Annotated in this window: 37 protein-coding genes (1 of these 37 only partly in view); 15 read left to right on the top strand and 22 right to left on the bottom strand. The window is 62.8% G+C overall.

All coding sequences use genetic code 11. The features are described from left to right. On the top strand, window positions 1–1060 hold a 1060-nt coding region (locus ACUY3D_RS09785), incomplete at its 5' end, for a VaFE repeat-containing surface-anchored protein (RefSeq protein ID WP_448241009.1). A 203-nt stretch (window positions 1061–1263) separates the two neighbouring features. Next, window positions 1264–2154 carry a class F sortase gene (locus ACUY3D_RS09780; protein ID WP_448241008.1) on the top strand — a complete coding sequence of 297 codons (891 nt, stop codon included), beginning with the start codon at window positions 1264–1266 and terminating at the stop codon, window positions 2152–2154. Window positions 2155–2188: 34 nt separating this feature from the next. On the opposite strand, the gene ACUY3D_RS09775 is transcribed toward ACUY3D_RS09780, so the two are convergent. After that, a complete protein-coding gene (locus tag ACUY3D_RS09775) occupies window positions 2189–3016 on the bottom strand; it encodes a PRD domain-containing protein (RefSeq protein WP_269948717.1) in 828 nt (275 codons plus the stop codon). A 143-nt stretch (window positions 3017–3159) separates the two neighbouring features. Continuing rightward, window positions 3160–5262, bottom strand: a complete 2103-nt coding sequence (locus ACUY3D_RS09770) for a glucose PTS transporter subunit IIA (protein WP_448241006.1) — start codon at window positions 5260–5262, stop codon at window positions 3160–3162. A gap of 348 nt (window positions 5263–5610) precedes the next feature. Between ACUY3D_RS09770 and pta the strand changes: the two genes are divergently transcribed. Both pta and ACUY3D_RS09760 read left to right on the top strand, forming a co-directional pair. Continuing rightward, the gene (gene pta, locus ACUY3D_RS09765) at window positions 5611–6975 is read left to right on the top strand and encodes a phosphate acetyltransferase (protein WP_284847695.1); all 1365 of its coding nucleotides are present in this window, start codon (window positions 5611–5613) and stop codon (window positions 6973–6975) included. Then, a complete protein-coding gene (locus ACUY3D_RS09760) occupies window positions 6976–8196 on the top strand; it encodes an acetate kinase (protein WP_448241005.1) in 1221 nt (406 codons plus the stop codon). It abuts the gene before it with no gap. A 26-nt stretch (window positions 8197–8222) separates the two neighbouring features. On the opposite strand, the gene ACUY3D_RS09755 is transcribed toward ACUY3D_RS09760, so the two are convergent. The 3 genes from ACUY3D_RS09755 to ACUY3D_RS09745 are packed head-to-tail and all read right to left on the bottom strand — an operon-like array spanning window position 8223 to window position 13362. Continuing rightward, window positions 8223–10835, bottom strand: coding sequence for a tetratricopeptide repeat protein (locus ACUY3D_RS09755; RefSeq protein WP_448241004.1), 2613 nt, complete (start codon window positions 10833–10835; stop codon window positions 8223–8225). Beyond that, a complete protein-coding gene (locus ACUY3D_RS09750; protein ID WP_448241003.1) occupies window positions 10835–11926 on the bottom strand; it encodes a glutamate ABC transporter substrate-binding protein in 1092 nt (363 codons plus the stop codon). The genes ACUY3D_RS09755 and ACUY3D_RS09750 overlap by 1 nt, the downstream gene beginning before the upstream one ends. Continuing rightward, entirely contained in the window at window positions 11926–13362 is a 1437-nt protein-coding gene (locus tag ACUY3D_RS09745; RefSeq protein ID WP_448241001.1) for a GlnX family signal transduction membrane protein, read from the bottom strand. The genes ACUY3D_RS09750 and ACUY3D_RS09745 overlap by 1 nt, the downstream gene beginning before the upstream one ends. A gap of 84 nt (window positions 13363–13446) precedes the next feature. On the opposite strand from ACUY3D_RS09745, the gene ACUY3D_RS09740 reads away from it, so the two are divergent. Genes ACUY3D_RS09740 through ACUY3D_RS09725 form a run of 4 tightly spaced genes read left to right on the top strand, consistent with a single transcriptional unit; the run spans window position 13447 to window position 16849 of the window. Next, window positions 13447–13935 (top strand): NUDIX domain-containing protein, encoded by a 489-nt coding sequence (locus tag ACUY3D_RS09740; protein WP_070564189.1) that lies wholly within the window; start codon window positions 13447–13449, stop codon window positions 13933–13935. A 39-nt stretch (window positions 13936–13974) separates the two neighbouring features. Further along, entirely contained in the window at window positions 13975–14913 is a 939-nt protein-coding gene (locus ACUY3D_RS09735) for an ATP-binding cassette domain-containing protein (RefSeq protein ID WP_448240999.1), read from the top strand. Then, a complete protein-coding gene (locus ACUY3D_RS09730) occupies window positions 14913–15677 on the top strand; it encodes an ABC-2 transporter permease family protein (protein WP_070522625.1) in 765 nt (254 codons plus the stop codon). Before ACUY3D_RS09735 ends, ACUY3D_RS09730 begins: the two co-directional genes overlap by 1 nt. Beyond that, on the top strand, window positions 15674–16849 hold the full coding sequence (locus tag ACUY3D_RS09725) for a multidrug effflux MFS transporter (protein ID WP_070532168.1): 1176 nt from the start codon (window positions 15674–15676) through the stop codon (window positions 16847–16849). Before ACUY3D_RS09730 ends, ACUY3D_RS09725 begins: the two co-directional genes overlap by 4 nt. Before the next feature lie 232 nt (window positions 16850–17081). Here ACUY3D_RS09725 and ACUY3D_RS09720 read toward each other — a convergent pair whose 3' ends face one another. From ACUY3D_RS09720 to ACUY3D_RS09705, 4 genes are read right to left on the bottom strand one after another with little or no spacing between them, the layout of a single operon-like run. Then, window positions 17082–18545, bottom strand: a complete 1464-nt coding sequence (locus ACUY3D_RS09720; RefSeq protein ID WP_154762600.1) for a phospholipase D-like domain-containing protein — start codon at window positions 18543–18545, stop codon at window positions 17082–17084. A gap of 6 nt (window positions 18546–18551) precedes the next feature. Next, complete coding sequence (locus ACUY3D_RS09715) at window positions 18552–19361, bottom strand: exodeoxyribonuclease III (protein WP_154762601.1); 810 nt, start codon at window positions 19359–19361, stop codon at window positions 18552–18554. A gap of 5 nt (window positions 19362–19366) precedes the next feature. Then, window positions 19367–20365: an N-acetylglutamate synthase, CG3035 family gene (locus tag ACUY3D_RS09710; RefSeq protein WP_154762602.1), complete on the bottom strand. Its 999-nt coding sequence runs from the start codon at window positions 20363–20365 to the stop codon at window positions 19367–19369. Then, the gene (locus tag ACUY3D_RS09705; protein WP_070522995.1) at window positions 20365–20979 is read right to left on the bottom strand and encodes a peptide deformylase; all 615 of its coding nucleotides are present in this window, start codon (window positions 20977–20979) and stop codon (window positions 20365–20367) included. The genes ACUY3D_RS09710 and ACUY3D_RS09705 overlap by 1 nt, the downstream gene beginning before the upstream one ends. Window positions 20980–20995: 16 nt before the next feature. Here ACUY3D_RS09705 and ACUY3D_RS09700 point away from each other — a divergent pair, with 16 nt between their 5' ends. From ACUY3D_RS09700 to ACUY3D_RS09690, 3 genes are read left to right on the top strand one after another with little or no spacing between them, the layout of a single operon-like run. Continuing rightward, window positions 20996–21250 (top strand): DUF3263 domain-containing protein, encoded by a 255-nt coding sequence (locus tag ACUY3D_RS09700; RefSeq protein ID WP_154762609.1) that lies wholly within the window; start codon window positions 20996–20998, stop codon window positions 21248–21250. A gap of 26 nt (window positions 21251–21276) precedes the next feature. After that, window positions 21277–22026, top strand: coding sequence for a LytR C-terminal domain-containing protein (locus tag ACUY3D_RS09695; RefSeq protein WP_348521092.1), 750 nt, complete (start codon window positions 21277–21279; stop codon window positions 22024–22026). Window positions 22027–22074: 48 nt separating this feature from the next. Further along, window positions 22075–23211, top strand: a complete 1137-nt coding sequence (locus ACUY3D_RS09690) for a glutamate--cysteine ligase (RefSeq protein ID WP_070564163.1) — start codon at window positions 22075–22077, stop codon at window positions 23209–23211. Window positions 23212–23376: 165 nt separating this feature from the next. On the opposite strand, the gene ACUY3D_RS09685 is transcribed toward ACUY3D_RS09690, so the two are convergent. The 8 genes from ACUY3D_RS09685 to ACUY3D_RS09650 all read right to left on the bottom strand — a co-directional run bounded on the left by ACUY3D_RS09685 (window position 23377) and on the right by ACUY3D_RS09650 (window position 32652). After that, window positions 23377–24600 carry a glycosyltransferase 87 family protein gene (locus tag ACUY3D_RS09685; RefSeq protein ID WP_448240994.1) on the bottom strand — a complete coding sequence of 408 codons (1224 nt, stop codon included), beginning with the start codon at window positions 24598–24600 and terminating at the stop codon, window positions 23377–23379. Window positions 24601–24688: 88 nt separating this feature from the next. Next, window positions 24689–25069: a monovalent cation/H(+) antiporter subunit G gene (locus ACUY3D_RS09680; RefSeq protein WP_070685789.1), complete on the bottom strand. Its 381-nt coding sequence runs from the start codon at window positions 25067–25069 to the stop codon at window positions 24689–24691. After that, complete coding sequence (locus ACUY3D_RS09675; RefSeq protein WP_010188770.1) at window positions 25066–25338, bottom strand: monovalent cation/H+ antiporter complex subunit F; 273 nt, start codon at window positions 25336–25338, stop codon at window positions 25066–25068. The genes ACUY3D_RS09680 and ACUY3D_RS09675 overlap by 4 nt, the downstream gene beginning before the upstream one ends. Beyond that, window positions 25338–25856, bottom strand: coding sequence for a Na+/H+ antiporter subunit E (locus ACUY3D_RS09670; RefSeq protein WP_070685787.1), 519 nt, complete (start codon window positions 25854–25856; stop codon window positions 25338–25340). Before ACUY3D_RS09670 ends, ACUY3D_RS09675 begins: the two co-directional genes overlap by 1 nt. After that, on the bottom strand, window positions 25853–27649 hold the full coding sequence (locus tag ACUY3D_RS09665; RefSeq protein WP_448240991.1) for a Na+/H+ antiporter subunit D: 1797 nt from the start codon (window positions 27647–27649) through the stop codon (window positions 25853–25855). The genes ACUY3D_RS09670 and ACUY3D_RS09665 overlap by 4 nt, the downstream gene beginning before the upstream one ends. After that, window positions 27642–28142, bottom strand: a complete 501-nt coding sequence (locus ACUY3D_RS09660) for a Na(+)/H(+) antiporter subunit C (RefSeq protein WP_070562420.1) — start codon at window positions 28140–28142, stop codon at window positions 27642–27644. The genes ACUY3D_RS09665 and ACUY3D_RS09660 overlap by 8 nt, the downstream gene beginning before the upstream one ends. Next, window positions 28142–31057 (bottom strand): Na+/H+ antiporter subunit A, encoded by a 2916-nt coding sequence (locus ACUY3D_RS09655; protein WP_448240990.1) that lies wholly within the window; start codon window positions 31055–31057, stop codon window positions 28142–28144. Before ACUY3D_RS09655 ends, ACUY3D_RS09660 begins: the two co-directional genes overlap by 1 nt. A 227-nt stretch (window positions 31058–31284) precedes the next feature. Then, the gene (locus ACUY3D_RS09650; protein ID WP_448240988.1) at window positions 31285–32652 is read right to left on the bottom strand and encodes a dipeptidase; all 1368 of its coding nucleotides are present in this window, start codon (window positions 32650–32652) and stop codon (window positions 31285–31287) included. Window positions 32653–32749: 97 nt separating this feature from the next. Between ACUY3D_RS09650 and ACUY3D_RS09645 the strand changes: the two genes are divergently transcribed. From ACUY3D_RS09645 to ppk2, 4 genes are all read left to right on the top strand, one after another. Continuing rightward, on the top strand, window positions 32750–34723 hold the full coding sequence (locus ACUY3D_RS09645) for an OPT family oligopeptide transporter (RefSeq protein WP_448240987.1): 1974 nt from the start codon (window positions 32750–32752) through the stop codon (window positions 34721–34723). 273 nt (window positions 34724–34996) lie between these two features. Then, a complete protein-coding gene (gene groL, locus ACUY3D_RS09640; RefSeq protein WP_448240986.1) occupies window positions 34997–36643 on the top strand; it encodes a chaperonin GroEL in 1647 nt (548 codons plus the stop codon). A 493-nt stretch (window positions 36644–37136) separates the two neighbouring features. Continuing rightward, window positions 37137–37316: a PorH family porin gene (locus ACUY3D_RS09635; protein ID WP_070532208.1), complete on the top strand. Its 180-nt coding sequence runs from the start codon at window positions 37137–37139 to the stop codon at window positions 37314–37316. Window positions 37317–37762: 446 nt separating this feature from the next. Beyond that, a complete protein-coding gene (gene ppk2, locus ACUY3D_RS09630; protein ID WP_070522677.1) occupies window positions 37763–38662 on the top strand; it encodes a polyphosphate kinase 2 in 900 nt (299 codons plus the stop codon). A gap of 81 nt (window positions 38663–38743) precedes the next feature. Here ppk2 and ACUY3D_RS09625 read toward each other — a convergent pair whose 3' ends face one another. The 5 genes from ACUY3D_RS09625 to ACUY3D_RS09605 form a co-directional block, all read right to left on the bottom strand. Beyond that, window positions 38744–42706, bottom strand: a complete 3963-nt coding sequence (locus ACUY3D_RS09625; RefSeq protein ID WP_448240984.1) for a Pls/PosA family non-ribosomal peptide synthetase — start codon at window positions 42704–42706, stop codon at window positions 38744–38746. Then, the gene (locus ACUY3D_RS09620; protein ID WP_070522684.1) at window positions 42707–43183 is read right to left on the bottom strand and encodes a MarR family winged helix-turn-helix transcriptional regulator; all 477 of its coding nucleotides are present in this window, start codon (window positions 43181–43183) and stop codon (window positions 42707–42709) included. A 61-nt stretch (window positions 43184–43244) separates the two neighbouring features. Continuing rightward, the gene (locus tag ACUY3D_RS09615; protein WP_070522687.1) at window positions 43245–43574 is read right to left on the bottom strand and encodes a type II toxin-antitoxin system HicB family antitoxin; all 330 of its coding nucleotides are present in this window, start codon (window positions 43572–43574) and stop codon (window positions 43245–43247) included. A gap of 135 nt (window positions 43575–43709) precedes the next feature. Further along, window positions 43710–44012, bottom strand: a complete 303-nt coding sequence (locus ACUY3D_RS09610) for a rhodanese-like domain-containing protein (RefSeq protein ID WP_070522692.1) — start codon at window positions 44010–44012, stop codon at window positions 43710–43712. A 36-nt stretch (window positions 44013–44048) separates the two neighbouring features. After that, a protein-coding gene (locus ACUY3D_RS09605; RefSeq protein ID WP_101736064.1) for a hypothetical protein crosses the window boundary here: on the bottom strand, window positions 44049–46047 show its 3' portion. Its footprint extends 8 nt past the window's final position; the window shows 1999 of its 2007 coding nt (coding positions 9–2007); the start codon falls outside the window, past its right edge — the gene reads right to left on this strand; it ends in the stop codon at window positions 44049–44051.

Here is a 46047-nt window from a genome sequence, read left to right as displayed (position 1 = left end):
CAAGACCGTTCTGGGTAAGGGTGAGAAGACCTTTACTCCGGAGTCTGCTAACGGTGAGGTTGTTGTTGAGATCATCGTTGATGAGTCTGTGAAGGAGCCGGTTGAGGCTGCGGTTGCTTTTGAGGAGCTGACCTCCGTTGAGGTCAACGACAAGGGCGAGGAGACTCCGGGTACTGATCCGGAGAACCCGAACCATATTGCTGAGCACAAGGACATCAACGATAAGAACCAGACGGTTCCGAAGTCGGGCGATGATGAGTCTGGCAAGCCGAAGATTTCGACGAATGCTGACTTCGCTAACGGTGCAACCGAGGTTGTTGCTGGTGCGCAGGTCAACGACCGTGTTACCTATGAGAACCTGGTTCCGGGTAAGGAATACACCCTGTTCGCTGAGCTGATTTCCAAGGAGGACGGCAAGACCGTTCTGGGTAAGGGTGAGAAGACCTTTACTCCGGAGTCTGCTAACGGTGAGGTTGTTGTTGAGATCATCGTTGATGAGTCTGTGAAGGAGCCGGTTGAGGCTGCGGTTGCTTTTGAGGAGTTGACTTCGGTTGAGGTCAACGACAAGGGCGAGGAGACTCCGGGTACTGATCCGGAGAACCCGAACCATATTGCTGAGCACAAGGACATCAACGATAAGAACCAGACGGTTACCTCTGACTCCGACAAGCCTTCCGATACCCCGGATAAGGGCGACGGCAAGGGCAATGATGGAGACAAGGGCAGCTCGAAGAAGGACCTGCCGTGGTGGCTGCTGCTCATCCCGGGTCTGGGCCTGATCAAGATCATCGCCGACGGTGGCCACAACGGTGGCAACGGCGGTCATGATGGTGGCAATGGTGGCCATGATGGTGGCAACAACCACGGTGAGTCCCACGACAACACCGGCCGCGATGACCGCGAGGTTACCGTCCTGGACGCAACCCCGCCGGAGGATGCTGCTAACCAGCCGCAGGACTTCGGTCAGCCGGTGCCGTCCAACACGCACCGCGTGGAGATCAAGCACGTACCTTCTGGTGCAACCCAGCTTGACCCAGGCATGCAGGACTTCATCAAGTAGTCCGCACTGCAACACCATCCCGGCCCTCACCGGCTGGGTGTGGTAGGGGCAGACAATGATTAAGACAATCCCCTCCAGGGTGAAAACGCTGGAGGGGATTCGTCATATGATCCTTAGACTATTGTTTACATCGAAACCCCATAGCGAAGACTTTTAGAAGCTAGAAGCCCATAACTAGAAGACAGTCACAAGGAGCAGAGATTATGGCTGGCGAAAGCCAACAGAACGATATTCCGGAATACCCCGCCGATTCCACGGGTGAGACTGCCGGGGAGGCTGCCGCGGCGAAGCACCATGCCGGTGAGGAGCAGTCAGCGGGCGAGTCGAAGAAGGGCAATAGGAAGCTCCTCATTGGTCTGGTGGCGCTCATCGCGGTCATCTTGGTCATCGTGCAGCTGGTGATCTATGCGGGCCGCAATGGCGATGATTCCGCGGAAGGCAATGCGGGAGAGTCGGCGGAGACGTCGCAAAGCGCTGAGGCACCGACGACGAACAATGATCCCTTCGTGGATGACTCCGGTGAGCAGGATAAGGAGATTGATGCGGCACCGGGTGAGTTCCGTGGCTTCGGTGCCATGTCCCTGGGTATCAACGATGAGTTCGCCGCCGTGGACCCGATTCAGGTCACGGATACCGGCATGCTGATTCCGCCGCGCGATGTGCAGCGCCTGGGTTGGTACTCCGCCTCCGCAGTACCGGGCGAGGCTGGCCCGGTTGGCTCCAGCGTTATCACCGGCCATATCAACTACCAGGGGCAGGGCACGGGCTTTGCAGAGAAGTTCACCACCCTGGAGCAGGGCCAGGAATTCACCGTCTTCATCGACGGCGAGGAGCGCCAGTTCCGCGTGACGGAGGCGCCGTACCGTCTGCCGAAGGGCTCAGGCTTCCCGGACGTGGTGAACGACACTCAGGGAGATAACCGCCTGGTCCTCATCACCTGCGGCGGCAAGTTCGTCGGCGGTGAGCTGGGCTACGAGGACAACATCATCACCGTGGCAGAGCCGGTAGCACCCGTGGAAGGCGGCGCTGAGGCACCGGTCGATGGTGCTGTTGACGCGCCCGCTGAGGGCGCTGTTGAGGCGCCGGCGGCTTAGGTTGGTTGGTGAATCGCCTAAGCGGGGTGATGGCTTAGGCGGAGGCCTCCTCCAGGCGCGCGATGTGCAGCGTCAGGTAGGAGACCTCATCGGGGGTTAGAGCGCTGTCGAGGCGCAGCTCAATGAGGTTAGCTACCATTTGGGCGGTCTCGACGGCATCGGGGTAGCGCGCGGAGATGGCGGTGGCTACTTGGCGGTCGTCCGAGTCCAGCTGCTGGTGCTCCGCCATGCGCACGAAGAGGTAGCGCAGGTGCGTGATGAAGCGGGCGACGGAGATGTCCTCGCTAATGAGCTCCGTATCGATGTGCGAGCCGATAACGGCCAGGATCTGCTGGATCAGACCCGTCATGCGGTAGGTGCCGGAGAGATCCCCCACTGCGAAGCCGGCGTTGACCAAGTGCAGTGTGATGGCCACGGCTTCGTCGGGAGCCAGGGGCTTATGGAGCCCGCCGTTGATGGCCGTGAGTAGCTGCTGCGCGAGGGCGAAGTCCTCGGCGTAGAGGTGGCGCACCTCGGCTTCGAGGGGATAAGACACGGCGTTGCCGCGGTTGACGGCACCGTGGATGTGGTCCGCAATCGCGACGACCAAAGTGAGTTTGCTGCGCAGTGCCTCAGACATGTCGACGGAGTGCATGGCATCGATGACCAGCTGGACGTACTCGCCGGGGATGCCGGCGATCATGGCGGCCAGGTGATCCGGGTCGCGGCCAGAATCCGGGACGAAGACCTTGACCACCTTGGCGGGGTCAACCTCAGCGCCGGGGTGAGCCTGGAAGCCGATTCCGCGGCCGGTGACGATGACGTCCTCCGCGCCGCGGCGTGCGAGCACGACGTTGTTATTGAACACTCGCAACAGTTGCACAAGGTACCTTTCTGGTTGGGGTTAACCGGTTAAGGCTAGCCGGTTGGAGCTAAAACGACTAAAGCCGGCCACGATGGTGGTTCCATCGAGCCAGCTTAGTCAGGGTTCGTTAGAGGCGTGCTAAAGGTTCCCTAGTGGGTCCTTTAGCGGGTCGTGGTGATGACCGTATCGCCAGCGGCGGCGTGGTTGAGGCCAGCCGGGGTGACGGCGGACAGCGCCTTGGTGTTGGTCACGGCAAGGACGATGGTGGTGTCGTAGCCGGCTTCGGTGACCTTGGCGAAGTCAACGGTGGCAAGCAGCTCGCCCTGCTTGACCGTGTCGCCCTTCTTGACGGCCGGGGCGAAACCTTCGCCCTTCATCTTCACGGTGTTGATGCCGATGTGGACGAGGACCTCCACGCCGTCCTCGGTCTTGATGCCGTAGGCGTGGCCGGACTTCATGGCACTCATGACGGTGCCGCTGACGGGGGCGTAGACCTCGTTGTTCTCGGGGACGATGCCCACGCCGTCGCCCAGGGTGCCGGCGGAGAAGACCGGGTCATCGATCTCAGCCATGGGGACAACCTTGCCGGCAGCCGGGGAGGCAATGTCGGTGGTGGTGCCAGCGGCAGGCTCAGCGGCCTTGGCCGGGGCGTCAGCCTTGGTGGCGGTGGCGGCACCGGCGCCAGCGCCGGCAGCGGCGGTTGCTGCGGGGGCGTCGGCAAGCGCGGCGTTGTCGGCGGCGTTGGCGTTGTCGAGCTCGGCCTTCTCGGCTGCCTCGCGGGCGGCCTTAGCCTCAGCGCGCTCCTCCGGGGTGCGGTAGTCGGTGAAGAGGATGAGGAAGAAAGCCACGAAGAAGGCCACTGCAATGGCGATGGCGTACTTGGCCATCGGGGTGAAGACCGGGATGGTCAGCAGGGAGGTGAAGACGAAGGCGTCGGTAGTAATGCCGTTCGTGCCCAGGGTCAGCAGGGCCACGGTCAGGCCACCAGCGAAGCAGCCCACCAGCATGCGTGGGTAAATCCTCTTGTAGCGCAGGTGGATACCGTAGAGGGAAGGCTCAGACACGCCGCCGAGCAGGCCAGCCAGGAGGGCAGAGCCGGAGGTCTGGCGCATCACGGTGTCGTGGTCACGAATGGACAGTGCCAGCACGCCAGCGGTGGCGCCGAAGCAAGCGAAGTTCCATGCGCCCATGGGACCCTGGATGAAGTCATAGCCCAAGGTCTGGATGTTGACCAGCATGAGGGCGTTGAGCGGCCAGTGCAGGCCCAGCGGGACGAGGAACGGGTAGAGCATCGGGATGGCCAGGGCGAAGACGAACGGGGCGTTGTCATTCATCCAGGACAGGCCAGCGCCTATGCCGTTACCGGCCCACACGCCGAACGGGCCAATGAGGAAGGCGGTCAGCGGGATGAGGAAGAGCAGGGTCAGGAAGGGAACGAAGACCATGTGCACCGCGGACGGGATGATCTTCTGGAAGCCCTTGTAGAAGAGTGCGGCGACGGCCGCCATGATGAGCGGGACGAAGACGTTTCCGCCGTAGTCCTGCAGCTGCATGGTCATGCCGAAGATTTCGATGGAGCACTGCTCAGCGCCGAGGGTGTCGTTGGTGACGCACTGGACGGCGGGGTTCTCCGAAAGATTCAGGAACTCCGGGGTGAAGAGCGCCGCCATGATGGTGGCTGGGACCCACGGGTCAATGCGCAGCTTCTTACCAGCGTTGTAGGCCACCATCACCGGCAGGAAGTAGAACACGGAGCGCCACATGGCGTCCACGAAGAACCAGGAGGCCGGCTTGTCCGGGGAACGGAAGTCCACGACGCCGAAAGCGTCCAGGACGGACGCGAAGGCGATGATGAGGGAAGCGCCCAGCAGCACGCCCAGAATCGGGCGGAAGGAATCCGAGAGGTACTCGAAGAAGGCATCCATCCACGGCAGCTTGCCCTTGGACTTGGCGCGGGCGGCGGCCTTGACATCGTCATTAGATTGGCCGCCGGACTGGTTGCGGTTCTTCATCTGCGGGAGGGCCTTGATCTCGTCATAGACCGTGGCCACGTCACCGCCGATGACAACCTGGTAGTTGCGGCCGCCCTGGGGCACGGCACCCATGACCTTGGGGATGGCCTCGAGTGTTTCCTTGTCTGCCTTGGAGGCATCAGCCAGCTCAAAGCGCAGGCGGGTGGCGCAGTGCGTGAGAGAGGTGATGTTCTCCGCCCCGCCGATGCCATCCAGGATGGCCTCGGCTGCCGAGCGAATATCAGTCGACATGAGAATCCTTTCGCGAGTTAAGGGCCTGTGAAAACCACAAAAGACCTAGGCCACAATGGTTCATAGCGAACCATCCCCACGCGGCTAAGAGTGGGGAGCCTAGGTCTTGCCCGAAGTAACAATCCTGGTTAGGAGCCTACTCCGGGGTGCTCACGGGAGACAAGTTTCTGTGGGATAGCACACTGTGGTCCCGGCTTAGGTGTCGGTGGCCTGGGAAGTTGATGAGGAAAAGCGTCAAGCGGGCGGCGAGCAGGGATGTGTTCCCGTACTGTGAAAGTGTCGTAGTGTCACTGTGTGTCCCAAATTGTGACCCCGGGTACACACCTTCTATGCAGAGAAAGGTTGGTCATGACCGCCAAGTCCTCACGCAATTCTGCCTTTATCAGCGTCATCGGGCGCGGCTTCGACGGCTTGGACGTTGCTGCTGTGGCTCAGGAACTAGGAGCCACCTTCGCCCAGGTCGATGACTTGGGAACCACGCTCAGCGAGGTTTTGGACAACGCCCCCGCGGGCAACCTGGTCCTTCAGGGAACAGGCGTTATGGACTTTGACGCCAAGGCCGCGGCCGCTCTGGGCCTGCCCTTCGTGCTGGTTTCCGATGCGCCTGACCGCGCCGCGGAGCTGGCGTTGGAGCACGCGCGCTCGGTAGGCGCCACTGTGGTGGGCGCGGTGGGCGACGTCTCCTCCGTTCCCAGTGCGATTTCTTCCCTGGAGGACATCGAACCCTATATGTGCGCCGAGCTCTTCCAGAAGCAGCTTCTGGATCAGGCCCGCGAAATCGGGGCGCACATCGTGCTGCCGGAGGGCGAGGATGACCGCATCCTGGAGGCTGCCGGTGAGCTCATTAAGGGCAAGGTGGCGAAGCTGACGATTCTGGGTGACGGGGACGTCGAAAAGCGCGCCCAGGAACTCGGGATCGACCTGAGTAGCGTGGAGATCATCAACCACCTGGAATCCCCGTTGGCGGAGGAATTCGCAGCGGACTTTGCGGAGCTGCGCAAGAAGAAGGGCGTGACGCTGGAGCAGGCGCGCGAGACCATGAAGGACGTGTCCTACTTCGCCACGATGATGGTGCACAAGGGCTTGGCCGATGGCATGGTCTCCGGCGCGGCGCACACCACGGCGCACACCATTAAGCCTTCCTTCCAGATCATCAAGACCAAGCCGGAGGCCTCCGTTGTCTCCTCCATCTTCCTGATGGTGATGCCGGGCCGCCTGTGGGCGTTCGGTGATTGCGCGGTGAACCCGAACCCGACCCCGGAGCAGCTCGGCGAGATCGCCATCGTCTCTGCGCAGACCGCAGCACAGTTTGGCCTAGACCCGCGCGTGGCGCTGCTGTCCTACTCGACGGGTACCTCGGGCGCTGGCCCGGACGTGGAGAAGGTGACGCAGGCCGTCGAGGTGGCTCGCGGCATCGATTCTTCCGTGGCGGTGGATGGTCCGCTGCAGTTCGACGCTGCCTGTGACCCCGGCGTGGCCGCCAAGAAGGCGCCGGAATCTGACGTTGCGGGTAAGGCTACGGTCTTCGTCTTCCCGGACCTGGAGGCCGGCAACATTGGTTATAAGACGGCGCAGCGCACCGGTGGCGCGTTGGCGGTGGGCCCGATTCTGCAGGGGCTGAACAAGCCGGTCAATGACCTCTCGCGTGGCGCGACCGTTCCGGACATCATCAACACGGTGGCTATCACCGCTATCCAGGCAGGGGTGAAGTAGATGGCGTACGTACTCGTTCTCAATTCGGGTTCCTCCTCGGTTAAGTTCCAGCTGGTGGACCCGGAAAGCTCGGCCACGGATACCCCGCTGGTCTCCGGCTTGGTGGAGCAGGTCGGCGAGCCGCAGGGTGCGGTAACCGTCAAGACGGGCGGTGAGGAATACAAGGAAGAGCTGGAGATTCCCACCCACTCCTTCGGCCTTGACCGTGCCTTCGGCATCATGCACGAGCACGGAGTGGGTCCGACGGATGTGGAGGTCATCGCCGTGGGGCACCGCGTTGTGCACGGCGGGCGCCTGTTCAGCGAGCCGCAGCTCATCGTGGATCAGATCGAGTCCATGATCGAGGACCTCATCCCGCTCGCGCCGCTGCACAACCCGGCCAACCTGGACGGCATCCGCGTGGCGCGCAAGCTGCTGCGGGACATCCCGCACGTGGCGGTCTTTGATACGGCCTTCTTCAACCACATGCCGCCGGCGGCCGCGCTCTATGCCATCAATAACGATGTGGCCTCGCAGTACGATATCCGCCGCTACGGCTTCCACGGAACCTCCCACGAGTTCGTCTCGCAGCAGGTGCCGAAGCTCTTGGACCGCGACCCGGGCCACGTCCACCAGATCACGCTGCACTTGGGCAACGGTGCTTCGGCGGCGGCGATTCGCAACGGCCGCCCGATCGATACCTCGATGGGCCTCACCCCACTGGCGGGTCTGGCCATGGGCACGCGCTCGGGTGATATTGACCCGGGTATCATCTTCCACCTCTCCCGTGAGGCAGGCATGTCGATCGATGAGATCGATAACCTTCTGAACAAGCGCTCCGGTGTGAAGGGCATTGCGGGTGTCAACGATTTCCGCGTGCTGCGCGAGCGCATCAACAACGAGGACCAGGATGCCTGGCTGGCCTATAACATCTACATCCACCAGCTGCGCCGCTTCATCGGTGCATACATGATTGCGCTGGGCCGCGTGGACGCGATTACGTTTACCGCCGGCGTGGGTGAGAACGATACCGAGGTCCGCCAGGATTCGCTGTACAACCTGGACATGTACGGCATTGACTTCGACAAGGAAGCCAACCTCGTGCGCTCGAAGGAGCCGCGCATGATTTCGACCGCGGAATCCCAGGTCAAGGTCTTCGTGGTGCCGACCAACGAGGAACTGGCCATCGCGCAGAAGTCCGCGGGCATCGCGGCCATGGCCCGGGAGGCGGGCCTGTACTAGTTCTACGTGCCGGCGAAAGCCGGCACCTAGAACATCGTGACCGGGCGGACCTTATTGGCCAAGTCCACCAGCGCGTAGCGGTGGCGGGCGAACGGTGCCTGGCGGGCTAGTGCCCGCAAGGTATCCGCCAGGCCATAGCGCAGGCCGCGCTGGGTAAAGGGGAACTCGAAGAGATCGTTGGGGGAGGCAGCGGCGTCGAGGTCTGCCTCGCGCAAGAAGGTCAGCCCGGCGGAGATGACCGCAATCTTGATCTGCAAGAAGCGCGGCTCGTTCTGCGGAATCTCCTCCAAGCGGCGGGCGGCGCGGCGGATGCGGGACTCGGAGAGATCGTGCACGATGAGCTGCAGGACCGTGGTCAAGCGGGCCATGCGGTGGTGGCGCGATGCATTGGGCACCCTATCCAAGGTGGCCACGGCGAGCTCAACCTGGTGCTCAGCGCGCAGCTGGCGGGCCAGGCCGAAGGCGGAGGAGACCGTCGTCGGGTTCGTGGCCCACACGATGCCGTAGAGGCGCAGCGAGTTGAAGCGCAGGTGGGCCGGATCGTCGGTGACATGGTCCCAGATGCCGGGCTGATCCTCGAAAGCATCGTTGGGCAGATCCGCCAGCGACGTAGTGAGGTTGGCGCAGGCGCGGGCGACGGAGGCGTCGATAAGCGCGGCTTCTGAAAAACCCAGCTGCTGCAGGATGAGCTCGTTGACCGCGCCGATGGCCAGCTTCGGGGCGGCCTCACCGGGCAGCACGTCGAGGACGTGGGCGAAATGGGCCTGAGCCTCGCGGTACTTATCCAGCAGCAGCTCGGTCACGCCCGAGTACCAGTGGAAGCGCCAGTCCTTGCCCAAGCGCTCCTCGATGGAGGTCAGCCACTCGCGTGCCTGGCCGATGTATCCCAGATCAATCATGGCGCGCACCACGCCGAGGGGAATCTCCGCGGACTCCTCGTACTCCGGAGCCTGCATGGCCTGTCGCAGGGTCTCCAAGGCTTCCTGTGGCTCGGTGTAGGAGGAACCCTGCAGCAGCGGGGCGCCGATATCGGAGCGGACGATGAGCGGGATGGGCAGCGCGGAGACCACCTCGGGGGCGGTGATGCGCACGGTGCGGTCGATGCCGTCGATGAGCTGGTCGGTGCGGAAGACCAAGTGCTTCGTGCCGAAGGTCGTACGCTGCGGGGAGAAGACGGAGTGTTGGGCTGGGTGCTGGATGCCATCGCGCAGCGCGATGACCTCACGCAGCACTCCGAAGAGCTGGTTGCGGAGCTCGGACACGGACGCGAAGCGCTGCTCCGGGTCAGGATCGGTAGCGCGCAACAGCAGGCGGTAGAAGGAGAGGTAGCGGCGCAGCAGCGGCTCCTCGGTAGGGGAGGGTAGGCCGGGCTTATAGACGCCATCCTCCACCGGCAGCTTCAACGTCAAGCAGGCCAGTGTGCGGCCGATGGAGTAAATATCGCTGGCCACCGAGGGGCCCTGGGTGGCGATCTCCGGGGCCTGGAAACCCTGTGTGCCATAGATGTGGCCGAAGGCGCCGATGCCGGAGACCGCGCCCAGATCGATGAGCTTGACCTGGTCCTCGGTGACGATGATGTTGGAGGGCTTCAAATCGTTGTAGACCACGCCGCGGGCGTGCAGGTAGTCCAAGGCGGGCAGGATTTCCAGGATGTAAGCAATCGCGGTATCGACCGGGAAGCGATCATTGACCTGGTCGTTGCGGCGCTGCTTGAGCGAGGGGCCGCCCACGTATTCCATGACGATGAAGCCGCCGGGCACGCGGGGGTCATCGATGAAGTTGAAAATCTTCACGATATTCGGGTGCGTGATGTCCGCGAGGAACTCGCGCTCCGCCTCCGCGGTGGCGGTTTCCTCCGCGGAATTGGTGGATTGCATGCCCTTGAGCACCACGATGCGCCCGGAGACGAAGTGGTCATTGGCCAGGTAGATCCACCCCAACCCGCCATGCGCGAGCACGCCGAGGATCTCATACTGGCCGGCCACCATGTCACCCGGCTTGAGCTGCGGCGGGGCGGCGCGGGGCGCATCCTGCGGATCGATGAGCGCCTCGCTGGGATCTACCGGGACCACGAAGGGCAAGGTAGCCATGCCATCGGCCACCTCGCGGTCGGTGCGCTTGGTGGCGCGGCGCTGGCGGAAGGTATCGAGCGCGCGGCGGCGGGAGGCCCGCGAGGGGTCCTCTGCTTTGCGACGATCACGCAGCTGCCCCAGCTCCTCGATGAGTGCCGCGATGTTATCCGAATCGACGTATTCGCCGTCCTCGGGTTTGCCCGTCGCGGTGCCGTGCGCGCCGGGGCGGTCCGCTGGGGAGAGGACGGCGCCGGTGGCGCCGAGGTCCTCCTCCTCGAGGTCATCCGCGAAGGGATCGAAGGGGACTGCCGCGGTGCGGTCGGAGGCTTCCGCGTTGTTGGCGCCGGGCGCTGTTCCCGGATCCCCTGGTTCCGCAGGCGAGGCGCCGAGGTGGTGGTCTTCCGAAAAACCATCGTCCTCATCGGCGAAGGGATCGAAGCGCACGGCCTGGGTGGCGTCGGCAGCTTCGGGCTCCACGGCTCCGGGATCTGCGGCTTCGGGCTGCGCAGTCTCGTGCTCTTCGGGCGTGAGGTGGTCGAGCTCATCCTCGCTGAAGCGGTGCGACATTAGTGCCCCTCCTTCTTCTCACCGGGCTGATTGCTGGTTGGGGAACTCGATTGCGATTCCGTCGCTGGCGGGGTCTCGTCGAGGTACTTCGGCGCCGGGAGCACGGGCTGATCCATGTAATCCCCGAGCCACTCGTTAAAGAGCTGTTGCCAGGTCCCGTCCTTGCGGATGCGCTCCAGCGTGGAGTTGACCTGGCGGATGAGCGGGCGCGAGTCATAAGAGCCATCGGGCTTGCGCACGGCCACGCCGTAGCTTTGGCTTTCGAGGGGATCGCCGACGATCTCCGTGTAGCGATCCTGGGCCAGCATGCCGGAGAGCAGGGCATCATCCACCACGATGCCATCCGTTTGCCCCAGCTGCAGCGCCATGAGGCAATCGCCCCAGGCGCGGGTCTCCAAGATATCGGAGGTGGGCGCGTGCTTGCGTATCGCATCCACCATGGTGGAACCCTTCGTCGCGCACAAGGTCAAACCGGCGGTATCCGCGATGGAGTGAATACCGGAGTTCTTCAGCACCAGCAAGCGGGCATCCGTTTGCATATAGGGAATGGAGAAGGCGACTTCGCGCTGGCGTGTGGGGCTGATCGTCATGGTGCGGATGACGATGTCCACCGTGCGGTCGTTGAGGGCACGCGCGCGCTCGGAAGCTTCCACGAAGCGGAAGTCCACCTTGTTGGGGTCGCCAAAGATATCGCGTGCAATTTCGCGGGCGATGTCGGCCTCGAAGCCGCGGACCTCGCCGGTGGCGGTATCGCGGTAGCTGAGCAGGTTATTGGAGCGGTCCACTCCCACGATGAGCCGGCCGCGCTCCAGGATCTCGGGCACGCGCTCCTTCGGCGTCTTTTCGTCCGGGCGGTAGGAGCCGTAGGCTTCGGCATCGCTTTGCTTGGACACCTCGCCGGTGCCGGCGGGTTCGATGATGGCGTCCTCCGGCAGCGGCGGGCCCGGCGTGGAATCGAGGTTCGCGGTAGACGGCAGGATGGGATCCGGCGCGCTAGGCGGCTCCGGCTCGCAAGCGCTGAGCGCCACGGCGCTGCTGAGCACGAGCAGGGACACGGTCCAGGCTGGGCGTTTCGTGGTAGGGCGGCGCATCACAGGTACTCCTGCAGACGGGGACGGATTCCCAACCACACGGCGATAATCGCGCCGAAGGTGGCCAGGAGCACGCCGGTGGACACCATCGTCATGGCGTTGAGACCTTGGACCAGGTAGGTGCGCATGGCGTCGCGGGCCTGGTCAATGAGCGCAGCCAAGGAATTATCCACCGCGTTGAAGGCGCTGGCGGCGGTCGGCTCACCGTCCGGATCGACGGCAGTTGCCTGATACAGCGCGGCATCGTAGTCACCCATGGAGAGATCCTCCATGAAGGTGTCGTGCGTGGTTGTCCAATCCTCCACTGCCTGCTTCGCGCGGGGAATCAGGGTGGGATCGGAGGAGGGGAAGTCGTCGTCGACAAGCGCCTGCTCATAGTCCCGCAGGGCCTGGTTGACGGAGTACACCGTGGAGTTAAAGTGCACGGACATGTCCTGCTGAGAAGAGCGCAGGACCAAGGCGAGGGTCTCCGAGGTGCGCATCTGCTGGGCCTCGATGCGTGAGGCGGTCAGCGAGTCCCAGGGGCGCGACACCGTCTCGAAACCCTGGTGGCCCGAGGCCCACGTGGCGAAGTTGGAGGCGGAGGCCCACACCAGCGCCAGGAACAACAGACCCGTGGCCACCACGAAACCGCGGTTGAAGCGGCGGCGGGTCAGCCGCCACAGCCACCACTGCGCCAGGCCGAGGAAGATGAGAGCGGCGACAAGCCCCGACAACGGCACCCACTGCGGGCGGGTCAGGCGCTGCTGCTGTTGGCTCACCTTTTCCGACGTCAAGGTGAACAGCTCCGCGGCGGCGGGGAGGATCTGGGTCCGCATGAGCGCCGAGGCATTGGACATATAGGAATTCGCCACAGCGTGGCCCGCGCGGTGATTAACGCGATCCTTTTCCACGAGGGCGGTATACACCGGCAGTTTGCGTTGGATAAAGGTGACGAGCTCGCGCACGCGTTCATCCTCCGCGGAGGTGCCCACGATGGCCTGCGTGGCGGCGACGGAGGCGGCATCGATGGCCTCGTTATAGCGGTTGCGGTTCACCTCCGGTTCGACGCCCGCCTGCACGAAGCCGGTGGTGGCCACGGTATCCGCCAACGACAAGTTGGTGTAGAGGTGGTGCGCCGCATTCGACATCGGCTCGGTGGAGGTCAGCAAGGCATCCAGGTCATCGTGCCTTGAAGCCGAGGATGAAGACATGGAAAAGCCGGCTGCCGCCAGCGCGACGGTGAGGATGACGGTGACCGTAAAAAGCTTGCCGGGCGTGGTGGCCGCGAAGCTATAGAGGCGCCGGATGACGCGCGCGGGGCCGGCGAAGGAGCTCATGGCCAGCTGCGTCGGGCGGCTAAACGCGGGTCTGGCGGGCTCGGTGACTTCATCGAGCCAGTGATCGCCCCATGATTCGGGGGAGTGCTCGCGCAGTTCGGTGGCCGGGCCGGTCATTCCCTTAGGATAGCGCCCTCGACCGCGTCGCGCGATGATTTGGGGCAGGGTGGCGCGGGCTGCTTCTGACGTATCGTGGAAGGCATGTGTACACGCGTAAACCCAGAACTCTCCGGTGATGGCTGGTCTAAGGGGCCGGGCGGGGTGCCGGTATGGGGCAAGTTTGGAGCTGCTGGCCTTTTCTTGGTGGCGGGGGATGAGGTGTTGCTCCAGCACCGCGCCACGTGGACGAATAATGGCGGGACCTGGGGAATCCCGGGCGGGGCGCGGGATAAGCCGGAGTCCCCGGAGCAGGCAGCGCTGAGGGAGACGGCGGAGGAAACCGGAATCTCGGCCTCGGACGTCGAGGTGCTGGATGCGCTGGCCACCTCCGGGCCTTTCGAGGAAGGCTGGACCTATACCACGGTGTTGGCGCGGACTGTCTCGGGCCAGCGGCTGGAGACGACCGCCAATGCGGAATCCGCCGAGCTGCGCTGGGTGCCGTTTAACCAGGTAGAAGAGCTAGAGCTCTTGGCTCCCTTCCGGGAAGCGCTGCCGCGTTTGCTGGAGCGCTGGGAGGAAATCAGCAGCTGATACAGGCGCGCGGCGGGAACCTGTGGCACGCTGTAGGGCATGATTGAAGTAGCCGGACTGACCAAACAGTACAAGTCTGTCCGCGCCGTCGATGACCTCACCTTCCAGGTGAAGCCGGGACAAGTGACCGGTTTCCTGGGACCAAACGGCGCTGGAAAATCAACGACGATGCGCATGATTCTGGGTTTGGACAAGCCCACCGTTGGCACCGCCTTGGTGCACGGCAAGCCCTACCGCGAGCTGAAGAACCCGCTGCGCGAGGTGGGCGCGCTTCTCGACGCCAAAGCCGTCCACGCCAACCGCACCGCCGCCAACCACCTGACGTGGATGGCGCAGGCTAATGGCATTCCTACTTCCCGCGTCGACGAGGTGCTGGGTCTTGTGGGCCTGGCCGATGTTGCTGGCAAGAAGGCCGGTGGCTTTTCCCTCGGTATGGGCCAGCGCCTCGGTTTAGCGGCCGCCCTGTTGGGGGATCCGGGCGTGCTGATCCTGGATGAGCCGGTCAACGGCCTAGACCCGGAAGGTATTCGCTGGGTGCGCTCGCTCGTGCGCGCGCTGGCCGCGGAGGGCCGCACGGTGCTCATCTCCTCCCACCTGCTGGCGGAGATGGCACAGACGGCGGACCACCTCGTGGTGATTGGCCGCGGCAGGCTCTTGGCTAATCAGCGCACCTATGACTTTGTCAAGGAAAACTCCAGTGCCTCGGTTATCGTGCGCTCGGAGCACCTGCGCGAGTTCGGCTCGGCGCTGAAGGAAGCCGGCATCACGTATAGCGAGTCGGTCGATGAGGAGCAGCGCCGCACCTTGGTTATTCCGAACCAAACCACGGATTACGTGGGTCAGCTGGCTTATTCCACGGGTGTGCCGCTGACGGAATTGACGCTCCACCGCGCCTCGCTGGAAGAGGCCTACGTGGCTATGACGGAACGCGCGGTGCAGTACCAGGCGGCGGCACCGAAGGAAGGGGTACAGCGCTAATGTTTTTCAACACTGTGCATGCGGAGTGGACGAAGCTGCGCACGACGAAGTCCTTCTGGTGGACCACGGCCCTCATCATTCTCATCGTGACCGGCTGGACGCTGCTGAACTCGCTCAACGCGGGGGAGGCGGTGCTGGGCATTAGCCCGCTGCAGGAGCGGGCCTTGGCCTCCATCCTCTTGCTCATGGGCATGCCGATCATAATGATCCAGGGCGCGATGGTGGTGACCACGGAATACCGCTATAAGACGCAATCCTTGACCTTCATGACCAACCCGAAGCGCTGGACAGTGGCCTGTGCCAAGCTGCTGCTCTACGGCGTCATCGCGGCCATTATTGCTTTCTTGAGCCTGGTGTACATCTTCGTGTTGGCGGATATGACGACGAATGAATCGGCGGCGGAGGCTTTCCAGCCCTTTGCCAGCGAGGACGGCAAATACATGCTGTGGTCCTTCCCGCTCGCGGCCTTCGGCGTGGTTGCTTTCGTGCAGGGCCTGGGCATGCTGTTGCGGCAGACCGCCGGCACGGTGGCGATTTCCCTCATTTTGTACTTGGGCTTGGAAAACATCGTGCGTGTGCTGCCGACGGTGGGCGATAAGGCCATTCACTTCATGCCCTTTACCGCCTTCCAAAACTGGGCGGTGAACTATGTCGATGAGAACGCGCCGTGGTCATCGGTAGGATTTGAGGCCCTCGTCTTCTTCGGTTGGGCCGCGGTGCTGTGGATTTTCGGCGTCATCGTGCTGGAGCAGCGCGACGCGTGATTCCTTTTCCACTCCTGGCTACCTTGGCGCTGTTGTCCGCAACAGCGCCTTTTGCCACTGATATGTACTTGCCGGTGATGCCGGAGATCCTCTCCGATCTGGGCACCACCCGGGCGATGGTCCAGCTGACCATTTCGGGCTTCTTCATCGGCATGGGCGTGGGACAGCTGGTGATGGGCCCGCTTTCCGACGCCATCGGGCGCAAACGCCTCCTCATCGCCGGTGCCTCCCTCGCTCTGGTGGCCTCCGTGCTGGCGGCGCTGGCTCCGACCGCCACCGTGCTCGTGGCCGCCCGCGTGCTGCAGGGCCTCGGCGGCGGCGCGTGCGTGGTGCTCGCCCGCGCGGTGGTACCTGACCTCGTGCACGGCGCGGCTGCCGCGAAGGCTTATTCGCTGCTCATGGCGCTGCAGGGCATCGCGCCGGCGGTGGCCCCGGTGCTCGGCGGTGTCCTGGCGGAGCCGCTGGGCTGGCGCGGCATCTTTTGGGTGCTTGCCGGGCTGCATGCGGTGCAGTTGGTGCTGGCGATTGCCATCGTCCCGGAAACCGCGGGTGGGCGCTCCCGCGCTGGGTTGTTCCGCACGGTGGCGGGAAACTACTGGGCGGTCCTGACCAATGCCCGGGTGTGGGGCTACCTGGTGACCATGGCCTTCGGCTTCTGTTCGATGTTTTGCTACATCTCAGCCTCGGCCTTCGTGGTGCAGAACCAGTGGGGCTTTTCGCCGTTGGGCTATTCGCTGGTTTTCGGCATCAACTCCGTGGGCCTCTTTATGGCCACGCTGGTGAATTCGCGAGCCATGGATTCGGTCTCCCCGGCGGTTATGCTGCGCATCGGCGTTTGCGGCGTTCTTGCGTGTGGGGTGCTCTTGCTGCTGTCGGTGCTGCTCGGCGCCTCGGTGTGGGTGTGCCTCCTCGTGCTCTTTGCGTGCGTGGCGCCGACCGGTTTCATCATGGGCAATGCGACCGCGCTGGCCACAGGCCTCATGCGCCCGCGCGCGGGCAGCGTGTCCGCCATCATGGGCTTTGGTCAGTCCTTGCTGGCCAGCGCCATCAGCCCGCTCATGGGTTGGGGCTCAAATGCGGCGCTGACCATGGCCATCGGGATGGTGTGCTGCAGCTTCATTTCGCTGTGCGGCCTTGTGGTGTCTACGCGGCTGGCCCACGGCGCCGCCTAGCGTACGCCATTGAGCATAAGGCATCTCCCAGATGGCGCCTTGTCATTCTCAGAGATGGTTCTAGTCATATGGTTCGTTTGCCCCCAAACGAACCATCTACCGCCTCGCAGAAGGTTTGTTTGCCCCCAGAGGAACCGTTTGACTGGAACCGTTTGACTGGAGACTTCTGGCTGGAACCATCTGCAGGTCCATGCTGCCCTACCGCAGCAAGGTGTGGGCCCGCATATGCTTGCTACTGCAGCGCCGAGGTCAGGCGCATGACGTTGTCCACGTAGCGGCGCAGCAGGCCGCGCTCGTTCCACTCCTCGAGGGTGAGCTCGTGGCAGACCTTCTTGTAATTCCTGGCCAGCTGGGTGAAATTCTCGATGAGGTCGCCCTTGGCCACCAGCATCGTTGATTCATAGTTGAGGCCGAAGGAACGCATGTCCATGTTGGAGGAACCAAACATGCACAGTGGATCGCGCTCCGGAAGATTCGGGTCCGCCAGGATGAACTTGGAGTGCAGCACGAAGGGCTCGGGGAATTGGAAGATCCGCACGCCAGCCTCCAGAAGTGCTTGGTAGTAGGAGGACTGCGCGTGGTTGACCATGAACTGGTCCGCCTTCGCTGAAACCAGGAGCTCCACCTCAACGTCGCGGTAGCACGCGGTGGTGACCGCTTCCAAGAGGGACTCGTCCGGAATGAAGTAGGGCGAGCAAAGGATGAGCTTCTCTTTAGCGTGGTGCACCACCGAGTTGAACATGCGCAGGTTAGGTTCCGTGGTGTAACCGGGCCCGGAGGGGACCAACTGGAGGTGGTTGGAGTCCGCCGTCATAGCGTCGTCATAGGGCTGCATGTCCAAAGACAGCTGCTCCTCCGATTCCAGGTACCAATCCACCGCGAACACCGAGGCCAAGGACGTCACCACAGGGCCGGTCATCTCGACCATGTAGTCGATCCATGCGCGGTCCTTCGTCTTGTATTCGCGCTTAATCATGTTCATCGAGCCCAAGAAACCCGTGTGGCCGTCAATGACCACGATCTTGCGGTGATTGCGCAGGTCCGGGCGGCGGAAGCGGCCCTTGTGCAGCTGCAGCGGAAGCATGAGCCGCCAGTCGACGTCAATCTCGGTGAGGCGTTTGCCCAGCGTGAAGTAGCCCTTGTACTTCAAACTGCCAATCTGATCTAGCAGCAGCTTGACCTCTACGCCGCGCTTTCGGGCACGGGCGAGGGACTGGAAGAAGACATCGGTGACCTCATCCCAGGACTGGATGTAGATCTCAATGAGCACGTATTTCTCAGCGCGGTCCACCGCCCGGGCCATGGCCAGGATGGCCTCCTCATAGGAGGCGTGCAAGCCCTTGTTATGCCCAATCAGAGCCGGGTGCCCGGTGAGGTTGCGGTTGAGCTGGATGAGGGATTCCACCTCCGGGGAGAGGCGGCCCGAGGGGTGGTTGGGGGTGGAGGCGGTGACGTCGTTAAGCAGTGCGTTGGCCTCTTGCTGGATGCGGTGGCGCCGGCGGTTGATATAGGGCGAGCCCATGAGCAGGAACAGGGGCAGACCCACGATAGGCAGCACAAGAATGGCCAGCAGCCAGGCCGTTGAGCTAGACGGACGGCGGCCCTCAGGAACCACGCCGATGGCGATGATTTTGATGCCGTAGTCAATAAGCAGCAGTACGAACTGCCAGACGGAGAGATCGATGTTGAGGTTCATGGCAGGCTAGCGCACCGACGCGAAATCGGGGACATCGAAATCCGCGATCAGTGGCACGTGGTCGGAGGTCTTGTCGCCGGCGCGCTCAACCATGTCCACCTGGGCACCTTGGACCAGGCGTGCAAGCGGCTCGCTGGCTAGCTGGAAATCGATGCGCATGCCCTCGTTCTTCTGGAAGCGCAAGGACTTGTAATCAAAGTAGGTCCAGCGGTCTTCCTCGGTGAAGCGGCGTGTGACCTCCTCAAGCCCGGCCTCCTCCAGCATCTGGAAGGCCGCGCGCTCCGGTTCGGTGACGTGCGTTTTGCCGCGGAAGAGGGACATATCCCAGACGTCCTCATCGCGCGGAGCAATGTTGAAGTCACCCGTGAGCAAGAGTTTCGACTGCGCGCGGGTTTCCACATAGCGTGCCAGCGCGTAGAGGAAGTCCAGCTTGTAGTCGAAGTGGCGGTCCGTGATCTCGCGTCCGTTGGGAACGTAGAGGGACCAGATCTCAATCCCGCGGATGCGGGCCGATACCGCCCGGGCCTCGCGCGCTTGCTCCTTGGCGGTGTCCTTGTGGAACCCCGGCTGACCGGGGAAGAAGGTCTGGACCTCCTCCGGTTCCTCCTTAGACAGGATGGCCACGCCATTCCACTGGTTAAGCCCGTGGCAGGTGACGTGGTAGCCGGCCTCCTCAAAAGGCTCGCGGGGGAACTTCGCATCCGCCACCTTGGTTTCTTGCAGACAGAGCACGTCGATGTCGTGCTTGGCCAAAAGATCCACCGCGCGCTGCGCGCGGGTGCGAACGGAGTTGATGTTCCAGGTAGCGATGCGCATGTGGTTTAGGGTACTTGAGGCAGGCGGCGGGCGTAACGGTGGCGGTGCTGCTCTAAGAAGCCGAGCTTCTCATAGAGGCGAATTCCCGCAGTGTTGTGCGCCACGACCTGCAGGTAGGCCTTCTCCGCGCCCTGTGCCTTGCCCCAGGCCAGCATGTGCGCGCCCAAGGCGGTGCCCAGGCCCTTGCGGCGCCAGCCTTCGGCCACCTCTACGGCGGAGTAACCCAGCCACACGGTGCCGTCCCCGGATTCGGTGAGCGTGCCGCGCGTAATCGCGATAGTTTCGCCCGCAGGGGAGAGGAGGCGTCCGAAGCCCATCGTGCCCTCGATGTGGCTGCGCAGGTACTCCAGCGCCAGCGGTGGCAGGGCTTGGCCGCGGAAGTGATAGAGGTTGAGCCACTCGGCATCGGGTTGCTCATCGATGACGAAGTGGACGTCGGAAAGCGCGGGCAGCTCATCCAGGTCTCGGACCATCACCAGGATTTCCGGTTCGAGCTCCCAGACTTCGGGCTGCGCCGCCACGAGCTTCTCAGCAGGCTTGCCGATGCGCTCCGGGATGGCCAAGCGCACCGGAAGATCGTGGCGTGCATAGAAGGCTTCAATCTCATCGAAAGGCACCGGCAGGAAACCCGCAGACGGGCCGAGCGGCACCGCCGAATTGGAGCGGCCCGTCACGCCATCGCCCGCGCGCATGAGCCACTGGCCATCGGAGGTCCACGTGTGCTCCTTTCCCGGGAAGGCAGCCGCGGTGGCCACCTCGACGGCGCGGATATCGGAATTGCGCACCGTGCGCGGGGAGAGGCGCTTAATAATCTTGAGCTGCTCCGGCGGAATCTCCACCGCGTCGAGCGAAGAGGGGTAGCCGCCGACTTCCTGCGGGCGGATGACCAGCGGATCTACGCTGAGCACGTGGCCAATCACATCGCTGTGCACGCCGCCGAAATCGCGCCGGGCCACCACACGCTCGCCCACCTGGACGGCATCGGAGCGGAAGATGCGGGACATTAGTCCTCGTGCCCGAAGGGGTCTTCGTCCTCGCCCGGAACCCAGGTGAGGCCGGCCTCGGTCCAGCCGTTGCGCTTAATGGCCTTCTTGGCTTGGCGCTTGTAGCGGCCGGTAAGCACGTCGGTGTAGACGAAGCCGTCGAGGTGGCCGGTTTCGTGCTGCAGCATGCGCGCGAAGAAGCCATAGCCCTCGATGGAGATGTCCTCGCCCTTTTCATTCTTGCCGGTCACGCGGGCCCAGTCAGCGCGGCCGGTGGGGAAGCCCTCGCCCGGAACGGAGAGGCAGCCTTCGTCTTCGGAGCCGTCGTCAGCCGGCATGGTTTCCGGAATCTCGGAGGTCTCCAGCACCGGGTTGATCACGCAGCCGCGCCGCATGCCGCCTTCGGGAAGCTCGGTGCCATCAGGCCCGTCGGTGTCGGGGCAGTGGTAGACAAAGAGGCGCTTGTTCACGCCGATCTGGTTTGCGGCCAGGCCAACTCCGTGCGCGGCATCCATGGTTTCGTGCATGTCCGCGATGAGCTCCTGCAGCTCGGGGGAGTCAATGGGCTCGGTGACCGGCTCGGTGGGGTTGTGGAGGACCGGGTCGCCGTGGATAACGATAGGACGAATAGTCATGGAATACAGTTTAAGCATGCATTCCCTGTCAGACCTAGACGCCGCGATTTTGGAGTTCGAGTCCCACGCCCCGCGCGATATCGGCGCCAAGGAGGAGGCCATCCGCACGCAGCTGGACATTACTCCGGTGCGCTATCACCAACGCCTCAACGTGCTGCTCGACAACCCCGCCGCGCACGCCTCCTACCCGCTGCTGGTCACCCGTTTGCGCCGGCTTCGCGACGCCCGCGAGGACGTCCGGCGCGCCGCACGCGACAATACACCGGACTGAGGCTCGTAGATACTAGAGTGACCAATGTGACTAATGTGAATCCGGAAAACTCTGCCTCGTCCGCTGACCGCGCGCGCCACGCCGCCGAGTCCGACTCGGCCGCCGCCCCGGCCTCCGCTAGCAAGCTCCCGCTGCGTGGTGTCGCCATGGTGCTCATCGCCGTGGCCGTCATGCTCGGCATGTGGGCTCTGTACGCCATGACCTCGGATAGCTCCGAGGACACCGCCCAGGACGCGCCCGCCAACGACGCCGCCGTGTCCGGACCCGCCACCGGTGGCGCCGAGGGCGACGCCCATACCGGCGGCGCTGCGGGCGAAGCCGACAAGAATAACGACGCCGACGAGAACGAGCGCCCGGCTGATACCGACGCCGACTCGGAGAACGCTGCTGAGGTCGGCGCTGAGCATGGTGAGAACGCCGAGGCCGGTGCACCCGCAGGCAATGCCGATCGCCCGCAGGCGGAAATACCCGTCAACGTTTACAACAACTCCGGCCGCGTCAACTACGCCGCCGATGAGGCCGAGCGCCTCAAGAGCAAAAAGTTTAGGGTCGCCGAGGTAGGAAACATCAGCGATGATGTCCTCGTCGCGCCGCAGACCACCATCTTCTTCCCACAGGGTGATGCCGCGGCCGAGAACCTGGCCAAGGAAGTCGCCGCCCAGTACTACGGCGGCAACGTTCCGGCGGAAGCCATCGCGCCGTACCCGGCCGAGCTGACCGGGGATTACACCAAGGGCGATGCCGTCGTCGTGGTCCTCGCCGTTCCCCAAGCCTAGGGAATAAAAACTTATTAAATTCACCCTGTTGGTGGATAGGATGAATGGGTGAATATTCCGGAAGAGAACTTCGCCCGTTCGCCCGAGCCCACGCTGGGTGTTGAGTGGGAAGTTGCCCTCGTTGACCCAGTGACCTGGGATCTTGTGCCGCGCGGCGCCGAGCTTATCGACGTTGTCCGCGCCTCCCACCCCTCCGTGCACCTGGAAAAGGAATTCCTCCAAAACACGGTGGAGCTGGTGACTGGGGTGTGCCGGACGGTGCCGGAGGCGATGGGGGACCTTCGGGCGTCGCTCAGCGCAGTGCGTGAGGCGGCCGATTCCATGGACGTGCGCCTGTGGGCCTCGGGCGGGCACCCTTTTACGGACTTCCGGAAGAACCCCGTCTCCGCCAAGGAGAGCTATTCCGAAATCATCAACCGCACCCAGTACTGGGGCCAGCAGATGCTGCTGTGGGGCACGCACGTGCACGTCGGCATCAGCCACGAGGAACGCGTGTGGCCCATCATCAACGCGCTGATGACGAAGTACCCCCACCTTCTGGCCATCTCCGCGTGCTCGCCAGGGTGGGAGGGGCTCGATACTGGCTATGCCTCCAACCGCACGATGCTCTACCAACAGCTGCCCACCGCGGGCATGCCCTACCAGTTTGAGAACTGGGAGCAGTGGCAGGCCTACATGCGGGACCAGGCTATTTCGGGGGTCATCAACCACACAGGTTCGATGCACTTCGATGTTCGCCCGGCCTCCAAGTGGGGCACGGTGGAGGTTCGCATTTCCGACGCCGCCTCCAACCTTCGCGAGCTCTCCGCCATCGTGGCGCTGACACACTGCTTGGTGGTGCACTATGACCGCATGATCGACGCGGGCGAGAAGCTGCCGACCCTCCAGCCCTGGCACGTGGCGGAAAATAAGTGGCGCGGCGCGCGCTATGGCATGGACGCGCTGGTCATCACCTCGCGCGAGACCGATGAGCGTTGGATCAAGGATGAGCTGGCGGATCTCTTGGTGGAGCTGGCCCCGTTGTCCGAAGAGCTGGGCTGTGCCCGGGAGCTGCAGCTGGTGCAGGAAATCATCGATTCCGGGGCGGGCTACGAGCGCCAGCGCCGCCTGTACGAGGAGACCGGCAGCTGGCAGAAGGTGGTCAAGGCCACCGCGGATGAGATGGAGCAGCTGCTGCCGCTCTAGCCTGAGTACCGAACGATCAATTATGGCCCGGAAACTGATGGTTTTCCGGGCCTTAATTGATCGAAACGTCGTTTGGGGAAGCTGTCTCGCCTCGACGAGGACGTTTCGATCAAATAGTGCGCCAAAACATGCGGGTTTTGCCCCCTTATTTGATCGAACCGACCCCTAGCTCTCCGCCACCGCGTTCTTGCGCGGCGCGACGAATCCCCACACCGCGTAGACGGCGATGAAGGCAACGCAGGACAGCGTCCACAGCGAGGTCGCCCACGGCTGGAAGGACTCGATCGCATCGAGGTTGGCCGTGGACATGGTGAACCACACCGGCACCGACATAAACGGCAGCGACACCACGAACAGTGCCGCCACGGAGGCGAGGCCGGCGAGCTGCTCGCCGAACTTTCCGGACAGGCGCGCGCTGAGTGCCTGGTTGACGGATACGAAGACCATGACCACGAAGGGGATAGTCCACACGAAGTGGTGGTACCACGAGAAGGGGGAGACCAAGCAGGTGCTCAGGCCCGTCAACGCGAAAGCCGCCGAGCGGTTGCCACGCAGGTATGCGGTACGCAGCGCCAGGCAGGTAAGCGCAAAGACCACGATGACCGCCAGCAGCCACCAGATGCCGCCGTCGATGCCGAGCTCGCGGAACATAAGCGAGCGCAGCGACTTCGCCCCCGGGTTGGCATGCTCGCCCACGCGGGAAGAATTGAACATGGCATCTGTCCAAAAAACCATCGCATCAGGCACGAAGAGGAAACCGAGCACGACGGTCACCAGGAAGGTAATGACCGCCCCCGCGGCGGCCCACCAGCGCTTCTCAAAGAGCAAAGCCAACCCCATATAAGCCGGGGTCAGCTTGATTCCCGCGGCCAAGCCAATACCCACGCCCGGCAGGCGGCGCTTAATCGGCAGGAAATCTAGGGCCACGAGCAGCATCAAGAATACGTTGACCTGCCCGTAGTAGAGCGAGCCGTGCATCGCCTCATTCGCCGGGGTCAGGGCGGTGAGCAGCACCGCTACCAGGACGGCCGCCGGGGTCACCTTCATGCCCCGCTCACGGAAGATCATGATGATGATCGCCAACACCGCCAGGAACATGAGCGAGGGCCACATAAAGGTCAGCGCACCCTTGCTGAAGAAGGGCAAAACCTTAAACAGCAACCCCGCAAAGGGCGGGTACGTGAAGGGGAACTCGAAGATATAGGGGGCGTCGTAAAGCAGGCCGCCCGCGTTGAGGTCTTCGCCCGCCATGCGGTAGATGGAGAGGTCGAAGGGGAGGATATTGATGAAGGCATGGGGCCCATCGAACTGGCTGAACTTGTACACCATCACAGCGATGCACAGCGCGAGGACAGCGCATATCGTTGGTACGCCTTGCAGCTTCTTCACGTCGACTCTCCTCGGATGACCACCAATTATTGCCTTTTGCAGCCTATATTAATTCGCCCTCATTTCCTGGGAGAAGGCGCCCGTGTCCCTACTTTCGGCGCATGGAGCGCGCGGCAGGGGCCTCATTGCGCAGCATTGACTCCGGCGGGCCGTACAGGCCCTCACGGCGGGCGATACGCGTGGTTCTTTGTGCGGTCACCGGGCTGGTGATCATGGCGAAAAGGACAAGCAGCACCAGGATGCCCAAGTCGCCGCGCTCAGCCACGCTGAAGCTCTCCGAGCCCGTCACCTTGATGATTGCGCCCACAATGGTGAAGATGAGCCCGGTGGTTTGGGGTTTGGCTATGGCGTGCACGCGCGCCATCGTGTCCTTAAAACGTGCCACTCCAATCGCGGCCGCCAAGGTGAGTATCGAGCCAAGGAGGATGAGGATGATGGAGAGGATATCGGCAACTACTGCGTAACTCATGAGTCCCTCTTCCTAAAGCGAGTAACGGAGACCGTCGAGATGAACCCGAGGAGCGCCACCACCAACATCGCGTTGGAGACCGTCGTGTCCAGCGTCCAACAGATGTAGGTGGCCAGGGCGCATTGGAACATGGCCACGAGCCCGTCCATGGCGATGAGCCGGTCAAGCGAGTTGGGCCCGATGACGATGCGCCACGTGGTGATGAGGAAGGCCACCACGAGGAAGCCCGCGGCCACGGTGAGCAGGATGTTATACACGTCAGTATCCATCAGGGGTGGCTCCTTTCGAAGATGGCAATCATATCGGCCTCCAGCTTGCGCACCGCCGCGATCTCACGCTCTAGGTGAGCTTCAGAATCGGCGTCGAGCAGATGGATGGTGAGCATGCGGTTCGCAATGTCGATATCGGACACGGTGCCGCCCGGCTGCAGGTTGTACAGGCTGACCGCCAGCGCCAGAACGAACTCATTCTCCAAGCGCATCGGGAGCCTGACGATCGCCGTCTTGGGCACCTCCTGCGGGCGCACCGCCAGCCAGCCCACTTTGATAGAAGCTTCCATCAGCTCCACAAACCACTGCACCATAAAGATGAAAAGTTTGCCCCAGCTCACCGAAATCCCCGCCACGGGCATCGCCGGCAGCGGCAGCGCGAAGACGATAAACAGGCTGGCTATCAGCCCGCCCACCAGGTTCGCCACGGTGACTTCACCCATGAGCATGCACCACATGACGATGATCCACACCATGAACCACGGGCGGAAACGGTGCTTAATTCCGGAGAATCTCATCGGGACACCTCCTCTTCTTCCTTATCCACGGAGGTGGGCAATGTGGGCGTGGCGCTTGGCGACGTCCTCGTTGTCGGCGCCACCGGCTCCGGATCCGGGAGGGGCTCGCTGCGGTTCTTCCGCGAATCGGCGCCCTCCTCGTAGCGTTCGGCGGGGTCCAAGTGCCGCGTTGGGTCCTCGGCGGAATCTCCCAGTACCGCGTAGCGGTAAATGGAGTCATCCTGCGCGGACGTCGCCGCGCGGGTGGTGACACCGGAGATCGGGCCGGCGAGGAAGGTCATCGATACCGAGGCGATGACGAGCAGGGACGTGGAGGCCAGCATGCCGAAGGGCACGCGACCGACATCGGCGCGCTCCTCCAATTCGACGTACTCGGTGACCTCCCCGAGCGGGGAGGGCCGCGCCATGGCGAGGTTGCCTTCGGGGGCATCCCTGCGGTCACGCAGGAAGCCCTTGGTCCACACGAGGATCATGACGTAAAGGGTCAGCAGTGAGGTGACCACCGCGCCGCCGATGAGCACCCACGACATCCAGGAACCCTCGTTCGCGCCGGCCTGGATCAGCATGATCTTGCCCAGGAAGCCGGAGAAGGGCGGGATGCCGCCCAAGTTCATGGCCGGGATGAAGTACAAAATGGCGATGAGCGGTGCGGAATAAATCAGCGAGCCCAAGCGCCGCAGCGAGGATGTGCCGGCTTGGCGCTCGATAAGTCCTACAACCAGGAAAAGCGCGGTCTGCACCAGAATGTGGTGTACGGCGTAGAAGATGGCGCCCGACAAACCCTGCGCGGTACCGAGGGCAACGCCGAAGACCATGTAGCCGATGTGGCTGACCAGGGTGAAGGACAGCAAGCGCTTGATATCCGATTGCGCGATGGCGCCCAAGATACCCACGAGCATCGTGGCCAGTGCGACCCACATGAGCAGGCCGTCGAGCCCGCCGCCGGTGAAGATGGAGGTACGCGCGCGGATGATGGCGTAGACGCCGACCTTGGTGAGCAGGCCCGCGAAGACCGCGGTGACGAGCGAAGGCGCGGTGGGGTAGGAGTCCGGCAACCAGGCATCGAGAGGGAAGATGGCCGCCTTGATGCCGAAGGCGATGAGCAACACGGAGAAGACCGCGGAGCGGGTACCGGCCGGGATGTCCTCCATCCGGAGGCCGATCTGGGCCATGTTCATCGTGCCCACCGCGGCGTAGACATAGGCCAAGGCCAGCACGAAGATGAGCGAGGAGGCCATGGAGACCATGACATAGCCCACGCCCGCCCGCACACGCGCGGGCGATGCGCCGAGGGTCAGCAGCACGTAGGAAGACACGAGGAAGATCTCGAAGCCCACGTAGAGGTTGAACAGGTCACCGGCCAGGAAGGACACGTTCACGCCCATGGTCAGCAACATGTAATTAGGCAGGAACACCGCCACCGGTTCGTCCTTGGTGCCATCGCGCACGCCCTGCGAGATGGCGTACCACATGACGGAGAACAGGACGACGGAGGAGGTAAAGAGCATGACCGTGGACAAACGGTCCGCCACGAGCGTGATGCCCACCGGGGCGTCCCAGCCGCCCACCTGGAGGGTCTGGATGCCGGTGGTATCCGCGATGAAGATCAGTGCGGCGTTGACCGCGGCCAGCGTGAGGAGGGAGAAGAAGGCGATGCGGCGCTGCGCATGAGCATTGCGCGCAAAGAGCATCGCCAACGCGGCCGCCAGTGCGGGGATGATGATCGGAAGGGGAATCAGGAAGCTGACGTAGGGCAGCAGCAGGTCCACCAGGGGTGAGATAGTTTCACTCATCGGTGGCCTCCTTCACGGGAGCCTCGAAGAACTCGGGGCCAAACTTATCGCCTTCCTTGGTGTTACGGCCGGTGGTCGGATCATTGGAGGCATCGTGGTCGGGGGCGGCCGAGGCATTGCCCGGGCGCGAGGCAATCGCCGCGATGGCGGTGTCCTCGGTGTCATCCTCAATCACGTCCGCGGTGCGGTAGCGGTATTGGCGGTAGGCCAACGTGAGGATGAAGCCGGTCAGCGCCATTGAAATGACGATCGCGGTGAGGATCATCGCCTGGGCCAGCGGATCGGCGATTTCTTCGCCATAGGGCAGGGAGGTCCGGCCGTCGATAGGCGGCGAGCCCGCCTTGCCGCCGGCCATGAGCACGAAGAGGTTCGCGCCATTGCCCAGCAACAAGATGCCGAGCAGCATCTTGGTCATCGCGCGGTCCAGCAATAAGTAGACCCCGGCGCCGCAGAGCACGCCCGCAGCGAGCAGGAGCATGAGGTTGGCATCCATTAGGCGTGTCCTTTCTCTGCGGTGGCAGCTTTCTCTCTTTCTTTCGTGCGGCGTGCCAAGGAGCGGGCGCGGTCGCGGGCGCGTTGCTTACGCATCTCTTCTTCCTCATCGAGCTTGGCGCCCAAGGAGGACAGGACGTAGAGCGTGAGGCCGACGACGATGAGGTAGACACCGGCGTCGAAAATCAGCGCCGAAGGCAGGGACACATCACCGATAAGTGGCACGCCGACCTTCGTGTACCCGGTGGTCAGCGGCGGGTAGCCCAAGAGCATCGGGGTGATGACTGCGCTGAGGGAGAGCAGCAGGCCGACCGCCATGGTGCGGCCGCCGTCGAGAGGCAGCGCCTCATCGAGCTCCGCGCGCCCGCCGGCCAGGTAGCGCAGAATCAGCGCCAAGGCCGCCACGAGGCCGCCGGCAAAACCGCCGCCGGGGGCGTTGTGGCCGCCGAAGAAGAAGTAGAGGGAGAGCACCATCATCGAGGGGAAGAGGATGCGGGTGCTCACGTCCACCATGAGCGAGCGGTTGAGCGCCTTCTCCGATTCCACACCCGCGGCCAGCCAGCGGCGGCCGGTGACCTGCAAAGTCGGGCGGCGGGAGGAGCGGGTGAAGCTCTGCGTGCGGTAGATCAGTGAGGCGATTCCCGTCGCCGCGATGATGAGCACCGTGATTTCGCCGAAGGTATCCCACGCGCGCAGGTCCACGAGCAAGACGTTGACCGTGTTGGCGCCGTGGCCGATCTCCTTGGCCAATTCCGGCATGTACTGCGAGATGGGTTCCTCGCGCCGGGCGTTGATGGCGAACATGCCCACCACGGTGACGGCCAGGCCCACGCCCACCGCCAGCCACGCGCGCAGGCGGCCGGATTTGGGGTCCTGCTTCCACTCGGTATTCGCCGGCATGCGGCGCAGCACCAGCATGAAGAGCACCATGATGATGGTCTCCACGAGGAGCTGCGTCAGCGCCAAGTCCGGGGCACCGTGAAGCGCGAAGATGAAGGACAAGGCGTAGCCGGTCACGCCCACCAGGATGACGCCGGAGAGGCGGTTATTCAGCACCGTGGCGGCGACAGCGGCGATGATGATGATCGCCGCGGCGATAGCCTGCCAGGGGTTCTCAGCAACGATCATGTGCACGTTGGTGATATCGCCGTTGATGAGCATGACGATGGGCAGCACCATGAGCGTGGCAAAGATGACCGTGAGGTTGAACTGCAGCGAACCGCGCTGCGTGGAGGCGGTGATGCGCAGAGAGAGTTGGCGCAGGGTGTTGATGACGGCGTCGTAGGAGTCGTCGGCCGAGCCCAAGGCCGGGTAGGTGAACTGGGCCTTCGTGAGTGTCTGGCGCTGCCAGTGCAAGAGAGAACCGGCCACGATGATGAGCACGGAGAGCAGCAACGGGATGGTGAAGCCATGCCACAGCGCTAGTTCGGAGGTCTGCTCCGCCCCAAATGTGTTGTCTAGGTGCTGCGTGATGCCGTGGGACAAAGGCAGCGGCAGCAGACCAAAGAAGATGGTCAGCAGAGTCAGCGCCGTCGGAGGAACCCAGAGGAAGGGGCCGATGTGGTGCATATTCGCTACTGCCTCAGAGGGCTCCTCCTGCCCCTTCGAGGAGAACGCACCCCATAGGAAGCGCAGCGCATAGGCCATGGTCAGCGCGGAGCCGACGACGACGGTTACGAGCAGCATGTTGCGTGGCATGCCGACCAAGAGCTCCTCGTGCATGATCGCCTCGAGCGTGGCCTCCTTGGACACAAAGCCCAGCAGCGGCGGGATACCGGCCATCGACATCGCGGGGAGGATGGCCAGGATGTACAGCGCGGGTTTCTTCTTGCCCAGGCCTGCCAGCTTGTCGATGTCCCTCGTGCCCGCCGAGTGGTCAATGGCGCCGACGATCATGAAGAGCGCTGCTTTGAAGAGGGAGTGCGCAAAGGTCAGCGCCAGGCCTGCCTGCATGGCCTCGCGGGAGCCGATGGCGATGATGGCGGTGATAAAACCCAGCTGCGAGACGGTACCGTAGGCCAGAACCAGCTTCAGGTCGCGCTGCTTGAGCGCCATCCAACCGCCGAGCAGCATGGTGAACGCACCCAAGGGGATGACCACGAGATGCCAGGTGGGGATGTCATGTACCGAAGGCGCTAGGCGTGCGACGAGGTAGATGCCGGCCTTCACCATCGCCGCGGAGTGTAGGTAGGCAGAGACCGGGGTCGGCGCGGCCATGGCCCCGGGCAGCCAAAAGTGCGCGGGGGCGATGGCGGACTTGGAGAGCGCACCGCAGAGAATCAGCACGATGGCCACAGTGAGGAAGGGCGTGTTGGCCAGGTCCTCGGTGGCGGCGATATCGCTGAAGGACCACGCACCGGTCTGGCGGCCGAGGAGGGTAATGCCCACGAGCATGGCCAGGCCGCCGAGGACGGTGACCATGAGTGCCTGCTGCGCTGATCGCCGGGATGAGGCGCGCTCGCCGTAATAGCTCACCAGGAGGAAGGAGAGCAGGGAGGTGATTTCCCAGAAGACGTAGAGCAGCAGGAAATTATCGGAAATGACCAGGCCATACATGGCCGTGGCAAAGCCCACCATCTGGCTACCGAAGAGGGCAAGGCGGCGCCGGGAGTGGTCGAAATAACCCCAGCAATACAGCAAGACCAGCGCGCCCACACCCAAAATGATGAGGCTGAACAGCGCGGAAAGCGCGTCCATGCGCAGGTTAATCGTTAGGTGCGCGGCGGGCATCCAGTCGAGGTCATACGCCAGCTGGTTGCCGTCGCGCAGCGTTCCAGTGGTGAGCTGTTGGAGCACCCAAAAGAAGCCCACCGCGGGCACGACGGCAAGGAGGCCGAAGGCGCGGCGGCCGAGATAGAAAAGGAGGAATGGAGCGACGATGGTAGTAAGTACCAAGGCGCTGAAGAGAGTGAGCACGAGGTTGCGGTGGCGTCCTTTCCTTGTCGGGGACTGGGCAAACCCCACCGCAGCGGCGGGCGTTCACTAGTGCTCACGATACAGTCTGAAATCCCAATTTTCACATTTTCGTTTCATACAGTTATATCTGTGTCTCCTGTTGGCGTTCCGCCACGTCGCCACCAACGCATCCAGGAGTAAGCGAGCCTGCGCCCGGCGGATGGCTCTGCCGGGCGGGATAGTGCCGCTTAAGCGAAACGCTGGAGGAAGAGAGCCTCAGCGATCGCAATGTTCTCAATCTCAGTCGGGTCGACCGACTCGTTAGCGGAGTGGATGGTGCACTGCGGCTCCTCGACACCAAAGAGCGCAATCTCCGCGTTCGGGTGCTTCTCCTGCAGCTCCACGGTCAGCGGGATGGAGCCGCCCATGCCCTGGGTGATGGTCTCGGAACCGTAGGCCTCGCCCAGGCACTCACCGAGCAGGGCGACGGCGGGCTTGGACGGATCGGTTTCGAAGCCCAGGTTGGCCTCGAGGATGGTGACCTCGATGTGCGCGCCCCACGGAATGTGCTTCTTCAGGTGCTCGGCCACTGCTTCCGCGGTGGAGCGGGGGTCCATGGTGGCGGGGGTGCGCAGGTTGATGTTGGCTTCGGCGGTAGCGGGCACGGCGTTGACCGCCTCGGAGACCGGGGTGGAGGTAAAGCCGGTCACGGTCACGGCGGGGCGGGCCCAGATCATGTCAGCGATGGCGGTGGCGCCTTCCGGATCCTTCGCGCCCATGATTTCGGTGCCCTCGAGCATTTGGGCGTCGGCGCGGAAGTCCTCCTCGCGGTAGGCGGTGTCCTGCCCCTCGGCCAGCGGCCAGGTGCCCTCACAATCGACGCCGTCGATAGTCGTGCGGCCGTACTCATCCGTCAGGGAATCCAGTGCACGCATGAGGGCCTTGACGGCGTCGGGAGCCGCGCCGCCGAACTGTCCGGAGTGCACTGCCGAGTTGAGGGTGGAGACCTTGACGTTGATCTGGGAGCCGCCGCGCAGGGAGGTGGTCAAAGTCGGCACGCCTGCCTTGGCGTTGCCGGCGTCGGCGATGAGGATGGCGTCGGCGGCGAAGAGCTCCGGGCGCTCCTCGATGAGCGCGGACAGGCCCTCGCCGCCGCGTTCCTCAGAGCCCTCGATGAGCACGGTGAGGTTGAGATCGGTTCCACCCTGAGCGTCGAGCGCGCGCAGCGCGGCGAGGTGCATGGCCACGTTGCCCTTGCAGTCCGCGGCGCCGCGGCCGTACCAGCGGCCCTCGCGCTCAGTCAGGGTGAAAGGATCGGAGTCCCACGCGTCGGGGTTTCCGGCAGGAACCACGTCGTAGTGCGAGTACAGCAGCACCGTCTTCGCGCCCTCCTTGCCGGGGCGCTTGGCGACGATCGCCGTGGAACCATCAGTGGTGGTGATGGCTTCGGGGGTGAAGTTGGCGTCGACAAGCGCGGCCTGAACCCACTCGGCAGCCTTCGCGGGCTGGTCCTCGAGGCCCGGCTCGTTGTGGACAGAATTGAAGGAGACGAGCTCCTTGAGTTGCTGGAAAATGGTATCGCGGTCGTTGCTGACAAACTCAGAAATGTTGCTCATGCCCTCCAACCTACTCGCATCCTCGAATCGGCCTGCCGAGCGTTAGGTAGTAATATATTCATGGTTCTAGTCCAAATTCTTTTAGAAAGGACCTGACATGGCGACTACCACCGCCGAAGGTTCCCAGTCCACGGTCCGCGAGCTTACGCTCCGGGGCATCATCATTGGTGGGCTCATCACTCTCATTTTTACCGCCGCCAACGTGTATCTGGGCCTCAAAGTGGGTCTGACGTTTGCCACGTCCATTCCCGCTGCCGTGATTTCTATGGCGGTGCTGCGCCGCTTCGCCGGGCACAACGTCAAAGAGAACAACATTGTGCAAACCATCGCGTCGGCAGCCGGCACTTTGTCCGCCATCATCTTCGTGCTCCCCGGCCTGGTCATGGTGGGCTACTGGCAGGGCTTCTCCTTCGTCGATACCGCCGCTGTCTGCGCCATCGGTGGTGTGCTCGGCGTGATGTACTCCATCCCGCTGCGCCGTGCGCTGGTGACGGGCTCCGATCTGCCCTACCCGGAGGGCGTGGCCGCGGCCGAGGTTCTCAAGGTGGGCGATAGCTCTGGTGAGGACGGTGAGGCCGCGCACGAGGAAAACGCGAAGGGCCTGCGCGTCATCGTCTTCGGTGGCATCCTTTCCGCCGTCATGGCTTTGCTTGCCGCGATGAAGGCTGCAGCCTCTGAGGTGGCCACCTATTTCAAGCTGGGCTCGGGTGCGACGACGCTCGGCACCTCCCTGTCCCTGGCGTTGGTCGGTGTTGGCCACCTCGTGGGCTTGGCGGTGGGTATCGCCATGCTCGTCGGCGTGGTCATTTCCTACCTCATCCTGCTGCCCATCCTCACCGGTGGGGAGTCACTGAGTGACCCGGCCACGATCATGGACACCGTCGACACGGTCTTCTCCGACAGGATCCGCTTCATCGGCGTGGGCACCATGGCCATCGCCGCCATTTGGACGCTGATTAAGATTTCCGGTCCGATTGTCAAGGGCATGGCTGAGTCCTTCGCGTCCTCCCGCAACCGCAAGGACGGCCACCAGGTGGCGGTGGAGGAGCGCGATATTCCGGCACCGTATGTCGTTGGTACCATCCTTCTTCTCATGGTCCCGATTGGACTGCTGCTGTGGAACTTCGTGCGCGGCACCGATATTCATGACCACATGGCCGTCCTCATCACGGTCTCCGTACTCTTTACCTTGCTTGTGGGCCTCGTTATCGCGTCGGTGTGTGGCTACATGGCTGGTCTCATTGGTGCGTCCAACTCGCCGATCTCATCTATCGGCATCATCGCGGTTATCGCCGCTGCATTGCTGATTGCCGCCGTGACGCGCGGTACGGAGGCGGAGCCGCTCTCGCTGGTGGCCTACACGCTGTTTACCGCGGCCATCGTCTTCGGTATCGCGACCATTTCCAATGACAACTTGCAGGACCTCAAGACCGGTCAGCTGGTTGGCGCGACGCCGTGGAAGCAGCAGGTAGCGCTCATCATCGGTGTCCTCTTCGGCTCCATGGTGATTCCACCGATTCTGCAGGTCATGCTCACCGGCTTTGGCTTTCAGGGCATGGAGGGTGCCGGTGAGGACGCACTGGCTGCACCGCAGGCCGCGTTGATGTCCTCGGTGGCCTCCGGTATTTTTGATAACTCGCTGCCGTGGGACCTCATCGGCCTGGGCGCGGCGATCGGCGCCGTCATCATCATCGTCGACGAGTGCCTGCGCCACTTCACCGACAAATACTCCCTGTCCCCGCTGGCGGTGGGCATGGGCATGTACCTGCCGGCGGCCATCACGATTGTGGTTCCGATTGGCGCCATCTTGGGCTACTTCTACAACCGCTGGGCGGTACGCCAGTCCAAGCCGGACTTTGCTAAGCGCATGGGCACGCTGCTGGCCACCGGCCTTATCGTCGGCGAGTCCCTCTTCGGCGTGGTCAACGCTGGCATTATCGCGGCGTCGGGCGGCGAGTCCCCGCTGGAGATCTTCGAGGGCGGAACCGCTGCCAAGATCGTCGGCGTCATCCTCTTCGTCGGCGGCATTGCTGCGGCGTACAAGTGGACGGCGAAGAAGGCCGAGGCTTAAGCGGAGCTAGGGTTTTGGTTTAGCGGACGGTTCGATCTAGCGGGCGGTGCGAAAGCACCGCCCGTTCGCTTATAGCGTTCGTGTTGAACCTTGCAGTCGCTAGGTCTGAGTGCCAGAATGGTCGCTAGCACTTCCACATGGCAAGTGCCAGAAATAAACAGAGTCATCTATGTGGTTGGGGCTGGAGAACACTCGCCAGCCGTGCCGTCGCGGGCGTCCGTCATAGATCAGACGTGAGTGTCGTCCTCAACAAAGCTTAAGGAGCACAAACACATGGCAAAGATCATTGCCTTCGATGAAGAGGCACGTCGCGGCCTCGAGCGTGGTCTCAACACGCTTGCCGACGCCGTCAAGGTCACCCTCGGCCCCAAGGGCCGCAACGTCGTCCTAGAGAAGTCCTGGGGCGCCCCGACCATTACTAACGACGGTGTTTCCATCGCGCGCGAGATCGAACTCGAGGACCCGTACGAGAAGATCGGCGCAGAGCTGGTCAAGGAAGTAGCCAAGAAGACCGATGACGTCGCCGGTGACGGCACCACCACCGCTACCGTTCTGGCACAGGCGCTTGTCCGCGAGGGCCTGCGCAACGTAGCCGCTGGTTCCAACCCGCTGGGCATCAAGCGCGGCATCGAGGCCGCTACCAAGAAGGTTGTTGACTCCCTGCTCTCCTCTGCGAAGGAAGTAGAGACGCAGGAAGAGATTGCTACCACCGCAGGTATCTCCGCTGCTGACCCGGCCATCGGCGAGAAGATCGCTGAGGCTATGTACACCGTGGGCAACGGCTCCGTGAACAAGGACTCCGTCATCACCGTTGAGGAGTCCAACACCTTCGGCGTTGACTTGGAAGTCACCGAAGGCATGCGCTTCGACAAGGGCTACATCTCTGGCTACTTCGCTACCGACATGGAGCGCCAGGAGGCTGTCCTCGAGGACCCGTACATCCTGCTGGTTTCCTCCAAGATTTCCAACATCAAGGACCTCGTCCCGCTGCTGGAGAAGGTCATGCAGACCGGCAAGCCGCTGCTGATTATCGCTGAAGATGTTGAGGGCGAGGCCCTGTCCACCCTCGTGGTCAACAAGATCCGCGGCACCTTCAAGTCTGTTGCTGTGAAGGCTCCGGGCTTCGGTGACCGCCGCAAGGCCACCCTGCAGGACATGGCTATCCTCACCGGAGGCCAGGTCATTTCCGAGGAGGTCGGCCTCTCCCTGGAGACCACCGAGCTCGAGTACCTCGGCCAGGCCCGCAAGGTTGTCGTGACCAAGGATGAGACCACCATCGTTCAGGGTGCTGGTTCCCAGGAGCAGATCGACGGCCGCATCAAGCAGATCCGCGCCGAGATTGAGAACTCCGACTCCGATTACGACCGTGAGAAGCTGCAGGAGCGCCTAGCCAAGCTGGCCGGCGGCGTGGCAGTCCTCAAGGTTGGTGCCGCTACCGAGGTTGAGCTCAAGGAGCGCAAGCACCGCATCGAGGATGCCGTGCGTAACGCTAAGGCTGCTGTTGAGGAGGGCATCGTCGCCGGTGGCGGCGTGGCTCTGCTGCAGGCAGCCGAGGTTCTGGATTCCCTTTCCGACCTCACTGGTGATGAGGCAACCGGTGTCAAGATCGTCCGCGAGGCGCTGTCTGCTCCGCTGAAGCAGATTGCTCAGAACGCTGGTCTGGAGCCGGGCGTTGTCGCTGACAAGGTCGCCTCCCTGCCGGCTGGCCAGGGCCTCAACGCCGCATCTGGCGAGTATGTGGACTTGATGGCCGCGGGCATCAATGACCCAGTTAAGGTCACTCGTTCCGCGCTGCAGAACGCTGCGTCCATCGCGGCTCTGTTCCTGACCACCGAGGCGGTTGTGGCTGATAAGCCGGAACCGGCTGGTGCAGGCGCTGGTATGCCGGATGCTGACGCAATGGGCGGTATGGGCTTCTAGTCCGCTCCTTCCCGGGCTGAGGCGTCTTGCGGCCTCAGCTCCTAGCAAAACAGATGCTCCCCACGACTGACCGTGGGGAGCTTTCTTCGTCTTGAGACCCTTTTGTATCCTATTGCTCCCCCGGATAGGGGTAATACGCGATGTTGCCGCGAGAAAAATGTGGCGAAATTACTCCGTAAATCGGGCCTATGAATCGCAATTTTAGGGGCTCGCGTTACGTTTCGACGAAGATTTTTTGAGGCAGGACACCCGCCGCCGTTCATTTACGCAGATAGGCGCATTGTTGCTGGCTAGGTTAACAAATGGTGAATAAATAACCTGAAAAGTGAATCTGATTTTCGAAGCGCTGTGCTCGAAAAGTCACCCACGAATCCACTTGCAATGTTTCAGTGGTGTGCCAAAATAGTTTCGTGTGACGCCCGCTGAGGGTGTCTGCAAACTGCAAACCCCTCCGGGCAATTTCTCTACCCGGACTTCACAAGAGGAGACCATAATGGATCTTTCTTTCATCGGTGACCAGCTCGGTAACTTCGCTGACTTCGCTGACGGCATCAAGAAGCTCTTCGGCGGCTTCGCTAGCGTCTTTGACCTCATCTCCGGCGCTGCCACCACGGAAAACTACCCGGTTAAGCCGGATACCTCCGTTCTCGAGGGCCTGTCCTCCAAGAAGTAAACTAGCTTCCCTTTAGGGCAGCACTAAACACACACTTTCAATCCCAAGGAGATTTCAAATGGGTACCCTTTCTTCCACCGGCATCATCGGCCTCCTGCTCAACATTTTCTACGGTCTGGGCACCATGGCTGACGGCGCTTCCAAGCTGATCGGCCTGCTCTAAAAAGCACGCTGCTCACGCAGAACTAAGCGTTAACCCCGCTGACCCCCTTGTGGGCAGCGGGGTTTCTCATTTCCAGAATCCGCCCGCCCAGCCTGGCTGAAGCGGTGGCGTGGTACGGAACGATCATTTAAGCCCCCAGATCGTCGAATTCTGAGGGAACTATTTGTTAGAAACGTACATCCTGGGCGGCTGCTGCCACCTGTCGGGCATTACGGGGGTAAATTGAGCGGCCTCGAGTCGTTTTATCGAGCCAGATGCCTGCTTCCTAGATAGAATTAATGGTATGGCTGACATTAAAGACGACGAACTCCCCGAGATCGACCTTGCGCAGACCGACGGCTACGTCGTCGATGACTCCGATGAGGACGATCCCTCGCTCATCATGCCGGATGGCTCACCGGTTGAAACCTGGCGCGAGAACTACCCGTACGAGGAGCGCATGACGCGTGACGAGTACGAGTCCATCAAGCGCTCCCTGCAGATTGAGCTGCTGAAGTGGCAGAACTGGACCAAGGAAACCGGCCAGCGCCACATCATTCTCTTCGAAGGCCGCGATGCCGCTGGTAAGGGCGGCACCATCAAGCGCTTCAACGAGCACCTCAACCCGCGTGGCGCCCGCACCGTGGCACTTGAGAAGCCCTCCCCGCGCGAGTCCACCTCGTGGTACTTCCAGCGCTACATCGAACACTTCCCGTGTGGCGGCGAAATCGTCTTCTTCGACCGCTCCTGGTACAACCGCTCCGGCGTGGAGCGCGTCATGGGCTTTTGCACGGAGTCCCAGCACGCAGAGTTTCTGCGTGAGGTTCCGATGCTGGAGAACATGATTCTCGGCTCTGGTATTTCGCTGACCAAGCTGTGGTTCTCCGTGACCCGCAAGGAGCAGCGCACTCGCTTCGCCATCCGCCAGATTGACCCGGTCCGCCAGTGGAAGCTGTCACCCATGGACCTGGCCTCCCTGGATAAGTGGGACGACTACACCCGCGCGAAGGAAGAGCAGTTCCGCTACACGGATACTGAAGAGTCGCCGTGGATCACCATTAAGTCCAACGATAAGAAGCGCGCCCGCATCAACGCTATGCGCTACGTGCTCTCGAAGTTTGAATACACCAACAAGGACCATGAGGTCGTTGGCCAGGTAGATGACAAGATTGTGAAGCGCGGACGCGACCAGATCGGTGACTAGTCACGGCACCCCGACCGCTCATTAGCGAGTCAGGCATAAAAAGGAGGCAGCAGGTAAACCTGCCGCCTCCTTTATTTTTATCTATTTCTTCCAGGGCTCAATCGGGTTGCCCTGCCAAACGGAATTGCTCGGGACCTGATCGCCGCGCATCACCAGGGAGCCGGGGCCCACCGTCGCCACGCTGCCAATGACTGAGGCGGGCAGCGCCACCGAGTGCGAACCCAAGGTTGCACCGGCCTTGATAGTCACGGTGTCTAAGCTCATCACGCGGTCCTGGAACAGGTGGGTCTGCACCACGGTGCCCGGGCCGACGGACGCGCCGTCGCCCACGACGCAAAGATCGGTCTCCGGGAACCAGTAGGAGTCGATCCACGCACCGCGGCCAATCCTGACGCCCAGCGCGCGTAGGCCCAGATTGATCTCACCCATGCCATAGGTGTGGCTAAAGAACCACGGGGCAGCAACCGCCTCAACGAAGGTGTCTTGGAGCTCGTTGAGCCACACGAAGGCGGACCACAGCGGGTGGTCGCCGGCGGTCTGCGTGCCCACGCAGATCCACTTCGCGGCTACCGTAACCGCCATGGCGATAGCGCCCGCCGCCATGAGGACGAGGCCGCCGAGGGCCCAGGCGGCGGCGATGCCGAGGGCGTCGGCAAGCGCGTAGAGCGACGCCAGGGTTCCTGCCAGCAGCATGGCCGAGGTCATCGGCGCCAACAGGCGCATGGTCTCAATCGCGCCGCGCGCGGCCTTGACCCCAAAGCCCGGGTTATAGGTAAGGGATTCACCCTCCACGCCGTCCACGTGGGCCTCGACGCGGCGCATGCGCTCCGGCGGGGAACCCCACCAGTTGGCGCCGGACTTGGTCTTCTTCGGCGTTGACGAGAGCACGGCAACCAGCGAGTTCTTCGACAGCTTGCGGCCCGGACCCGTGATGCCGGAGTTGCCCACGAAGGAGCGCTTGCCCACCTTGGTCTCACCCGTGAGCATCCAACCGCCGCCGAGCTCGTAGCCGCCGATCATGGTGTCATCTGCCAGGAAGGCACCGTCTTTGACCTCGGTGAGTTTGGGCACCATGACGGCCGTGGAAATCTCCACGTCCTTGCCAATCGTCGCGCCCAAGGAACGCAGCCACGCCGGGGTGAGCTGCGAAGCATAGATGGGGAAGAGCTGAGTGCGCGCCTCATCCATGAGCCTCTCGATGGTCCACAAGCGCCAACCTTTGGCGGAGCGCACTGGTGCAACACCGGGTGTGATGCCAATCGAAAGGAGGCGCACGCCCAGCCAGGTTTGCAGCATATAGGTAGCAAATGCCACCAGGGCGCCGAGCGGCGCGAAGAAGATGGAGCCGACGAAGGCGGAGCCATCGGTCAGTGCGATGAGGCTAACGACGACGGCCGCGCCGACCGCCAGCGCCACAATGGGCTGCACGGCTAGCAGGACGGACGTGAAGTCGTAGACAGGAACCCATAGCGGACGGCGCTTCGGGGCATGGGACGGGAAGCGGTGTTTGGAGCGGCCCACCTTCTTCGCGGGGGAGCCGGACCAACGCTGGCCGTCCTTGACCTTCTTGCGCCCCGTCACGGTGGAGCCGGCCTCCACGTGGGCGTACTTGCCCACGACGGTGCCCGGCAGCAGCGTGGAGCGCGCACCCACGCGCGCGCCTTCCTTGACCTCAATGGCGCCGACGCGGAGAATATCGCCGTCCAGCCAGTAGCCGGTGAGGTCCACTTCCGGTTCGATAGCGGCGTGCTTACCCAAGGTCAGCAGGCCGGTGACGGGTGGCAATGAGTGGAGATCCACGCCGCGGCCAATCTTCACGCCCAAAGTGCGGGCGTAGTTATTGACGCGGGTAGCGCCCGCCAGGGAGCTGGCGCCTATGGCATTAACCCAGCGCTCGGCAGCCCAAATGCGCAGGTGCGTGGAACCGCCGCGCGGGTACTCGCCGGGCGTGATGCCGGCGGTGATTAGCCGCGCGCCGTAACCACCCAGCGGGATGCGCCCAACCGGGGTGACGAAGACGACGAGCAGGATGGCCACCAGCCACCACGGAGTCATCATGGCCCACTCCACACCCAGCAGGTTCGCCACGTTGGAGCCCAACAGCAACCAAGCTAGCCAGCTCGTGGCGGCCATAGTCATCACGGGGATCTGGATGAGCGTTTGCGCGATGCGCGTGCCGGCGCGCACGGGCGCTACCTCGCGGGCGGGGCCGGAGTCCTCGACGGATTCGGCGTCGGCAAGCTGCTCCGCGAGTGAGCCCAGGCGTGGGTGATCATAGAGATCGCGCACGGCCACGGTGGGGAAGCGCTCGCGGATGCGGCCGACCAGGGTCGCCGCGGCCAGCGAGGTGCCGCCGAGGGAGAAGAAATCTGCGTTGACGTCCTCGACAGACACGCCCAGGGTGTCCACCCACAGCTCTGCCAGCCACTGTTCGGTGGGGTTGAGGCCGGATGCTTCCACACCCACGCCGGGAAGTGGCCACGGCAAGGCCTTCTTGTCCACCTTGCCGGAGGTGCGAATCGGCAGCTCCTCCATGACGCAGATGCGGGGGACGAGCGCGGCCGGCATGGATTCCGCGAGGCGGGCGTGCGCGGCCTCGTGATCGAAACCGGTGTCCGGGTCATCCAGGGAGACATAGCCGACGAGCACGGACTCGCCGCCGGGTGTCTTCTGCACGGCCACGGCGGAGTTATACACGTTCGGCAAGGCGGCGACGTTGGCCTCGACCTCACCAAGCTCGATGCGGCGGCCGCCAATTTTCACCTGGTCATCGACGCGGCCAACAAAATACAGGCCGTCCTCTTCCAGACGCACGTGGTCACCGGTGCGGTAGGCACGCTCCCAGCCCATTGACTCCAGCGGCGCGTACTTCTCCGCGTCCTTGACCGGGTCCAGGTAGGTGGCCAGGCCCACGCCACCGATGACGAGTTCGCCCACCTCACCGATGTTCACGGGGACGCCGTGCTTGTCGACGACCACCAAGTCCCAACCCTTCAATGGCAACCCAATCGACACGGGCTTGCCGGGCAGCATGCGCTGCGCGCAGGCCACGACGGTGGCCTCGGTGGGGCCGTAGGTATTCCACATCTCGCGGTCCTCGGTGGCCAGACGGTCCACCAGCTCCTGGGAGCAGGCCTCGCCGCCAACGATGAGGAGGCGGATGTTGTCCAGGGCTTCGGCGGGCCACAGGCCAGCCAGGGTGGGCACGGTGGAGACCACCGTGATGTCGCGGCGGATGAGCCAGGGACCTAAGTCCATGCCGGAGCGCACTAGGGAGCGCGGGGCTGGCACCAGGCAGGCGCCGTGGCCCCAGGCCAGCCACATCTCCTCGCAGGAGGCATCAAAGGCCACGGACAGGCCGGCCAGGACGCGGTCGTCCGGGCCGAGTGGGCCCTGCGGGCTATCGGCTAGGAAGAGGGCTGCCTCGGCGTCGACGAAGGCGGCCGCGGAACGGTGGCTCACGGCCACGCCCTTGGGCTTGCCCGTGGAACCGGAGGTAAAGATGATCCACGCGGTGTCTTCTGGACGCGGTTCGTCGAAGGGGGTGGTGTCGCCTTCGCCGCTACGGGAGGCTGATGTTTCCCGGAGCATGCGGAAACCTTCGTCGGTGAAGACACCGTCGATGTTAGCCTCGCCGAAGACCATCTCGGCGCGTTCATCGGGGTCGTCGGCGTCGACGGGCACGTAGGCCGCGCCGGCGGCGAGCGTGGACAGGATGGCCAGGTAGAGCTCGCGCTTGCCGGAGGTCATGCGGATGCCGATGCGGTCTCCGCGCCGCACACCGCTGGCGTGGAGCTCGGTGGCCCAGGCGGAGACGTCGGCAAGCAGCTCGGCGTAGGTCAGGATCTCACCGTCATCCAGGGCGGCAGCCTCGGGGTAGTTCTCTGCTGTGGTGCGCACGACGTCCCACAGGGTGCGCGCCGGTGCGGCCTCGGAACCTAGGAGGTAGTGCGCGGGAACCTCGGGCATTGCTGGGGTCTCGGGCTCGTCCGCCTGGAGGGCGTGGCGGCCTCCGGTACTAGGAAGATTATCGGGCTCCGTCATTTAGGCATCACTGCTTTCTGCATCACCGGGCGCGTCGGCCGCGATGATGGCGGTGGCCAGCTTGCGCAGGTGCTTGAGCTGCTTGTTGGTGGACTCGTCGAGGGCTTCATCCTCGGCCTTCGCCACCAAGACCGCGAGCTCCTTGTGGGCCTTGGTGCCTTTCTTGGTGGAGGCAATGATTTGGCGGCGGCGGTCTTTGGAGTCACGTTCACGCTTAACCCAGTGGCGGGACTCCAGTGAATCGAGGAGGCGCACCATGTCGGAGGCGTCGATGGCCAGGGTTTCCGACAGGGCGGACTGGGAGGACGCGGTCTCTGCAACGAGGCAGGTGAGCACCCAGTATTCGCGCAAGGTAGTCCGCTGTGTTTGCAGCGCGGCCTCGACGCCTTCGCGGGTGCGGCGGCGGAGGCGCTCCAGCTGGAAGGAGGGGGACTCCAGGAGTGCGGTAGGGATGGAAACAGAATTCAATGAAGGCATGCCGATGATTCTAACGCGCCTACGGTGGCATGCCTAAATTATGGGTTGTGGCCCACTAGTTTCAGGCTGAGGCTAGCTTCTGCACGATGAGTGTGTTGAGAGAAACGCCTTCCCGTTCTGCTTCGATGGTCAGGTCTCGGTGAAGTGACTGAGGTATGCGGAGGTTGAACTTCCCCGAGTAGCTTCGCTGTCCGAATGGTTCTGGGATGTGTTCATTGTTGCGTTGCATATCTTCTAGAGTTTCTTCGACGACGCTGCGCAACTCGGCTTCTGCGGTGGTCGCAGTAGCATCCAGCCATGACAGGGAAGGGAACTCTAGGACTGTGGCAACGAACTCGCCATCTTCTTCTGACCAAGCGGTTTGGTAGGTGTATTTGTCTGCGAGGTTCATGATCTGCTCCTAGAAATAGAAGTCACACACAAGTTGCAGCTCTGAGAAGCGGACGTTTGTCCGTGAGGCCCGCATCTTTGTGAGGATCTTTTCTATCTTGGAAACCACACCTGTATGGTACCGCAAATGGTACCACTAGTGGTTTGGGTAAACCATAGGGCAGCCTTGGGCCTTCCAACCATCCGTTCCGCCCTCGACGTTGATGACGTCCCAGCCCTTGGTGTGCTCCAAGTACTGGCAGACCTGCATGCTGCGCCCGCCTAGGTGGCAGATGACGTAGATGTCTTGGTCCGGGTCAATCTCGTCGATGCGATCAACTAGTTCGCCCATCGGGATGTGCGTGGCGCCCTGGGCGTGCTCGGTGTTCCACTCGTGGTCCTCGCGGACGTCGATAAGCTGGGCGTTCTCAGGTACTTCCTGTGGCGTTACGTTTCTCATGCCCCATACCCTAGTCACGCATAGGGCCTAGTGTTGTTACTCCACTCGTCGCGTCCACGGAAGAGCTTCAAACTCTGCGCGGTCCCCGTTCACAAACCGTTCAAGGAGGGACAAGGCTTCGTCGATGTCCTCTAGGAGCATCTGGAAGTTTTCTTCCTCACCGTTGTTGTGGCCCCATTCGACGAGGTAGCGTGCCGCTCCTGTTTCTGAGGGTTGCACGCGGTCGACCTGGCAGTAGTCGCCCGGGACTATTCGGTCAAAGGCTGCTACCCACGCTCCCACTTCGGGGAAGCCGTCCTGGCGAACTGCCTCGAGAAGGTCATCGTTGAAAAGATACGCAGCTGAGCCGAAGACCGTGGCGTTGACCATGAAGCGCTCTTCCTCAGGGATATCTGAGGACGACTTCTGATCTTGCCAATTCACTTTGTCCACCAACTGCGCCGGGGAGTAGGTGAATTCAACCATCAAATCCAGAGCAAGGGGCAGTGGGATGGATGGGATTTCGTGTAGGTTCCCGTCGGGGGTGACAAGGTCAAGCGAAACGTTGTCGCCCGTATAGGTTGTTTCCAAGGTATAACGCTCCTGGAAGTCCACCTGACTCCCGGATCGAACCTCAAGCCTCCATCCTGTGAAGAGGCGAAGGCCTGCTTCGAGTACGGAGGAGGAGGTGGTCACCTCCCAAGTGTTCACATACAACTTATCCGCGAGTAGCTTCAACTGGCAGCTCTCAGCCCCCGGAAGCGGCTTGCCCGACGGGTTGTACAGTGCCAGGGAATCATCGACAACAAGCGAAATGCCATGATCCTGCGCCAGATGAGTAAGCCTCTCTATTGTGACCGACCTGACGTCGGCAGGGATGAGCAGCCGAGTGAGTGCTTGTGCCTCCACGTGCTCCTCGGCGAGGAGGATTTCGCTTCCGAGCTTTGAGTTAATCCTCTCAATATATTTCTGCATCCGAGGGCTGGGCTCGCCATTATGGTCAGCACGGATGCGGTGCATCATGCATACTGATGCTTCTGTCCACTGCTCCTCGCGCTCCGGAAGCTCCATTGCGGTGACCGTGGTGTACGGTGCCGGATCCGAAGATGAAGAGTCCGGGAAGACCGTGGAAATCATCTCGCCGTTGCCGTCCAAATAGTGCTCCGCCACTGCGATGACTTCGTCTGCGATGTCGAAGGTCTGCACATTGTCGGTGCCGAGGTTATCGTAAACCTTCGCGGTCCACTGTCCTTGCGCATTGCGGCCGTAGGCCAGGGAAAACGTTGGCCATTTGTGTAGATGGACCATCACGCCTGCGGGGAGCTCCTTCACCGCGTCCAGCCGGCGCCAGGGTGTTTCGTGGCGGACTGAAGCATCCAGGATTGGCTTAGATTCACGTTGAGGCAACGGCTCCCACGCAAGTTCTTCGATCAACGGGTTGTGATCACTGAAGGAAAGCAGAATCTCTCGTGCTTCTTCGTAAGTATCGACAGTGAGCGTGCGGAATACTGGTTCAGTGGCCTCTGGAGGGAGGCTGGACCATATCAGTTCGAACTGCCCGCTTGCGCGCACGTGCATGGACATATCGAGGCCGTAGCTGCGTTCTTCCGAGCCATAGTTGACTACCTGAAGCCACGTTTGCTCGGACACCGGCAGGCGCAGGGCGTCCTCAAAGGCGCGATCAAGCATCGGTCTGCTGACCTGTCGCCACATAGTTCCCATGCAGTTCCTGATGGAGGAAAGGCCATTGCTGCTCGTGGGGATTCCAGTCGCATTAAAGAGGATGTCCGTGGTTCCAATGAAGACCACCAAGCCGTGGTAATACGCCAGCAAAGCTAGCTTTTCTTGGAGTTCTAAATTGCTCGAATCCATCGTGACCGTGACGGCCGAATGCGCGGGCACGTCCTGTCCGAAGAGTTTGGAGAGTGCGGCCGATGCTTCTTCCATTTCTGGATCCGGCTTCCGGAAGGAGTCCAGCCCTTCCGTCTGAATTAACTCCAGAAAATAGTCATGGTCAGCAATCTTTTCTCGGTTAAAGCGCACGATGTTGAGCTGC

This window comes from Corynebacterium guaraldiae (assembly GCF_053480195.1).
The sequence above is the reverse complement of the archived record's forward strand: the minus strand, read 5'-3'. Positions and strand labels throughout refer to the sequence as shown.

Coding starts and splice junctions, on each gene's coding strand:
- ACUY3D_RS09780 (WP_448241008.1), top strand. CDS start 1,264: ATGGCTGGCGAAAGCCAACAGAACGATATTCCGGAATACCCCGCCGAT.
- ACUY3D_RS09755 (WP_448241004.1), bottom strand. CDS start 10,835: ATGTCGCACCGCTTCAGCGAGGATGAGCTCGACCACCTCACGCCCGAA.
- pta (WP_284847695.1), top strand. CDS start 5,611: ATGACCGCCAAGTCCTCACGCAATTCTGCCTTTATCAGCGTCATCGGG.
- ACUY3D_RS09650 (WP_448240988.1), bottom strand. CDS start 32,652: ATGAGCAACATTTCTGAGTTTGTCAGCAACGACCGCGATACCATTTTC.
- ACUY3D_RS09740 (WP_070564189.1), top strand. CDS start 13,447: ATGTGTACACGCGTAAACCCAGAACTCTCCGGTGATGGCTGGTCTAAG.
- ACUY3D_RS09730 (WP_070522625.1), top strand. CDS start 14,913: ATGTTTTTCAACACTGTGCATGCGGAGTGGACGAAGCTGCGCACGACG.
- ACUY3D_RS09720 (WP_154762600.1), bottom strand. CDS start 18,545: ATGAACCTCAACATCGATCTCTCCGTCTGGCAGTTCGTACTGCTGCTT.
- ACUY3D_RS09625 (WP_448240984.1), bottom strand. CDS start 42,706: ATGACGGAGCCCGATAATCTTCCTAGTACCGGAGGCCGCCACGCCCTC.
- ACUY3D_RS09700 (WP_154762609.1), top strand. CDS start 20,996: ATGCATTCCCTGTCAGACCTAGACGCCGCGATTTTGGAGTTCGAGTCC.
- ACUY3D_RS09665 (WP_448240991.1), bottom strand. CDS start 27,649: ATGAGTGAAACTATCTCACCCCTGGTGGACCTGCTGCTGCCCTACGTC.
- groL (WP_448240986.1), top strand. CDS start 34,997: ATGGCAAAGATCATTGCCTTCGATGAAGAGGCACGTCGCGGCCTCGAG.
- ACUY3D_RS09735 (WP_448240999.1), top strand. CDS start 13,975: ATGATTGAAGTAGCCGGACTGACCAAACAGTACAAGTCTGTCCGCGCC.
- ACUY3D_RS09620 (WP_070522684.1), bottom strand. CDS start 43,183: ATGCCTTCATTGAATTCTGTTTCCATCCCTACCGCACTCCTGGAGTCC.
- ACUY3D_RS09760 (WP_448241005.1), top strand. CDS start 6,976: ATGGCGTACGTACTCGTTCTCAATTCGGGTTCCTCCTCGGTTAAGTTC.
- ACUY3D_RS09710 (WP_154762602.1), bottom strand. CDS start 20,365: ATGTCCCGCATCTTCCGCTCCGATGCCGTCCAGGTGGGCGAGCGTGTG.
- ACUY3D_RS09705 (WP_070522995.1), bottom strand. CDS start 20,979: ATGACTATTCGTCCTATCGTTATCCACGGCGACCCGGTCCTCCACAAC.
- ACUY3D_RS09645 (WP_448240987.1), top strand. CDS start 32,750: ATGGCGACTACCACCGCCGAAGGTTCCCAGTCCACGGTCCGCGAGCTT.
- ACUY3D_RS09675 (WP_010188770.1), bottom strand. CDS start 25,338: ATGGATACTGACGTGTATAACATCCTGCTCACCGTGGCCGCGGGCTTC.
- ppk2 (WP_070522677.1), top strand. CDS start 37,763: ATGGCTGACATTAAAGACGACGAACTCCCCGAGATCGACCTTGCGCAG.
- ACUY3D_RS09745 (WP_448241001.1), bottom strand. CDS start 13,362: ATGACCGGCCCGGCCACCGAACTGCGCGAGCACTCCCCCGAATCATGG.
- ACUY3D_RS09610 (WP_070522692.1), bottom strand. CDS start 44,012: ATGAGAAACGTAACGCCACAGGAAGTACCTGAGAACGCCCAGCTTATC.
- ACUY3D_RS09670 (WP_070685787.1), bottom strand. CDS start 25,856: ATGAGATTCTCCGGAATTAAGCACCGTTTCCGCCCGTGGTTCATGGTG.
- ACUY3D_RS09635 (WP_070532208.1), top strand. CDS start 37,137: ATGGATCTTTCTTTCATCGGTGACCAGCTCGGTAACTTCGCTGACTTC.
- ACUY3D_RS09680 (WP_070685789.1), bottom strand. CDS start 25,069: ATGAGTTACGCAGTAGTTGCCGATATCCTCTCCATCATCCTCATCCTC.
- ACUY3D_RS09770 (WP_448241006.1), bottom strand. CDS start 5,262: ATGTCGACTGATATTCGCTCGGCAGCCGAGGCCATCCTGGATGGCATC.
- ACUY3D_RS09715 (WP_154762601.1), bottom strand. CDS start 19,361: ATGCGCATCGCTACCTGGAACATCAACTCCGTTCGCACCCGCGCGCAG.
- ACUY3D_RS09615 (WP_070522687.1), bottom strand. CDS start 43,574: ATGAACCTCGCAGACAAATACACCTACCAAACCGCTTGGTCAGAAGAA.
- ACUY3D_RS09750 (WP_448241003.1), bottom strand. CDS start 11,926: ATGCGCCGCCCTACCACGAAACGCCCAGCCTGGACCGTGTCCCTGCTC.
- ACUY3D_RS09660 (WP_070562420.1), bottom strand. CDS start 28,142: ATGGATGCCAACCTCATGCTCCTGCTCGCTGCGGGCGTGCTCTGCGGC.